General features: G+C 63.0%; 57 protein-coding genes and 3 pseudogenes. 32 read left to right on the plus strand and 28 right to left on the minus strand.

What is annotated here, in order from left to right; translation table 11 throughout:
* Window positions 1-307 (minus strand): annotated as a pseudogene (locus BN1233_RS29925) (glutathione S-transferase family protein); the annotation flags it as partial.
* Window positions 308-472: 165 nt separating this feature from the next.
* Window positions 473-775 carry an SWIB/MDM2 domain-containing protein gene (locus tag BN1233_RS29930; protein WP_046867334.1) on the minus strand — a complete coding sequence of 101 codons (303 nt, stop codon included), beginning with the start codon at window positions 773-775 and terminating at the stop codon, window positions 473-475.
* 188 nt (window positions 776-963) lie between these two features.
* Between BN1233_RS29930 and BN1233_RS29935 the strand changes: the two genes are divergently transcribed.
* A complete protein-coding gene (locus tag BN1233_RS29935) occupies window positions 964-1,899 on the plus strand; it encodes a dihydrodipicolinate synthase family protein (protein ID WP_046867335.1) in 936 nt (311 codons plus the stop codon).
* 11 nt (window positions 1,900-1,910) lie between these two features.
* On the opposite strand, the gene BN1233_RS29940 is transcribed toward BN1233_RS29935, so the two are convergent.
* From BN1233_RS29940 to BN1233_RS29975, 8 genes are all read right to left on the minus strand, one after another.
* On the minus strand, window positions 1,911-2,936 hold the full coding sequence (locus tag BN1233_RS29940; protein WP_046867336.1) for a UV damage endonuclease UvsE: 1,026 nt from the start codon (window positions 2,934-2,936) through the stop codon (window positions 1,911-1,913).
* A 126-nt stretch (window positions 2,937-3,062) separates the two neighbouring features.
* On the minus strand, window positions 3,063-3,422 hold the full coding sequence (locus tag BN1233_RS29945) for a response regulator (protein ID WP_046867337.1): 360 nt from the start codon (window positions 3,420-3,422) through the stop codon (window positions 3,063-3,065).
* 418 nt (window positions 3,423-3,840) lie between these two features.
* Complete coding sequence (locus BN1233_RS29950; RefSeq protein ID WP_046867338.1) at window positions 3,841-4,464, minus strand: hypothetical protein; 624 nt, start codon at window positions 4,462-4,464, stop codon at window positions 3,841-3,843.
* A gap of 478 nt (window positions 4,465-4,942) precedes the next feature.
* Window positions 4,943-5,374: a DUF3618 domain-containing protein gene (locus BN1233_RS29955; protein WP_052763979.1), complete on the minus strand. Its 432-nt coding sequence runs from the start codon at window positions 5,372-5,374 to the stop codon at window positions 4,943-4,945.
* Window positions 5,371-5,778, minus strand: coding sequence for a phage holin family protein (locus BN1233_RS29960; protein WP_046867339.1), 408 nt, complete (start codon window positions 5,776-5,778; stop codon window positions 5,371-5,373). Before BN1233_RS29960 ends, BN1233_RS29955 begins: the two co-directional genes overlap by 4 nt.
* Before the next feature lie 10 nt (window positions 5,779-5,788).
* Window positions 5,789-6,331, minus strand: coding sequence for a hypothetical protein (locus tag BN1233_RS29965; protein ID WP_046867340.1), 543 nt, complete (start codon window positions 6,329-6,331; stop codon window positions 5,789-5,791).
* Window positions 6,332-6,529: 198 nt separating this feature from the next.
* A complete protein-coding gene (locus tag BN1233_RS29970) occupies window positions 6,530-6,796 on the minus strand; it encodes a hypothetical protein (protein WP_046867341.1) in 267 nt (88 codons plus the stop codon).
* Window positions 6,796-7,437 (minus strand): DUF938 domain-containing protein, encoded by a 642-nt coding sequence (locus tag BN1233_RS29975; RefSeq protein ID WP_046867497.1) that lies wholly within the window; start codon window positions 7,435-7,437, stop codon window positions 6,796-6,798. The genes BN1233_RS29970 and BN1233_RS29975 overlap by 1 nt, the downstream gene beginning before the upstream one ends.
* Window positions 7,438-8,048: 611 nt before the next feature.
* Here BN1233_RS29975 and BN1233_RS29980 point away from each other — a divergent pair.
* The 10 genes from BN1233_RS29980 to BN1233_RS30025 all read left to right on the plus strand — a co-directional run bounded on the left by BN1233_RS29980 (window position 8,049) and on the right by BN1233_RS30025 (window position 17,811).
* Window positions 8,049-9,386, plus strand: coding sequence for an ABC transporter substrate-binding protein (locus BN1233_RS29980; protein WP_046867342.1), 1,338 nt, complete (start codon window positions 8,049-8,051; stop codon window positions 9,384-9,386).
* Between the two features lie 98 nt (window positions 9,387-9,484).
* Window positions 9,485-10,423, plus strand: coding sequence for a carbohydrate ABC transporter permease (locus BN1233_RS29985; RefSeq protein ID WP_046867343.1), 939 nt, complete (start codon window positions 9,485-9,487; stop codon window positions 10,421-10,423).
* Between the two features lie 11 nt (window positions 10,424-10,434).
* On the plus strand, window positions 10,435-11,334 hold the full coding sequence (locus BN1233_RS29990; protein WP_046867498.1) for an ABC transporter permease subunit: 900 nt from the start codon (window positions 10,435-10,437) through the stop codon (window positions 11,332-11,334).
* A 119-nt stretch (window positions 11,335-11,453) separates the two neighbouring features.
* Window positions 11,454-12,233: a phosphatase PAP2 family protein gene (locus tag BN1233_RS29995; RefSeq protein WP_052763980.1), complete on the plus strand. Its 780-nt coding sequence runs from the start codon at window positions 11,454-11,456 to the stop codon at window positions 12,231-12,233.
* 195 nt (window positions 12,234-12,428) lie between these two features.
* A complete protein-coding gene (locus BN1233_RS30000) occupies window positions 12,429-12,668 on the plus strand; it encodes a hypothetical protein (protein WP_082145734.1) in 240 nt (79 codons plus the stop codon).
* Between the two features lie 501 nt (window positions 12,669-13,169).
* A complete protein-coding gene (locus BN1233_RS30005; RefSeq protein WP_046867344.1) occupies window positions 13,170-14,048 on the plus strand; it encodes a cytochrome c oxidase subunit II in 879 nt (292 codons plus the stop codon).
* 94 nt (window positions 14,049-14,142) lie between these two features.
* On the plus strand, window positions 14,143-15,915 hold the full coding sequence (gene ctaD, locus BN1233_RS30010; RefSeq protein WP_046867345.1) for a cytochrome c oxidase subunit I: 1,773 nt from the start codon (window positions 14,143-14,145) through the stop codon (window positions 15,913-15,915).
* Window positions 15,912-16,616: a cytochrome c oxidase subunit 3 gene (locus BN1233_RS30015; protein WP_046867346.1), complete on the plus strand. Its 705-nt coding sequence runs from the start codon at window positions 15,912-15,914 to the stop codon at window positions 16,614-16,616. The genes ctaD and BN1233_RS30015 overlap by 4 nt, the downstream gene beginning before the upstream one ends.
* Window positions 16,617-16,706: 90 nt before the next feature.
* Window positions 16,707-17,429 (plus strand): heme-copper oxidase subunit III family protein, encoded by a 723-nt coding sequence (locus BN1233_RS30020; protein WP_046867501.1) that lies wholly within the window; start codon window positions 16,707-16,709, stop codon window positions 17,427-17,429.
* A gap of 10 nt (window positions 17,430-17,439) precedes the next feature.
* Window positions 17,440-17,811 (plus strand): cytochrome C oxidase subunit IV family protein, encoded by a 372-nt coding sequence (locus tag BN1233_RS30025; RefSeq protein ID WP_046867347.1) that lies wholly within the window; start codon window positions 17,440-17,442, stop codon window positions 17,809-17,811.
* A gap of 432 nt (window positions 17,812-18,243) precedes the next feature.
* On the opposite strand, the gene BN1233_RS30030 is transcribed toward BN1233_RS30025, so the two are convergent.
* Entirely contained in the window at window positions 18,244-19,068 is an 825-nt protein-coding gene (locus tag BN1233_RS30030; RefSeq protein ID WP_046867502.1) for a DUF2189 domain-containing protein, read from the minus strand.
* A gap of 440 nt (window positions 19,069-19,508) precedes the next feature.
* Here BN1233_RS30030 and BN1233_RS30035 point away from each other — a divergent pair, with 440 nt between their 5' ends.
* On the plus strand, window positions 19,509-19,808 hold the full coding sequence (locus tag BN1233_RS30035) for an antibiotic biosynthesis monooxygenase family protein (protein ID WP_046867348.1): 300 nt from the start codon (window positions 19,509-19,511) through the stop codon (window positions 19,806-19,808).
* Between the two features lie 85 nt (window positions 19,809-19,893).
* Here the strand turns inward: BN1233_RS30035 and BN1233_RS30040 are convergent, their stop codons facing one another.
* From BN1233_RS30040 to BN1233_RS30050, 3 genes are read right to left on the minus strand one after another with little or no spacing between them, the layout of a single operon-like run.
* Window positions 19,894-21,450, minus strand: coding sequence for a DHA2 family efflux MFS transporter permease subunit (locus BN1233_RS30040; RefSeq protein ID WP_046867349.1), 1,557 nt, complete (start codon window positions 21,448-21,450; stop codon window positions 19,894-19,896).
* Window positions 21,437-22,663: an HlyD family secretion protein gene (locus BN1233_RS30045; protein ID WP_046867350.1), complete on the minus strand. Its 1,227-nt coding sequence runs from the start codon at window positions 22,661-22,663 to the stop codon at window positions 21,437-21,439. Before BN1233_RS30045 ends, BN1233_RS30040 begins: the two co-directional genes overlap by 14 nt.
* Window positions 22,656-23,117 carry a MarR family winged helix-turn-helix transcriptional regulator gene (locus BN1233_RS30050; protein WP_046867351.1) on the minus strand — a complete coding sequence of 154 codons (462 nt, stop codon included), beginning with the start codon at window positions 23,115-23,117 and terminating at the stop codon, window positions 22,656-22,658. The genes BN1233_RS30045 and BN1233_RS30050 overlap by 8 nt, the downstream gene beginning before the upstream one ends.
* Before the next feature lie 270 nt (window positions 23,118-23,387).
* Here BN1233_RS30050 and BN1233_RS30055 point away from each other — a divergent pair, with 270 nt between their 5' ends.
* Window positions 23,388-24,062, plus strand: a complete 675-nt coding sequence (locus BN1233_RS30055; protein ID WP_046867352.1) for a trimeric intracellular cation channel family protein — start codon at window positions 23,388-23,390, stop codon at window positions 24,060-24,062.
* 112 nt (window positions 24,063-24,174) lie between these two features.
* The gene (locus BN1233_RS30060; RefSeq protein WP_046867353.1) at window positions 24,175-24,354 is read left to right on the plus strand and encodes a hypothetical protein; all 180 of its coding nucleotides are present in this window, start codon (window positions 24,175-24,177) and stop codon (window positions 24,352-24,354) included.
* Window positions 24,355-24,400: 46 nt separating this feature from the next.
* Here the strand turns inward: BN1233_RS30060 and BN1233_RS30065 are convergent, their stop codons facing one another.
* Entirely contained in the window at window positions 24,401-24,814 is a 414-nt protein-coding gene (locus tag BN1233_RS30065) for a VOC family protein (protein WP_046867354.1), read from the minus strand.
* Between the two features lie 197 nt (window positions 24,815-25,011).
* Here BN1233_RS30065 and BN1233_RS30070 point away from each other — a divergent pair, with 197 nt between their 5' ends.
* The 3 genes from BN1233_RS30070 (at window position 25,012) to BN1233_RS30080 (ending at window position 27,423) form a co-directional block, all read left to right on the plus strand.
* A complete protein-coding gene (locus BN1233_RS30070) occupies window positions 25,012-25,587 on the plus strand; it encodes an NADPH-dependent FMN reductase (protein WP_046867355.1) in 576 nt (191 codons plus the stop codon).
* Between the two features lie 211 nt (window positions 25,588-25,798).
* Complete coding sequence (locus BN1233_RS30075) at window positions 25,799-26,017, plus strand: hypothetical protein (protein WP_046867356.1); 219 nt, start codon at window positions 25,799-25,801, stop codon at window positions 26,015-26,017.
* A gap of 449 nt (window positions 26,018-26,466) precedes the next feature.
* Window positions 26,467-27,423: a zinc-dependent alcohol dehydrogenase family protein gene (locus tag BN1233_RS30080; protein WP_342341675.1), complete on the plus strand. Its 957-nt coding sequence runs from the start codon at window positions 26,467-26,469 to the stop codon at window positions 27,421-27,423.
* Window positions 27,424-27,881: 458 nt separating this feature from the next.
* Here the strand turns inward: BN1233_RS30080 and BN1233_RS30085 are convergent, their stop codons facing one another.
* The gene (locus BN1233_RS30085; RefSeq protein WP_147707629.1) at window positions 27,882-28,241 is read right to left on the minus strand and encodes a hypothetical protein; all 360 of its coding nucleotides are present in this window, start codon (window positions 28,239-28,241) and stop codon (window positions 27,882-27,884) included.
* Window positions 28,242-28,455: 214 nt separating this feature from the next.
* Entirely contained in the window at window positions 28,456-28,737 is a 282-nt protein-coding gene (locus tag BN1233_RS30090) for a PepSY domain-containing protein (RefSeq protein ID WP_046867358.1), read from the minus strand.
* Window positions 28,738-28,864: 127 nt separating this feature from the next.
* Here BN1233_RS30090 and BN1233_RS30095 point away from each other — a divergent pair, with 127 nt between their 5' ends.
* From BN1233_RS30095 to BN1233_RS30105, 3 genes are read left to right on the plus strand one after another with little or no spacing between them, the layout of a single operon-like run.
* A complete protein-coding gene (locus BN1233_RS30095; RefSeq protein ID WP_046867359.1) occupies window positions 28,865-29,185 on the plus strand; it encodes a PepSY domain-containing protein in 321 nt (106 codons plus the stop codon).
* A complete protein-coding gene (locus tag BN1233_RS30100; RefSeq protein ID WP_046867360.1) occupies window positions 29,185-29,853 on the plus strand; it encodes a response regulator transcription factor in 669 nt (222 codons plus the stop codon). Before BN1233_RS30095 ends, BN1233_RS30100 begins: the two co-directional genes overlap by 1 nt.
* Entirely contained in the window at window positions 29,850-31,220 is a 1,371-nt protein-coding gene (locus tag BN1233_RS30105) for a sensor histidine kinase (protein ID WP_046867361.1), read from the plus strand. The genes BN1233_RS30100 and BN1233_RS30105 overlap by 4 nt, the downstream gene beginning before the upstream one ends.
* Before the next feature lie 71 nt (window positions 31,221-31,291).
* Here BN1233_RS30105 and BN1233_RS30110 read toward each other — a convergent pair whose 3' ends face one another.
* Window positions 31,292-31,582 carry a DUF6522 family protein gene (locus BN1233_RS30110; protein WP_046867362.1) on the minus strand — a complete coding sequence of 97 codons (291 nt, stop codon included), beginning with the start codon at window positions 31,580-31,582 and terminating at the stop codon, window positions 31,292-31,294.
* Window positions 31,583-31,843: 261 nt separating this feature from the next.
* On the opposite strand from BN1233_RS30110, the gene BN1233_RS30115 reads away from it, so the two are divergent.
* The 7 genes from BN1233_RS30115 (at window position 31,844) to BN1233_RS30145 (ending at window position 38,921) form a co-directional block, all read left to right on the plus strand.
* Window positions 31,844-32,107: a hypothetical protein gene (locus BN1233_RS30115; RefSeq protein ID WP_048708658.1), complete on the plus strand. Its 264-nt coding sequence runs from the start codon at window positions 31,844-31,846 to the stop codon at window positions 32,105-32,107.
* Window positions 32,108-32,612: 505 nt separating this feature from the next.
* Window positions 32,613-33,845, plus strand: coding sequence for a 3-methyl-2-oxobutanoate dehydrogenase (2-methylpropanoyl-transferring) subunit alpha (locus tag BN1233_RS30120; protein ID WP_046867363.1), 1,233 nt, complete (start codon window positions 32,613-32,615; stop codon window positions 33,843-33,845).
* A gap of 2 nt (window positions 33,846-33,847) precedes the next feature.
* The gene (locus tag BN1233_RS30125; RefSeq protein WP_046867364.1) at window positions 33,848-34,861 is read left to right on the plus strand and encodes an alpha-ketoacid dehydrogenase subunit beta; all 1,014 of its coding nucleotides are present in this window, start codon (window positions 33,848-33,850) and stop codon (window positions 34,859-34,861) included.
* Window position 34,862: 1 nt separating this feature from the next.
* The gene (locus BN1233_RS30130) at window positions 34,863-36,191 is read left to right on the plus strand and encodes a dihydrolipoamide acetyltransferase family protein (protein WP_046867365.1); all 1,329 of its coding nucleotides are present in this window, start codon (window positions 34,863-34,865) and stop codon (window positions 36,189-36,191) included.
* A gap of 72 nt (window positions 36,192-36,263) precedes the next feature.
* A complete protein-coding gene (gene lpdA, locus BN1233_RS30135) occupies window positions 36,264-37,655 on the plus strand; it encodes a dihydrolipoyl dehydrogenase (RefSeq protein WP_046867366.1) in 1,392 nt (463 codons plus the stop codon).
* 142 nt (window positions 37,656-37,797) lie between these two features.
* Entirely contained in the window at window positions 37,798-38,079 is a 282-nt protein-coding gene (locus tag BN1233_RS30140; RefSeq protein ID WP_074078396.1) for a hypothetical protein, read from the plus strand.
* 650 nt (window positions 38,080-38,729) lie between these two features.
* Complete coding sequence (locus BN1233_RS30145) at window positions 38,730-38,921, plus strand: LPXTG cell wall anchor domain-containing protein (protein ID WP_046867368.1); 192 nt, start codon at window positions 38,730-38,732, stop codon at window positions 38,919-38,921.
* 114 nt (window positions 38,922-39,035) lie between these two features.
* Here the strand turns inward: BN1233_RS30145 and BN1233_RS30150 are convergent, their stop codons facing one another.
* From BN1233_RS30150 to mscL, 4 genes are all read right to left on the minus strand, one after another.
* Window positions 39,036-39,704, minus strand: coding sequence for an SGNH/GDSL hydrolase family protein (locus BN1233_RS30150; RefSeq protein WP_046867369.1), 669 nt, complete (start codon window positions 39,702-39,704; stop codon window positions 39,036-39,038).
* 152 nt (window positions 39,705-39,856) lie between these two features.
* The gene (locus tag BN1233_RS30155; protein ID WP_046867370.1) at window positions 39,857-40,057 is read right to left on the minus strand and encodes a hypothetical protein; all 201 of its coding nucleotides are present in this window, start codon (window positions 40,055-40,057) and stop codon (window positions 39,857-39,859) included.
* 125 nt (window positions 40,058-40,182) lie between these two features.
* Window positions 40,183-40,587 carry a ribosome hibernation-promoting factor, HPF/YfiA family gene (hpf, locus tag BN1233_RS30160; RefSeq protein ID WP_046867371.1) on the minus strand — a complete coding sequence of 135 codons (405 nt, stop codon included), beginning with the start codon at window positions 40,585-40,587 and terminating at the stop codon, window positions 40,183-40,185.
* Between the two features lie 308 nt (window positions 40,588-40,895).
* Entirely contained in the window at window positions 40,896-41,339 is a 444-nt protein-coding gene (gene mscL / locus BN1233_RS30165) for a large conductance mechanosensitive channel protein MscL (RefSeq protein WP_046867372.1), read from the minus strand.
* Between the two features lie 800 nt (window positions 41,340-42,139).
* Here mscL and BN1233_RS30170 point away from each other — a divergent pair.
* Together BN1233_RS30170 and BN1233_RS30175 are read left to right on the plus strand one after the other, a co-directional pair.
* The gene (locus BN1233_RS30170) at window positions 42,140-43,585 is read left to right on the plus strand and encodes an FAD-binding oxidoreductase (protein ID WP_046867505.1); all 1,446 of its coding nucleotides are present in this window, start codon (window positions 42,140-42,142) and stop codon (window positions 43,583-43,585) included.
* Window positions 43,585-44,574 carry a zinc-dependent alcohol dehydrogenase family protein gene (locus tag BN1233_RS30175; protein WP_046867373.1) on the plus strand — a complete coding sequence of 330 codons (990 nt, stop codon included), beginning with the start codon at window positions 43,585-43,587 and terminating at the stop codon, window positions 44,572-44,574. The genes BN1233_RS30170 and BN1233_RS30175 overlap by 1 nt, the downstream gene beginning before the upstream one ends.
* A gap of 64 nt (window positions 44,575-44,638) precedes the next feature.
* On the opposite strand, the gene BN1233_RS30180 is transcribed toward BN1233_RS30175, so the two are convergent.
* On the minus strand, window positions 44,639-45,700 hold the full coding sequence (locus BN1233_RS30180) for a hypothetical protein (protein WP_244470805.1): 1,062 nt from the start codon (window positions 45,698-45,700) through the stop codon (window positions 44,639-44,641).
* Window positions 45,663-47,036, minus strand: a complete 1,374-nt coding sequence (locus BN1233_RS30185; protein ID WP_046867374.1) for an MBOAT family O-acyltransferase — start codon at window positions 47,034-47,036, stop codon at window positions 45,663-45,665. The genes BN1233_RS30180 and BN1233_RS30185 overlap by 38 nt, the downstream gene beginning before the upstream one ends.
* A gap of 561 nt (window positions 47,037-47,597) precedes the next feature.
* Between BN1233_RS30185 and BN1233_RS43440 the strand changes: the two genes are divergently transcribed.
* Window positions 47,598-48,221, plus strand: a complete 624-nt coding sequence (locus BN1233_RS43440; RefSeq protein ID WP_187144404.1) for an SGNH/GDSL hydrolase family protein — start codon at window positions 47,598-47,600, stop codon at window positions 48,219-48,221.
* A gap of 69 nt (window positions 48,222-48,290) precedes the next feature.
* Here BN1233_RS43440 and BN1233_RS49985 read toward each other — a convergent pair.
* Both BN1233_RS49985 and BN1233_RS50835 read right to left on the minus strand, forming a co-directional pair.
* Window positions 48,291-48,818, minus strand: a pseudogene (locus tag BN1233_RS49985) (SLC13 family permease); the annotation flags it as partial.
* A gap of 63 nt (window positions 48,819-48,881) precedes the next feature.
* A pseudogene (locus tag BN1233_RS50835) lies at window positions 48,882-49,526 on the minus strand (SLC13 family permease).
* A gap of 306 nt (window positions 49,527-49,832) precedes the next feature.
* Between BN1233_RS50835 and BN1233_RS30195 the strand changes: the two are divergent.
* On the plus strand, window positions 49,833-51,038 hold the full coding sequence (locus BN1233_RS30195; RefSeq protein ID WP_046867375.1) for an MFS transporter: 1,206 nt from the start codon (window positions 49,833-49,835) through the stop codon (window positions 51,036-51,038).
* A gap of 193 nt (window positions 51,039-51,231) precedes the next feature.
* On the opposite strand, the gene BN1233_RS30200 is transcribed toward BN1233_RS30195, so the two are convergent.
* Window positions 51,232-51,561, minus strand: coding sequence for a hypothetical protein (locus tag BN1233_RS30200; RefSeq protein WP_046867376.1), 330 nt, complete (start codon window positions 51,559-51,561; stop codon window positions 51,232-51,234).
* A gap of 132 nt (window positions 51,562-51,693) precedes the next feature.
* Window positions 51,694-52,260 (minus strand): PRC-barrel domain-containing protein, encoded by a 567-nt coding sequence (locus BN1233_RS30205; RefSeq protein ID WP_082145736.1) that lies wholly within the window; start codon window positions 52,258-52,260, stop codon window positions 51,694-51,696.
* Between the two features lie 218 nt (window positions 52,261-52,478).
* Here BN1233_RS30205 and BN1233_RS30210 point away from each other — a divergent pair, with 218 nt between their 5' ends.
* Window positions 52,479-54,401 carry a DEAD/DEAH box helicase gene (locus BN1233_RS30210; RefSeq protein ID WP_046867377.1) on the plus strand — a complete coding sequence of 641 codons (1,923 nt, stop codon included), beginning with the start codon at window positions 52,479-52,481 and terminating at the stop codon, window positions 54,399-54,401.
* The last annotated feature ends 34 nt before the right edge of the window (window positions 54,402-54,435 follow it).

Consider the following 54,435-nt stretch of genomic DNA (forward strand, 5'->3'; position numbering starts at 1 on the left):
CTAGTCCGGGCGCGAAAGTCCAACCCTCCGATTGCATCAGCCAGTGGACGACACTGATGTCGATCATCCTCTCGAGCCCCTTGAGGGCGCGGAAGATCAGGGTGCGGTGTGCCCAGGGGCAAGCCAGAGAGACGTAAAGGAGGTAGCGGCCCGGCTCTGCCCGAAAGCCGCCCTCACCGGTCGGTCCCGGCCTCCCGTCGGCCGTGACCCAGTTCCGGAACGCGGATTCCTTGCGAACGAAGCGCCCGCCCGTGCTGCCGGTATCGTACCACGTGTCGTGCCATTCGCCATCGATCAGGAGACCCATCTCACAATCCTCGCCTTGAGCAAGGGGAGATAGGCCCAATAGGGCCGTTACCGAGGGCCGAAGAGGGCCGCTTGCGAGGATGCAAGCAGCTCCGCTTCGCGACTCCCGGTCCGGGCAAGCGGGTCGATCGCGACCGGAAGCGGCCGCAGATCACCCGAACCCGGCTCACTTGAGGTGGGCGGCGAGGTGCTTGTTCATCTCGAACATGGTGACCTTCTTTTTTCCGAAGATCGGCTCGAGCTTGTCGTCGGCGAGGATCTCGCGCTTGTTCTCCGGATTCTGGAGATTGTTCTTCTTGATGTAATCCCACATCTTGCTGACGACTTCGCCGCGCGGAATCGGATCCGAACCGACGACTGCCGCGAGTTCCTTGGAGGGCTGCAATGGCACCTGCAGCGCGTTCGGCTTGCCGCCGGCCTTCTTCTCTGTGGACTTGGCACTCGTCTTGCTGCCGGTCTTCGTGGGCATCGAAAATCTCCCAGTAGGTGACGCACTACGCGCCATACGAGGCTTGGCCTATCACCGCCGTCAAGTGAACAGGAGCCCTCACGAGAGGTTCCTCACTGAAAAACGTCGGCAGATCCGAGGAAGCCCGTCTCGCGACTTGCCCCGCACGGCTCTCCTCCTCTATCCCCAGGATGACCTAGGAGGCAAACATGCTCGACTCCGCTGCCCAGGGCGTTTTCGTGATCGCCCCGACCCCTTTCCACTCGGACGGCCGGATCGACGATGCCTCGACCGATCGGATGACCGACTTCTTCCGCGAGGCCGGGGCGACGGGCATCACCGTGCTCGGCATCATGGGCGAGGCGCCGAAACTGGACGCCCCCGAGGCTCTGGCCGTGGCGAGCCGGGTGATCCGGCGGGCCGGCTCGATGCCGGTGATCGTCGGTGTCTCATCCCCGGGCTTTGCCGCGATGCGGTCGCTGGCCCGATCCGCCATGGAGGCCGGTGCCGCCGGAGTCATGATCGCCCCGCCCTCTCATCTTCGGACGGACGATCAGATCGTCGGCTACTTCTCCCAGGCCGTGGAAGCGATCGGCGAGGATATCCCCTTCGTCCTCCAGGATTATCCCCTCCTCCTGAGCGTCGTCATGACCCCGCAGGTGATCCGGCGCATCGTTCAGGACCACCCATCCTGTGTCATGCTGAAGCACGAGGACTGGCCGGGCCTCGAGAAGATTTCGGCCCTCCGCCGGTTCCAGGCGGATGGATCGATGCGTCCGATCTCGATCCTGACCGGCAATGGCGCCCTGTTCCTCGACTTCGAGATGGAGCGCGGCGCAGATGGCGCCATGACGGGCTATGCCTTCCCGGACATGCTCGTCGAGGTCGTGCGGCTCGCCCGGGCCGGCCGGCGGGACGCGGCCCATGACCTTTTCGATGCCCACCTGCCCTTGATCCGCTACGAGCAGCAGCAAGGCATCGGGCTTGCCGTTCGCAAATACGTGCTCATGCGACGGGGGATCATCGCCTCCGATGCCCAGCGCAAGCCGGCAGGGATGTTGAGCCCGACGGCCCGCGCCGAGGTCGATTACCTCCTCGCGCGCCTCGCGAAACTGGACCAAAGAGCGGCAAAGCTGGCCGCCTGACATTCTCCGCCTCAGCCGCTGAAACGGCCAAGCTGCTGCACCAGCCCCTCGGACGCCAAGTTCTTGAGCTTGGCTTCGATCTCGAAGTCCGTCCAGATCAGGTGCGCAGCGACAAGCTCGTTTAACGCTTTGTTCCACATGAGGTCGGAATGGGCGCGAAGATCCCGCGGTTTGATGCCAGCAGCGACCAAGGCCCGGAAGTCAGGCCGGTCGAGTGGATCATGCCCTTCGAGCAGATCCTCCCTTGAGACACTGACGTGACTGACCGGGCGCACCCCTCGCCATGATTCCATGGTCCGCATGACACGCGGATCATCTGGCTCGACGTATTCGCCGCCGCTCGCAATCCAATGGTGGTGCAGGTCGAGCACGATCGGGAGGTCATCTGCGAGGGCGAGGAGAGCATCGAGACCATAGCTCGCCTCATCATTCTCGACAGTGATCAGGTTGCGTGCCGTCTCCGAAAGCCGCTTGAGGCCAGCGCGGAAACCCTCGACCCCTACGGCGCGGGCTCCCGCATGAATGTTGATGTGCGCGCCATCCGGATGCCAGCCGGTCCCGTAGCCCAGAAGAGTCATGAGATCTGCGTGGTACTCGAACTCGGCGACCCCGTTCCGCAACGCGCTCTGGCTTTCTGAAGCGATGACGCAGAATTGGCCAGGGTGGAAGCTCAGGCGGATCCCGTTATCCCTGGCGCATTTGCCGGCTGCTCCGAGCCCGCTCTCGATGAGGCTTCGGAGATCGGTATCGCGGTAGAACTTCTGGCATGACGGGTGCGTGTAGCCCGGCAGGATATCACTCGTCAGTCGGAGCATCCGCTCCATCGGCGGGCGCTTTGCGACATGCCCGATCTGCAGATTGACTGCCTGCAGATTGTGATCGACGACGGACGATAGCTTGTCGAAGGCAACGGCAGGGCTCTGTCGCGAGAGAAATGCCATCGTGACCGCTCTGGCGTTCATGGCACGTGCAACGGCAGCATCGCCATCGGACGGCACGAACTTGCAGCAGAAGCCGATGCGTGGTGACGTGCTCATCGCCTCTTCAACCCGATGCTTCGGCCCTTGAGTGGCGCGTCGTTGGATGCGCTATGTGCCAGCCGAGGCAATGTCGGGTACGCGGTCGGCAAAATCCGAATCAGCCCCGGTGCGGCAAAGACCAGATCAGTACCGTTGCGCATGCAACGGCTCCGTAAGACAGCGTCTGATCGCTATCTCCTGGAATGGCTTGGTCACGAACGGAACCTTGCCGAAGGCCGGCGGGAGATCGCTCGGCCGGGAGCCTGAGACGAAGACGAACGGGATCGCCCTCTCGTCCAGAAGCGACGCGAAGGGGAAGCTCTTGCCATCGAGCACGTCGATGTCGAGGAGCGCAAAGTCGATAGAGTCCGGCGCGTGCGCCAGATAGGTGTTTGCCGCGGAGAGAGATGACACGATGCCGACCACCTCGTGGCCATCGTCTTCGACAATCGACTGCAAGTCCAGGGCAATGAGAGGCTCGTCCTCCAGGATGAGAATACGCAATCCAGGTACTCCAACTCTGCCGGTGCCGCGGCCTCATTGAATTCCAGGCCATCACGAACGGAAGTGGAACGAAACGGCAGAACCGGAGTTCCGCCGCGCGATCTCGACACTTCGAGTCAAAGCCTTCGAATTAGCTTCATGGTTTACGAACTGTGAAGAAATGCCGTGTAGATCGAATGGCGAGGACCCGCGTTCTCGCCAACACTCTCCAATGCCATGGCATGCAGGTGGTGGTCACGATGGTGGAATGCTGACGCCGGATGTACGCGCAGCCTCCCGCCCGTCGCCATCGTCTTTCCGGCACTTGCCGCAGGACATGCCCTGGGGCAGAAATCCAGCTCGGTTACGAGGGTCCACAAACGCATATGGGCGCCGATTTACCCGGCGCCCATATCGAACCATCATTCGCCTTCAGGTGTCAGTGGGTTCCTGCGCCCGGGCGGGACTCGCTTTCGCGCTTGCCGGAGCGCGGGTCCTCGCCGGTAAAGGCCTCTTCGACGTATTCTCGTCCACGCTGCCCCATTTCATGGGCATATCGAAGACCCTGATCGCGGACTTCGTCCGCCCACTCGCCGAACATCTCGTCTTCACGCCGGGTCCTGGGCAGAAGCGAACCGATCAGGAGACCCGCAGCGAGACCGACCAGCCCCACCACGACCGGGTTCTGTGCAGCATAGGACTGCACGCGGTCGAGGCTTTGCCGTGAGCCTGAGCCGGCATAGCGGGAGCGACCGGAGCGGCCTGAGCCTCCCGACATCGTGTCCGATGCCCAGGATGAGGCCTGTTCATAGGTTTCGCGTGCGAATTTCGAAACCTGATCCGCTGTCTCTCGCACCGCCTCTCCTGCCTGGCTGGCGGCCTGCTTGGCCTGTTCCGCAGCACTCTGGCCGCCGGACTGCCGATCCATTCCGGCCTGGGATCCCGAGGAACCATGCTGACCCTGCATACTGCCCTGCCCTGCCTGCGGCTGGGCGATGTGGCGCTGATGCTCAGGTCCGAGATTGGGCTGCCCTGCCCCGGTCGCACCTGCGCCGCCGCCCATCGGTTGGCTCGTATGCGAGGCGAGCGTGCTGCTCTGAGCAGACGTCCCGGATGTTCCGGACGAGCCACTGCTTCCCATGCGAGATCCCATCCCGCCGGCCGTGCTGGACGAGCCTGAGGTCCCGGCACCGGTTCCCGTCGTCTGGGCACCGGGGGTCGCCGAGCGCGCCGTAGAGGCCTGAGAGCCGGTCCCCGTCCCGGACGAACTCGGCTGAGATCCCGCGGACGATCCCGAACCCGCTCCGGTCGTATGAGATGATCCCGCTGAGGATCCCCCGCTCGCTCCCATAGAGGACTTGTCGCTAGCCGTAGATTGCGGCATCGGCGACTGGCCGACGCTTCCGACCGAGGTGCCGGCGGAAATCTTCGCTGCAGAGACCGTATCCGAGCCGCTTCCGGACGCCCGGCCGGGACCCGAAGTATTATTGTCTTTTTTGTCCTTATCGTCCGCCATTGCTCACTCTCCTGATCTGGTGCGCTCAGAGGCGCGGACTGGGGGTTCGCCGGAGGTCAAGGTGATCCGGCATGGGATGGCTCTCGACAGCCCCGGGAAGCGGCGGCTCGTCGAGCGGTTCGACGCCGGTGACGGTCACAGGCACCGCCACATTCGGCGCGGCGGCGTCGCGTCCATCGCTGTAGACGGCATGTGTTCTGGAGATTCTCGGCTCCCGCGTCATGCGGTGAATGAGCCAGCCGACACCAACGGCGACGAGCATGACCGGGACCGGATTGCGACGGAGGGCGCCAAGCGCAGAATCGAATGCGGACCCGTAGCGGCGTCTCGTCTGGCCGAGAAGATCATCGACGATACCGGAAACGGACAGGCGATCCTGCAGCCTGTCGATCGTCTGGTCGAGACGGGCACGAGTTCTCGCGATGTCGTGCTCGAGATGAGTGATGTCGTCGTTCATCCCGAAACCCTTTCGGATAGAACTTCACTGTCCCGCTTGATCGAGTCGACGGTATGCCGCGGGGTCAGGCTAAACGACGACATCCTGCTTCGACCGTAGAGGCCGAGTCCGATCGCGATGACAGCCATGACGCCGCCGACGATCAGAGCAGCGAGCGCCTCGGAGTTCAGGAGAACGGCGAGCCACTCGACCAGTGCCTCGGTCAGCAACATGACCGCCGCGATCGCAAACACGGCAGCGGCCACGAGCAATGCGAGCCCCACGAAGACGAGGCGGACGTTTTGAGTCATTTCCGTCCGGAAGAGAGTGAACTCCTTCTGGGCGAGATCGCTGGTCTCACGCAGAGCCTCTCCGAACAGGGTCTGAATGCTCGCTGGTCCGCTTTCGCGCGTTGTGTTGTCCATGGCGCACTCCTCAAGCGCCTCGTGTGGAGGGCTGCGAAGCACCCCGCCGCATGCGCTCCGAAGCTTGGTGCCGGCGCTCGGCCGCCATCATTTCGGCATTCCTGCCCTCTGACGAGGCCTTGATGAAACGCGCTGCCAGGAATCCCAGCGCGACGCTCACCGCGGCCACGGCCACTGGGCGCCGCCTCATGACGTCTTCGACCTCGCTGTAGATCTCGGGAAAGCTGCGTTGACGGATGCTGTCGGCCAGTTGCTCGAGACCTTCGGCGGCGCTGTCCACGAAGGCCTTGATGTTGGGCCGGTCATCGAACGACGACGTCGATTCGCGCAGAGAGCCCGCCAGATCGGCCACGGACTGAGCCATGTCGCCCTTCCGGCGGTCGACGTAATCGGTCGCCTGATGGCGCGCTGTGTCCAGGAAGTGCCTGCCACGCTCGATTGCAACCCCGGCGATATCACCGACGTCGCTCTTGAGATCGTCCCAGTCCGCCGTTTCATTGCCGGCAGGATCCGTGCGCCGGTTCACGTTCCGATCCTCGTACCCCACGCTCATGGGCCAACCTCCTCAATAGTCACGGGAGGTAACAACGGGAAGCGCGGCTGGTTCCCCTTAACCCTTAGAGCGCTTGATGATTCTAACGCCGCGAGGCCATCGCACCCGGCATGGATAACCACTCGGGCGGGGGATCGGCGCGGATGCCAGACACCCTGCTATCATCTATCCAATCTGTTCGGCCGAACGGCCGCTTGCTCAGCCCGGAGGCTGGCGCGCCTTGCGGGCCCCGGCGGCGCCTGTCCGCCGGGCGACCTCCAGCGCAACATCGCTCCAAAACTTGGCTCCGGATTCGCTTCCACAGCGGCGGCAATACTCCGCCTGTTCCCGCGCCCGGTCGCAAGCCGCTCTTCCCTCGTACGCGATCAGAGACACGGCCTCATATTCGACCTCAGTGAGATTCCGGTTCCGCATCAATCTGCGTCCCATAAGCCATTGCCGCACTCGCGACAGGAAGCTCGCCATCAATCCTCCTTCGCGTCTCCTAACCGGACATCGCCACGCTTCCGGAACACGACGCTCAAGTTGTTGGCCGGCATGGGAATACGCTCAATGACATCAAACCCGTGTGCCGACGCCAGTTCGCAAACATCGCCGAGATCGCGAACGCCCCAATCCGGATTGCGAGACCGCAGATCGGCATCGAACGCCGCATTACTCGGAGCCGTATGCTCTCCGCCCTCCTTGAAAGGCCCATAGAGAAAAAGCGGGCAGCCCTGCGGAAGAATTCGCGCTGCGCCCCGTATGAGACCCTCGGTTGCCTGCCACGGGGCAATGTGGATCATGTTGATCGCAACGACTGCATCCGCAAGACCGACGGGCCAGATCGAGGCCGTCACATCGAGTTCCACGGGCTCCAGGATATTCGGGAGTTGGCGCTGATCCCGGTGAGCGCCGATGCTCCGGAGCGCCTGCGGGTCTCGATCGGAGGGTTGCCAGGTCAGGCCCGGGAGCGCGCACGCGAAATGGACGGCGTGTTCACCGGTGCCGCTTGCGATCTCCAGAACCTTTCCGCGTGTGGGGAGGACATTGCGCAAGACGGCCAGGATCGGCTCACGATTGCGTGCAACGGCAGGAGCGGTCAGTGCAGCGCTCAAGCGGCTCATTCCCTCTCGAACATCCTCAAACTCTGCGATGGATCCCATCAGAGCGGCTGCCGAGCCGCGTGGGCTTTCCTGACGGGCCCAGCCGCCACGGTAGCCGCCCGGCATCGATGCGGGCAAGAGGCGCAAGCGGCAGTGCCGCGAGCCGAGACGGTGATCCTACCTGCGGCCTCGATCGAGGGTCGTGGCCATCTTCGGTCGTGATACGAGTCTGGGGCCTCGGTGGCGGGGCCTCGCAGCCGCACACGGGCGTGCCGGTTTCGGCTCCGCGCTCCGAAAGCTGCACCTCGCTCTAGCCCCAGCCGGACGACGATCACCAGGTCGCACCGGACCGGCAAACCGACCGTTTCATCGAAAGCTCGGGGACTGTGCAGCCCCGGACGAGCCAGACCGGACGGGCAGGAAGAGGCAATACTTCGCTCCGGGGCCTCGATCCCGGGCTGAGGACCACACGAGGCTGGTTCAGCTTCCGGATTGTCGGATTCCTGAAAAGGGCGCAGGATGCACTCCACGGCTCCACCCGAGAAGCCGAAGCTCTACTGGTAGACATCAGCATTGGGCGACCGCCAGCTTGGCAACCGGAAGGTTGGCGACACAATACGGGAGGAAAAATCATGAGCGAGACCACGCTGACCCGCCGGCGCTTCGTTCAGACGACCGCCGCCTCGGCCACACTGATCGCAGCCCCCTTCGTGCGCAGCGCGCATGCGGCCGGATCCTTGTCGGTCGCATTCTGGGACCACTGGGTCCCCGGAGCGAACAAAGCCACCGAGGAGATCGCGCGGGCTTGGGCCGACAAGGAAAAAGTCGACCTCAAGATGGATTTCATCACGTCACAGGGAAACAAGAACCGGCTGACGGTTGCCGCCGAGGCCCAGGCAAAGTCAGGGCATGACATCTTCGCGCACCAGGTCTGGTGGCCCCACGAGTTCGCGGACCTTCTCGAGCCCGTCAATGACGTCATGACGGAGGTCATCAAGCAGAACGGCAACGTCAACGGAACGATCGACTACCTCGGTAAAGCCAAGGACAAGTGGCTCGCCGTGCCTGCGACGGTCGGCAGCCAGATCAAGGGGCCTTGCTCCCGAATCGACCTGATGAAGCAGCATGCCGGGATCGACGTGCAGGCCATGTACCCGGCCGGCAGCGAGCCCAAGGCCGAGAACTGGAATCTGGACACGTTTCTCAAGGCTGCGGAAGCCTGCCACAAGGCGGGCGTACCATTCGGCATCGGGCTCGGCCAGACGACGGACTCGGTCGACACGGCCGGCGCGATCTTCCACGCCTTCGGGGCCAAGCTGGTCACCGAGGACGGGCAGTTGAACGTCAAGTCAGACGAGGTCCGGCAGGCCATGGAATATTTCCGGAAGCTTGCCCAGTTCCTGCCGCCGGACGCCCCGGCCTGGGACGATGCCTCCAACAACAAGTGGCTGGTCTCGGGTCGCGGCGCCCTGATCTGCAATCCGCCGAGTGCCTGGGCCGTCGCGAAGCGCGATGCGCCGGACATTGCCAAGCAGTGCTGGACGCACGGAATGCCGGCCGGCCCGAAGGGCCGCTACGCACCCTACCTGCCCTATTTCTGGGGCATCTGGAACTTCTCGAAGAACAAATCGGCGGCGAAGAGCCTTCTGCTGGCGCTCTCCCAGCCCGATGCTATTGCGAAGATGGTCGAGGTGAGCGGCGGTTACGACCTGCCGGCCTATGACAAGCTCACGACGCTCAAGACCTGGGCGGAGGCGGAACCCCCGAAGGGCACTCTTTACCACTACCCGAATCCCTACAACCACCAGACGCTCTCGATCGCAGCCGCGCCAGCCCCGCCGTCCATCGCGACCCAGATTTACAATCAGGCCATCATGACCAAGATGGTAGCCAGAAATCTCGAGGGAGAGCCTCTCGAAAAGACCCTGGCCTGGGCGGACAGCGAGGTGGAAGGCTTCCTCCGCGGCTGATCGCCGGTGGGTTGCCCGTCCGGAGAGATGGGCAACCCGTGATGCCAAAACCAGGGGCAATTGCCCCCGGAGTCGCGGCCAAATCGCCAAGGTCGTCCATGTCGCAAATTGCCGTTCGAGACGACGCCCCCGTACTCAGAGAGGCCCGGTCGCCCTCGCGAGTCCGCGGGTTTTTCGGGCAGAAGTCGACGGTAGCGTTCTTGTTCACCCTGCCGTTGATCATCCTGGTCACGGTTCTCGTCATCTATCCTGCCCTGTACTCGATATATCTCGCGATGCTCAGCAAGCGGATGGACCGCTTCGTGGGCCTGTCCAACTTCACGTTCCTGTTCACCCGTGAAACGTTCTGGATGGTCGTGAAGCAGTCCTGCATCTTCGCGATCACGGCCGTCTTTTTCAAAGCACTGATCGGGTTCGCAGTGGCGCATCTCGTCCACGCGATTCCCACGAAGGGGCAGCGCAAGTGGCGCGGCATGCTGCTCGTGCCATGGGTCATCCCGCCCGCGCTGTCCACGCTGGCTTGGCTCTGGTTGTTCGACCCCTCCTATTCGGCCTTCAACTGGATCATCGTCCATCTCGGCGGCAGCCCGATTCCATGGACCGGAGAGGCGCTTTGGGCGCGGTTCTCGGTCATTCTGGTCAATATCTGGATCGGCTCGCCCTTCTTCATGATCATGTATCTTGCCGCACTGAAGTCGGTCCCCGCGGAGCTCTACGAGGTCGCGACGCTCGACGGCGCCAGCTGGTTCCAGAAGCTCTGGTACATCACTCTGCCGATGATGCGGAACATCATCGCGATCACGACCTTGTTCTCGTTGATCGTCACCTTTGCGAATTTCGACATCGTTCGCATCCTCACCGCCGGCGGCCCGATCGACCGCACGCACGTCTTCGCGACATGGGCGTTCCAGGTCGGAATCGAAAGCGGCGACATCCCGCTCGGCGCGAGCGTCTCCCTGTTCATGGTGCCAATCCTGACCGTCGCAGCCATCATCATCCTGCGGGACGTCAACAAGCGCGGGGAGAGGATGCAGTGACCGCAGGAACCCTGGCATCTTCTGGCAATGCCGTCGCTGCGACCGAGACCAGCCCACCGGGAAGCAATCGCAAATGGGCTCTGCGATGGGCCTATTTCTTCCTGTGCATCTTTGCGGGCTTTGCGCTTCTTCCTCCGCTCTACATGCTGATCACCGCGCTCAAGACGAGCACGGAAATATCAGCGGCCACCAATCCCTGGTGGGTTTACGAGCCTACATTCGCGAACTTCATCGAGCTCCTCACGTCGCCGCTCTTCCTGACGTTCTTCAAGAACTCGGTGATCGTCTCGGTGCTGACGGTCCTCATCACGATGCTGATCAGCATCCCGGCGGCATTCGCCCTCTCGCGAATGAAGTTCTGGGGATCTGGCGTTCTGGCGACCGGAATATTCCTCACCTACCTCATTCCGGAGACGCTGCTGTTCATTCCGCTGTTCAAGATGTTCGCGACCCTACGCGACTGGACCGGGATCGAGCTCATCAATCGGTGGTACGTGCTGCTTCTGCTCTACCCGACTCTCACAGTGCCGTTCTGCACCTGGATTATGATCGGCTATTTCGCGTCGATCCCGAAGGAACTCGACGAGGCGGCGCTGATCGATGGCGCCAGCTGGACGCAGATGCTGACGAAGATTTTCATGCCGGTTGCGATGCCGGGCATCATCGCGGCGACGATCTTCGCCTTCACGGTCGCATGGGCGCAATTCCTGTATCCGCTCGCCTTTACAACGTCACAGGACCAACTCGTGCTGAGCGTCGGCATCGCGACGACACTCATCAAGGCCGATGTTTTCAACTGGGGGCAGATCATGGCGGGCGCACTCCTCGGAGCTGCGCCTCCTCTCATCATCTACGCTTTTCTGATGGATTACTACATTGCCGGCCTGACGGCAGGCGCCACAAAGGGGTGATTCTTTCGCTGGCGGAGGAGCACGGATCCCAACGGGCATGACCGAAGGGTGATGTTCCCGCCGGTGAGGATCTACGGGTCGGACTTGACGCGCTGCCGCCAAGGGCCATCCTCCGGCCGATGGAAACCTACCTGCAACGGGGGCGCACACTGCTCGGGCGCGTGCCCGGCCTTCGAATCCTGCTCGCTCACGCTGGTCGCCTCGAGCGACGGATCGTGGTTCCGCTCGGGGTTGCAGGAGCTGCGCTCCTCCTGTTCACCCGGATTGCCGGTGAGGTCGTCGAGGGCGACACGCGGGCCTTCGATGAGGCTGTCCTCCTGGCACTTCGGAGTTCTGGCGATCTCTCGGATCCGATCGGCCCCGTCTGGCTCGAAGAGATGATGCGCGACTTCACGGCGCTCGGAGGGACCGGAGTTCTCGCGATGCTGACGGTCGCCGTGGCCGGCTTTCTTCTCATGACCCGCAAGAGCCACGCAGCGGCCATGATCCTGGTCTCGGTCGTGAGCGGTGTCGTGTTGAGCAGCCTGCTCAAATGGGGATTCGCACGTCCACGGCCGGAACTCGTGCCGCACGAGGCTGCCGTCTACACGCAGAGCTTTCCGAGCGGGCATGCGATGATGTCCGCGGTCGTGTATCTCACCCTCGGAGCGCTCCTGGCGCGCACCCAGGCGCAGACCTCGGTGAAGATCTATCTTCTGGTCGTTGCCGGACTCCTGACCCTCCTCGTCGGAGCAAGCCGCGTCTATCTTGGAGTCCATTGGCCGACGGACGTCATCGCGGGCTGGGCGCTGGGCTCTGTCTGGGCTCTCCTGTCGTGGCTTACGATGCTCTGGCTTCAAGAGAGAGGTGACGTGGAGTCCGAGACGGATCCATCCGATCCGCACCAGACCGCACGTTAGTGGGCCGGCCGATGACCCTCGCGGGGCGATCCTCTACTCCGGGTCGTCGATCCCCTGGTGGCCCTGTTTCCGCCTGCGTGAACGTCCTGCCAGGACTGTGGGCCTGATGGCGGACAGGCGCGACATTTGACCCGCGCGGCCAGTGATGTCTCAATTGCATCGGAGCCGATTACCCGGCCTGGGGAGGAGGGTCAGATGCAGGCGAGCATGTGGTTGATCACACTCGGCACACTCCTCGTCATCTCCGGAATCGTCCTCATGGCCGCCCGGGCAATCTCGGGAGCAAGCCTGAGCGATCCGGGACGAGCGGGCAGCCCGGGTTCCACGCTGGAGCCCAAGCACCAGACCCGGGGCTTCGAGCTGAGCGCGAACTGGCCCGGCTTCGCTCTCGTGGGCCTCGGCGCCATGGTGCTGCTGGCAGCTGCCGTAATGTAAGCACCCGTTCTCACCCCTGATACCGACAGTTCAGGCAAGTTCTGCATCGATTGACAACTAGGCAGCACTGCACGATCATTGGTTTGTAACAAGTTTGCACCGACCATCCAGGGCATGGTAGTCGGAGCGAGTTTGTCGCCTTGGCGGCCGCTCCCCGTGATGCGAGCGGCGCGGGGACCACGATGATGGCGAGAGCGAAATCAGCCATTGATCCGGGTGCAGGCGGTTTCCGCCCGGTCCTTTCTGCGGCCAAGCCCAGCTCCATTGGTTTCGCGTCGGCGCGTCGTACCCCTCAGCAGCGGTGGACCGTAGCCGGCCCGATCCGGCCCGGACAATCCGCGAGCTTGCCGGCAGCTTCCCTTGAGAGTTCTGGGGACTATGCACGCCGGATGCGCGATCGGTTTCACAGCATGACGGGCAGTATACGCACGGGAGACAATGTTCCGTGATGTAGTTGCGTATCGATCATAGCCCGTCTCTACAGGGAAAGTTGAACGCGCAATGGCCGTAGCGATCATATTAGCGCTCGTCGCAATCGGCTCCGTTTTGTTCCATGTCCTAAGCCCTTGGTGGTGGACGCCAATCGCGTCCAATTGGCACTACATCGACAACACGCTCGTCATCACGTTCTGGATCACGGGCGCCGTCTTCCTCACGGTCGTCTTGTTCCTGGCCTTCTGCGTCTGGCGTTTTCGCCACCAGGAGGGGCGGCGCGCCACTTACGAGCCCGAGAGCGGAAAGCTCGAACTCTGGCTGTCCATCGTCACGGGCGTCGGCGTTGCGGCCATGCTGGCGCCCGGGCTCCTGGTCTGGAAGCAGTTCATCACGGTTCCAGCCGATGCGTCCGAGGTCGAGATCGTCGGCCAGCAATGGCAATGGGCCTATCGCCTGCCCGGCAGCGACGGCCGCCTCGGCACCTCCGACACGCGCCTCGTCAGCTCCGACAATCCGCTTGGCCTCAATCCCAAGGACCCGAACGGACAGGACGACGTGATCGTGGAAGGTGGCGAACTGCATCTCCCGATCGGAAAACCCGTGAAGGTTCTGCTCCGGTCCATCGACGTTCTGCACGATTTCTATGTGCCGGAGTTCCGGGCGAAGATGGACATGATCCCGGGCGCCGTCACTTATTTCTGGTTCACGCCGACGAGGAACGGGACCTTCGAGGTTCTCTGCGCCGAGTTGTGCGGCGTCGGTCACCCTCACATGCGTGGCACGGTCGTGGTTGAGCCCGAGGCCGAATATCAAGCTTGGCTCGCGCAGCAACGGACATTTGCCCAACTGTCGAGCCCCACGAAGCGGGCATCGGCGGAGCAGAGCGTGAATCTGCCGGTCGCGAGCCGGGGAAACGATTCCGGAACGGGAGGTGGGAGCCGGTGAGGCTCATCCGTCATCCCATCCCGGAGACCGGGTGAGGTCATGCGCCGAGGCTCGTGCCCGTCCCCTCACCCGGAAAAGCGAGGAGAGCATTCGTATGTCCGATGCCACGCTTGGTCCGACCGGCTTCATCCCGCCTGCCGAAGTCGAGGACGTCGAGCTTTATCACCCGCATAGCTGGCTGACCAAATACGTCTTCAGCCAGGACGCCAAGGTCATCGCGATCCAGTACTCAGCTACCGCCATGTCGATCGGACTGGTGGCGCTCGTCCTGTCATGGCTGATCCGGATCCAGATCGCGTTTCCGGGCGCCCTCACCTTCATCGATGCGAGCGCTTACTATCAGTTCGTGACCATGCACGGCATGATCATGGTCGTGTATCTGCTCACGGCTCTCTTCCTCGGTGGCTTCGGAAATTATCTCATCCCGTTGATGGTCGGCGCCCGGGACATGGTGTTCCCCTATGCCAACATGCTGAGCTACTGGATCTATCTGCTCGCGGTGCTGGTCCTGGTCGCCAGCTTCTTCACGGTGAGCGGCCCGACCGGTGCAGGATGGACGCTCTATCCGCCTCAGGCCCTTCTCTCGGGCACGCCGGGACAGGATATCGGCATCATTCTGATGCTCGCATCACTCATCCTGTTCGTCATCGGCTTCACAATGGGCGGCTTGAACTACGTCGTGACGGTCCTGCAGGGTCGGGCGCGGGGCATGACGCTGATGCGGATGCCCCTGACCGTTTGGGGAATCTTCACCGCCACCGTCATGGCTCTCCTCGCCTTTCCGGCGCTCTTCGTCGGAGCCGTGATGATGCTGTTCGACAAGGTTCTCGGCACCAGCTTCTTCATGCCGGCGCTACTCGATCTGGGTCAGCAACTGCAATACGGCGGCGGCTCGCCGCTCCTGTTCCAGCACCTGTTCTGGTTCTTCGGACATCCCGAAGTCTACATCGTCGCTCTTCCTGCATTCGGCATCGTATCCGATCTGATCAGCACGCATGCGCGCCGCAATATCTTTGGCTACCGCATGATGGTGTGGGCCATCGTGGCGATCGGCGCCCTAAGCTTCGTGGTCTGGGCGCATCACATGTATGTCAGCGGCATGAACCCGTATTTCGGCTTCTTCTTCGCTACTACGACTCTCGTCATCGCCGTTCCGACCGCTCTCAAGGTCTACAATTGGGTGCTCACGTTGTGGCGGGGTGACATCCACCTGACGCTCCCGATGCTGTTCGCGCTGGCGTTCATCGTCACCTTCCTGAACGGCGGCCTCACGGGCCTCTTCCTCGGCAACGTGGTCGTCGACGTTCCCCTCTCCGACACGATGTTCGTCGTCGCCCATTTCCATATGGTCATGGGCGTGGCGCCGATCCTCGTCATCTTCGGAGCGATCTATCATTGGTATCCGAAAGTGACGGGACGCATGCTCGACGAGACGCTGGGCAGGATCCATTTCTGGGTCACGTTCCTCGGAGCCTATGCGATCTTCTTCCCGATGCATTATCTGGGGCTGCTCGGCATGCCGCGCCGCTACCATGAGGTCGGCGCGAGCTTCGTACCCCCCTCCGCCGACACGTTGAATGCCTTCATCACCGTGGCAGCCCTCGTCGTGGGAGCCACCCAGCTTCTCTTCGTGTTCAACCTGATCTGGAGCCTGCGGCATGGCGAGAAAGCCGGCGGCAATCCGTGGCGGGCGACCACGCTCGAGTGGCAGACCCCACAGACTCCGCCCGTACATGGCAACTGGGGCGCAGAGCTGCCGGTCGTCTATCGCTGGGCCTACGACTACAGCGTCCCTGGAGCCCCAGAAGATTTCATACCCCAGAACCAGCCCAATCCGTCGGAACCGCGCAGGGGCGTCGTGACGTGAGGACAACCCTGCTGTTCCTCGCTTGTCTCGGTGTGATTGCGGCTTGGTGGTTGTTGCGGCAGGGGCTCTTCTCCAAGCCCTGGCTCGAGACGACCCCGAGCGGCGAATTGCCTCCCGAAACCCTGTCGCCCATACCGACAGCGAAGATCGGGCTCGGAGTCTTCATTGCTGTCGCGGGGACGTTGTTCGCCCTGTTCATCAGCGCCTATTCGATGCGGATGCAATTGGCGGATTGGTGGTCACCGCCGGCGCCGCCGATCCTGTGGTTCAACACGGGCGTCCTGATCCTGAGCAGCAGCGCGTTGGAATGGGCGAAATGGTCCACACGAAACGAGGAGAGCACCGGTCTGCGGGCCGGCCTCGCCGTCGCGAGCATCGGCACACTGGTCTTTTTGATCGGGCAGGTGATCGCATGGCGGCAATTGGAGAGTGCGGGGTACTTCCTGAGCACCAATCCAGGCAATTCATTCTTCTACCTGATCACCGGGGCACACGCCGTGCATGTCCTGGGCGGCCTCGTTGCCCTGGGGATAACCGCCGACAAGGTCCGGCGTGTTTCCGATCCGGGCGAGGTTGGCCTGAGCGTCGAGTTGTGCGCCATCTACTGGCATTTCCTGCTGCTGGTTTGGCTCGTCCTGCTCGCCTTGCTGACGGGGTGGGCCAGCGATTTCGTCGCCATTTGCCGAGGTTTGCTGACGTAGAGCATCATCGAGATGGACAACTCGGCAGAGAGGACGCGGTCGTGGCCAGGATCGGCGGAAACGATTGCGCTCGAGGAGAGGATTGAAGCGATGGCAGAGGCGGCTCTGAGAACCACCGCGAACGCTCCCGTCAACCGCACGCGCTGGCGGAGCTTTGCTACGGACTGGGCGTCGGATCAGCGGGCCTTCAAGGATGTGTCCTGGGGAAAGGCCATGATGTGGATCTTCCTGCTGAGCGACACCTTCATCTTCGGCTGCTTCCTGCTCTCGTACATGACCGCGCGTATGTCGACGACCGTGCCATGGCCGAACACGAGCGTGGTCTTCGCCCTTGAGATCGGCCATATGCAGCTGCCGCTCCTCCTCATCGCAATCATGACCTTCGTCCTGATCACCAGCAGCGGGACGATGGCGATGGCCGTCAATTTCGGATACCGCCGCGATCGAAAGAAGACCGCCACTCTGATGCTGATGACGGCAGCTCTGGGCGCAACTTTCGTCGGCATGCAGGCCTTCGAATGGACCAAGCTCATCTCCGAAGGGGTCCGCCCCTGGGGAAACCCGTGGGGAGCAGCACAGTTCGGGGCGACCTTCTTCATGATCACCGGCTTCCACGGCACGCATGTCACGATCGGCGTGATCTTCCTTCTCGTGATTGCCCGCAAGGTCTTGCGGGGTGACTTCGACACCGGGAGGAAAGGTTTCTTCACCAGCCGGAAGGGGCAATACGAGATCGTCGAGATCATGGGGCTCTATTGGCACTTCGTCGATCTCGTCTGGGTGTTCATCTTCGCTTTCTTCTATCTCTGGTGAGGGGAAGGCTATGGCTCACGCGACCGCTCATCACGCAGCACCTCAAATCCATCACGCAGCGGCTCATGCCGAAGGACAGCAGCATCCGATCAAGCTGTATCTGGTGGTCTGGGCCTGGCTGTTCGTGCTCAGCACGATGTCGTATCTGGTCGACTACTTCCACCTGCACGGCTACCTCAGGTGGTCGCTGATCGTCCTGTTCATGGTCCTCAAGGCCGGCTTGATCGTGGCCGTGTTCATGCACATGGCCTGGGAGCGCCTGACGCTCGTCTATGCGATCCTGATCCCGCCTCTCGCGATCCTGGTCTTCGTCGCGATCATGGTGCTCGAATCCGACTACACCCTCCTGTCGCGGATGATCTTCTTCGCGAACGGGGCGTAGGACGCATTTCGGTCGCCGCAGGCTTTCATCGTCATGGCGAGCGCGGCGAAGCGATCCAGGAGCGTATCCGTCGACGGGTAGATTGCTTCGCCTCCGGCTCGCAATGACGGGGAGGTGGCGGAAAGGGCAGTGCATCACGCCTGCGCGCGCAAGGACGGCAGTGGGTCCGGCGCTACTCCGGTTCCGGCGCTGCGCCGCCCGCTCTCAGACCCTCTTCGTCATTGCGAACGAAGTGAAGCAATCTACCCCTCGACGGAATGAGTGGCACACCGCCGTCCGTGGCTCACGAGAGCAGGCCGCAATAGGACTCCTGGCCTGATCGCTGCGGCCTCTTGTTCAATCCTCGACCAGCGCAGCGCCGCAACTCGCCCCCAAAAAGCTCAGCCGGGATCATGTCCCGGTTGGCATACGCGCGAAACTGGATCGGCGAATCTATTCAGTCGCCGCCAGTTCCTGATCGACATCGCGCTCGACGACCTTTCGGTAGAGATGCCACGTGGCGTGCCCCAGCACGGGTACGACGACGGCCAAACCGGCGAGGAACGGCACGCTTCCGATGATCAGCAATCCGGCGACGATCAAGCCCCAGATGGCCATGGTCTTCGGATTCTCCATCACCGCCTTGACGGAGGTCTCGACGGCAATACCGGCGCCCACGTCGCGGTCGAGCAACAGCGGGAATGAAACGACGCTGATGGCGAGGACAACGACTGCGAAGACCAGCCCCACGATGTGCCCCAAGATGATCAGTGCCCAACCGCGCGGTGTCGTGAGCACCTCACCGAGAAAAGCTGGGTAGGATTGCGGCGCATAATTGCCATAGAGCCAACTGTAGAGCATCTCCGCTGCGCCGATCCAGGCGGCGAAGATGGCCATCAGCAGGAGGCCCAGTGCGAAAATCGAGGGAATCGAGGGCGCACGCAGAATGTCGAACGCATGTTGCCAGGACGTATCCAAACCGAGTTCACGCCGTCGGCTGATCTCATAGAGTCCGATCGCCGCGAAGGGACCGATCAGGGCGAAGCCGGAGACCAGCGGGAACACCAGGTGCATCGATTCTTCGCTGAACGTCAGGGCGGCCAGGCAAAGTCCAGCGATCGGGTAGAGCATACCCAGGAAGACCAGATGAGATGGCTTGGCCTTGAAGTCCTCGAATCCTCTGGCGAGAGCATCCCAGAGGTCATCCGTGTCGATCGTTCTTACTCTCGGTCGGGTTATCGTCTCGTGCGCACCGGCAATTACATGAAAGTTTGCCATGAGAATGCCTCCCAGGAAGGGTTCGGAATAGCTACCCCCCGTCACGGTGCCGGCATGGCGGCTGGCAACGCGAACCGCGATCTGCACACAAATAACCATACACGCGAGCGCCGCTCGTGTCGCCCCACATTGCACTCCGGGACGCAGTTTATGGCGGCATCCTCTCTCGGACGGAGGTAGGGCGGTCGCGCGTGGTCGCGAACAATGGCGGAGCAGTCGGCTTGCTATCTTCATGCCGCCTGGTGTCAGACGCAGGTTATCCTGCAGCAGCCGGTCGAAATTCGGCAATGACATCTCTCGCCGACATTGGATCCGCGAAGGCAGCCGGACCCGGTAGGTGCCATTGCCCTGCCGTCGCTGTAAGAAGCGACGTGAGTCGGCCCTCTCAGGGGGGCTCTGCTCAACTGGACCGAAGCGATCAATCGTGAAGGAAAGGCCGAATGATACTGGAAATTGCTCAAATCGACGTGAAAAGCGGCATGGAAGCCGAGTTCGAGGCCGGCGTAGCCAAGGCCGTCCCACTCTTTCAGCGTGCGAAAGGTTGCGCGGGAATGGAACTTCAGCGCTCGATCGAAAGGCCGAACCGGTATCGTCTCTTCGTCCGCTGGGAAACCCTGGAGAATCATACTGTCGACTTCCGTGGTTCGGCAGACTTCCAGAGTTGGCGCAGCCTAGTCGGCCACTGCTTTGAGGCACCTCCCGACGTCGAGCACACGCAAGTCGTCCAGCGCGGCTTCTGAAAAGCGGATCAACGGAAACACTCCATCTTGCTGGTGCTGGGGCTTGGCAAGCCAAAACTCCTGTTCCGCAGGTCCGCGGTACCGTTCAGGTCCCCACCCGATGTCGCAAGGCTCGCTCCAGCAGCAAGGTCGGCGCGAGGGCGATGGCGAACACGACGGCCGTGATCAGGAACCCGTCCTGGTACGCCGTCGTGCTTGCCTGCGCATAGATGGCCTGCCCCAGAAACCAGATCGCAGCGGGCGCCTGCTGCCATGACGGGAGACCAAGCTGGCCCATGAGGCCACCGACCTGAGCGATCAGCGAGAGTGCCGCGGGATTGTCGGGCGTCTGCGTCGCCGTCAACACGTCGGCATGGAACAGCGAGCGCTGTTCCAATACGACCGTCAGAAGGTTTACGCCGAACGCGCCTCCGAGTTGGCGCATGAAATTCATCGCCCCGGACCCTTGGGAGATCAGAGCCCGAGGCAGAACGCCGAGCGACCCCGCGCTCAGAGCCGGAAACACGAGCCCCAGGCCGACGCGGCTCAGAGCGGTCCACCAGGCCAGCATCCAGAACGTCGTGTTGATATCGACATTGGCGCTCAGATATGAGGACCAGGCAAAGATCGCGAGGCCGACTCCGATCAGGATTCCGCTCGAGATCCTGTCGCTGAGGCGCCCTGCGATCGGGAAAACGACGACGAGCGCGAAGCCCGCCGGCATCAGCAGCAACCCAGCCAATGTCGGCGTGTAGCCCTGGATCGTCTGCACGAATTGGGGAACCAGGAACGTCGACCCGAACAGGCCTGCACCCAGGACAAAGCTTACGACAGAAGCCGCCGCAAATGCGCCGTTCATGAAGAGCCGCATGTCGAGCAGCGGCTTCGGGTTTCGCCATTGCCACCACACGAAGGCAAGAGCCAAGATCAGGCCAAGGATCCCGCCGAGGAGAATCAGATCGGACGCCCATCCCTGCTTCTGCCCGTTCGAGAGCGTGCTGAGAACGACAACCAGGAAAAGCGACAAAAGGCTGAACCCGATCCAGTCGAAGTTCGGACGGGGGCCGGTTTCCTGACGGGTCTGCAGAAACATGCAGCCGAGCGCCATCCCGATCAGTCCGAAGGGCACGCCGAGATAGAACACGAAACGCCAGCTGAAACTGTCCATCAGGACGCCGCCGACATAGGGGCCGAGCGCTGGGGCCAGGACGACGCCGATCCCGAAGATGCCCATGGCGGAACCGCGCTTCTCCGGTGGGAACACCTGGAAGACGATTGTCATGGTCAGCGGCTGGATGATGCCGGCCGCCGCCCCTTGGAGGATACGGGCGAGGATCAGCGTGTTCTCGTCCGGCGCCAGGCCACCCAGGATGGAGGCGGCCGCAAAGAGACCCAGCGCGCCGACGATGGTCGCGCGCTGGCCGAAGGCGCGATCCGCCCAGGCAGCCACCAGCATGGTTGCCGTCATGGCGGCAAGGAACGCCGTCGACAGCCACTGCGCTTTCGCCTGATCGATCCCGAACGCGCCCATGACATCGGGCAGCGCGACGTTCACGATCGTCGTGGAAAGTGCAACCGCGATGGCAGCAACCATCGCGGTCCCGGTAGCCCACCAGCGGTAGACGGAGCCGAATCGGGCGAAGAGATCCTCAGTCGATTGCATCGATGGTGACTTCGACCATCATTCCGGGCCGGAGCAGATCGTCCTGTTGCTCGACCGAAATCCGCACCGGAAGACGCTGTGCCACCTTGGTGAAGTTCCCGCTCGGATTCGGGCTCGGCAACAGGGCGAACTGGCTCGTCGCAGCCTGTCCCAGCCGCACGACTTCGCCTTTGAACTCATGCCCGGGATAGGCATCGACCGTGACCACTGCCCTCGCCCCGGCTTTGATCCTGGCGAAGTCCGTTTCCTTCACGTTCGCATCCACCCAGACATTGTGCGGGTCGTGGTACATGAAGAGACGCGTGCCGGGCGTAACGTATTCACCTACATCCACGAAAACGGCATCGATCACGCCGTCGAATGAAGCGGAGACCTTGCGTTCTTCGAGATCGATCCGCTGCTGCTCGCGGCGCGAGATCTGGGCAGAGCGCTGTGCGTTCAGAACCTCGATTTGCCGCTCGAGCAGATCGACCTGCGCGAGATCCGCTTCGACGACTCGCAAATCGGCTTTGGCCGATTCGACGCCTGCCCGCGCCTGGAGAACGGCCTGTTCGGCACTCACGAGGCTCGTCCGGATTTCGTCGAAGCGCTGCTCGGAGACGATTTGACGGTGATGGAGCGAATTCGCGCGCTCGCTCTCACTGCGCGCCTGCTCGAGGTCGGCTTCACGAGCGCGGAGTCCGGCTTCGGCACTCGCCACGCGCGAGCGAGCCGCGTCGAGACGGCTTTGCGTCTGGCTGCGCACCATCGCCTGTTGCGCCCTCAGGCGCTCCTGGTCGGCATCGATCCGCCCGATTTCCGCATCGATCTCCTGGAGTTTCAATTCGGCTGCCCGGCGGTCGATCGCTGCAAGGCTGTCGCCTTTCCGGACCGTATCCCCCGCCAGGATCGGCAGCGCCGTCACGGTGCCTACGGATTGGCTGCTGACGGTCACGATGTTCCCCGCAATACGCGAGTCATTGACGTAGACGTGGCTCCAGCGGGCGACGATCCAGTCCCCAGCCAAGGCCCCACATCCGGCAAGGATCGTTGTAGCAATCAGGAACTGTCCGAGACGCTTGCCAAGCTTCCCGGAAGATCGGGATTGCCTGCTTGCTATGGGGGCGGCAGGTCCCGGAGACCTCGCTTCCTCGGGCTGTAGTGCCAGACCGGAATCGGCCCCAGCTTCGCCCGTTCCCGCATCGACCGGGCGCACTATCCTGAGTTCAGCCATGCGCCACAGCCTCTTCGACCTGAGTCGCGGATGTGGAGAGATTCGCGCGCATCATCAGGAGAATTTCGGTGAGCCGCTCGCGATCCGCATCCGGAACGCCTGCTAGAGCCTCGCTCCGCGTTTCGGCGCCGATCGCCCGAATTCTCTCGAGGAGCGGGTGGGCCTGCTCGGTGAGGTAGAGCAGTCGAACACGCCTGTCGGTTGCGTGATGCCGCCTCTCGATCAACCCGGAAGCCTGAAGACGGTCCAGGATCCGAACCAGGGTGATCGGTTCGACCTCGAGAATTTCCGCCAAGGCTCCCTGGTGGATGCCCTCGTGGCGGGCAAGGTGTGCGAGGACCTGCCATTGCGATCGCGTCAGCCCGAGACCGCGGGCCTTCTGCTCAAAACGCTTCCTTAGAAGACGGGCGGTGTCGTGCAGGACAAAGCCAAGATTACGGTCAGGATCATTCATGTCGCGGTCTATCATATGCACAACTAATATAAGCACGCCTATAATAGGGCAAGCCTTCTAAGCAGGCGCACACGGCTTTTCGCCAAGAGAGCAGATGGCAGCGATAAGGGGCCGACGATGCATCCCGGCCAAGCCGCACTGTGCCAATCCGGTTCGAGCCGCCCCCTTCCCTTTCCAGACCGTTTGGCGCAGAGGGCGACGGACATCGCGACACTCGCCCTATCCCGCCCCTTCCCTTTCGCGTTCATGCTCCACTCTTCAGACGGTCCAATGTACTTTCAGACTGCCGTCACGGTGCTCGACTGGTTCGGGATCGTCGTCTTTGCGGTCTCGGGGGCACTGGTCGCGTCCCGCAAGCAAATGGACATTGTCGGTTTCGCCCTACTCGGGACCGCGACGGGGATCGGTGGCGGCACAGTGCGGGACCTGCTACTCGGGCGCCTCCCGGTCTTCTGGGTTCAGGAGCCGGCCTATCTCGTGACCTGCGTGGTCGTGTCCTGCATCGTCTTCTTCACGGCTCACATTCCGGGTTCGCGCTACAGGCTCCTACTCTGGTTCGATGCCGTTGGCCTTGCCCTCTTCGCCGTGGTCGGGGCCGAAAAAGCGCTCGAGAGCGGGGCAAACCCGGTCGTCGCGGTGACCATGGGTGTGATCACGGGAACGTTCGGGGGCGTGATCCGGGACGTCCTGGGCGCCGAGAGCCCCGTCGTGCTCAGCCGGGAGGTCTATGTCACCGCCGCACTTCTCGGCGCCGTAGTGTTCACCGCCGCCATCGGAGCCGGCCTTCCACGCGAGATTGCGATCGGAGCCGGCCTGACGGCCGGATTCTCGCTACGAGGCGCAGCCCTCTATCGCGGATGGTCGCTGCCACGGTATAAGCCGCGTCCGGGGCGCACCCTGGCCGAGTTGCAGAAGCACGGCTCCCTTGCAAGGCGCGACGATTGACCGCCGCCCGGCAGCCCCGGGGCGACAACTTGCGGCGCACGTGCCAAATCAGGTGGCCAGCCGGATTCACTTTCGGCAATATGCCGGTGGCTCTCCCTCAGAGGAATCACTTGTGAACCGCGACCTTGCCATCCTGCTTGCCATCACCCTCGTGCCGGCATTTCTCGTGCTCGCTGCTCTCGGCGCAATATCGGGAATCGACCTCGTCACGCCGACCGTCATGATTGTCGTGTTCACAGTCTTTATCCTGGGCGCGCTCTTCGAGATCAGACGCCTCGTCGACCAGCCGTGACCCGAGCAAGCGCGAACGAGGTCCATTACCAGCGGCACACGAGGCCTCAGTAACCTGCCCATAGTCCCGGCGTGGCGATCTCGAGCAGATGCCCGTCGGGATCACGGAAATAGACGCTGACTCCGCCCCGCGGCCATTGGGTGCGCCCTTCGAGGTCGACCCCGGCACGGGTGAGATGCTGCTGCCATTCTTCCAGCTCGTCCGCCCGAATCGAAAAGGCGACGTGCATCGGCCCTTGGCCGTCGTGAGGCGGGATCGAACCACCCGGTGTCTCAATGGGCTCGAGAGACTGGCCTTGGGGAAAAAGGAGGAGAACGCCGTTGCCGCCGACATCGAACGCGCGCATGCGGTGATCGGCGTGGATGCAGCGCAGCCCAAGGATGGTGTCGTAAAAGGCAGCGGCCCTCTCGAGATCGGCGACGTAGAGAACGGTTTCGAGCACTCGTTCCAGCTTGGGCATGTTTCTCTCCCGAATCCTGCAGGCGTGACCCGGCGCCGATAAGCGTGCTCGATCATATCGCTATGCCCCGATAGAGGGCCATCCTGGGCCTGACGGTCCGTGCGTCTCTCGGCGAGAGCCAGGCTCGGGAGGGAGCGGAACCCGAGATCCATTCCCATCGTTCCAACGGACAGCATGACCACGCAAAGGAGTCCACGTTGCGCAGCAAGCTTCACGTTGTCATTTGCAGCACCCGTCCGGGGCGAGTTGGCCCAACCGTTGCGCACTGGTTCCATGAGGTCGCGATCGAACATGATCAATTCGATGTAGCCTTAGTCGATTTGGCCGAGTTCAACCTGCCTCTCTTCGACGAACCCAAACATCCTCGGCTGCAGCAATATCAGCACGAGCACACAAAGCGCTGGGCCGCGAGCGTGAATGCGGCGGATGCATTCGTCTTTGTGACGCCGGAATACAATCATGGCCCTCCGCCGTCGCTGCTCAACGTCTTGAATTACGTCTATCTCGAGTGGAATTACAAACCGGCAGGCTTCGTGAGCTACGGCGGCATGTCCGGAGGCATGCGCGCGGTGCAGGTCGAAAAGCTCACGCTGACGACGCTGAAGGTGGTGCCGATTATAGAATCCGTGGTGGTTTCGATGGTCTCGCAGTACATTGAGGGTGGCGCGTTCAAGCCGAACGACATCCAGTCCGATGCGGCCATCGCGATGCTCAACGAACTCGCGCGGTGGGCCGAGTGCCTGAAACCGATGCGAAACCATTCGGCGAAGTGAGCGCCGCGCACGCATCTCGAATCGGCAGGTGTCCGAACACTGTTCTCACCCCACGACAGATTGATTCGCATCGACGAAGAGCGGCGTGGTGAGCACGAGCCGAATTCGGCATTTTATCCTTACAATTCACAACTCGTTTACCATCGCCCCATTTTGACCCGAATCGCGCCGTTCTTATCCGCCTGACGCAGCGGAAGCATGGAGACCAGCGATGGCGAGGGATGGCAGACTTGTCGATCGGGCTCCGCTCCAGTCGGATGCAGAGCTTCTTCGCGCCATCCGCGACGATCTCCACATCGTTTATGACGTTATCCTGCAGCGTCCGCCCCCGAACAACGTTCGCGCATTGCTCTCACGCCTGGATCGCGAACCGGTCATGTGCGATCGGAAGGAGCGTGCCTGTGGCGAAGTCGAAGTACTTCGCTCATAATATCTCTGCGCCGGACTTCCCGTGTTTCCAGTTTACGGAGTGAACGACGTTTCCGCATGTAAGCGGAAGGCGATGAGCGGCGTACACTGATGTGATTCGGATAGCGCAGAGTGTCCCCCTCACCCGCGCCCCTTGTGGGAGAGGTCGCCCCAATTTGGCAGAACGAACCCAAATCTACCTTCGCCTCGCCCCTTACGGGGGGCGCCCCGATGGAGCGAATGAGGGTGACAGCGCCTACGCGGCAAGCACAGCATAACACCGCGCTCGTCAGAGGACGCGCGAGCGAATGCGGCAACTCTACGCCGGGAATCGTACCCTGTAGTGCAATCCGTTTTTGCGGCCATAATTTGGAGTGAAACCGTACTCGCAATACGAGGACATCACTCTTGCGCGCCTTCGAAATCAGCGGCCAGTTCGGCCTGGACCATCTCCGCCTTGTCGAGAGACCAATGCCACAGCCGAAGGCGGGAGAGGTGCTCGTCCGGATGAGCGCCGCGACCCTCAATTACCGCGACCTGCTGGTCGTCGAGGGAACATACAATCCGAAGCTTCGCTTGCCGCTGATTCCGGTCTCCGACGGCGCGGGCGTCGTCCAGGCAACCGGAAAGGGAGTAGCGCGATGGCGCTCGGGTGATCGGGTTACTCCCATCTTCTTCCAAGGTTGGCTCGAAGGCGAACCCGATCGCGAAAAGCTCGGGACCGGCCTCGGCGCTCATCTCAACGGTGTGCTGTCCGAGTACGGAGTCTTCCCAGAGGACGGCCTGCTGCGCGTGCCGGACTACCTGACCGACGCCGAGGCGGCAGCCCTGCCCTGCGCGGGCGTCACTGCATGGAGCGCAATCGTCAAGCTCGGTGGCGTCGCTCCCGGTGATGCCGTTGTCGTCCAGGGCACAGGGGGAGTGGCGCTGTTTGCCCTGCAATTTGCAAAACTCGCAGGCGCCACCGTCATTCTCACATCCTCATCGGACGCGAAACTTGCGAAAGGTAAGGAGCTCGGCGCCGATCATCTGATCAACTATCGGGCCGAGCCCGATTGGTCGCGCGCTGTGAAGGATCTGACCAATGGGCGAGGAGCCGATCTCGTCATCGAGATCGGCGGAGCCACGACGCTGGCGCAATCGATCCGGGCTGTACGCGTCGGCGGTACGATTGCGATGATCGGAGTGGTTACAGGCGCGGCGGCATCGGCCGTGCCATTACCGCTCGTGGTCATGCGCCAGATACGAATGCAAGGTGTTACCTTGGGCTCGCGTGCGGACTTCATGGCCATGCTGCGAGCCTGTGCAGCGGTACAGTTGCGCCCGGTTCTGGACGAGAAGCGCTTTGCGTTCGACGAGGTATCAGCTGCCTTCGCGCGCATGGCCGCAGGAGAGCATTTCGGCAAGATCGCGATCGAGATGTTATAGCAGCACACACCGATGCGCAGACAGCGAAGAAAATGAGCAAGAGCTTGGGCACTTTCACCAAGCGACGCCTTGGCTGTTCAGATTTTTCAGTGACCGGCCTCTTGACGCGGGCACCCATCGTTGCAACATTAAATGACATCTACAGGGATGGAGGCTACGACAATGACTCCACCGACGATATGCTGGCCACAGGGCAGAACGAATACCTCTCAATGCGGATGGAGGTGGTCAGAAGATTTCGACGATCATAGTTCTCTATCTTGGCCGGATTAACTCCGGATTAACTGATTTTTGACGTTCGACCAACAGGTCGTAGCGGGCTCCGCCGATAACTCGGGGAGCCCGCATGCTTTTGGAGACACCAGGTCATTCTTTGCGGCCTCGGCCCTCATTTTCGACAGGGCACGGTGCGAGGACTCGCTTCAGCGTTACCGTAATTTCGCGTCCGTTCGCTTCATTCAATGCGATAGCGGTACCCAACCAGGATGGTCGAAGTGCTCGCCATATGCGTTGAGCGCTTGGATCACGTGAACGACGCCCTGGTCCTGCCCTGCTTCCTCCTTCATCGCCGTGACGCCATCGAGGATCTGCGCGATGGCAAAATGAAGTTGAAGATCCGCATCGGCCGGCAGCTTGCAGTTCGCGACGATGAAATCGGTGTGCTCCTGCACCTTATCGGCCAGCGTGCCGAAATCGGCAGCCGCGAACCGGCCCTCATGGATCGGGTGCAGTGCATCAGCAACCACCGAGCGAATTTCGGTCATGCCTTTCCGTAATGCGTCATCGGTCTGCCATTTCTGCCCGTTGTTCAGCACCATCTCGGCGACTGGAGCACTGCCGGCCGCGTGGTCATGACCCGTTGCAGCAAGCGCTGCTCCGGAACTTCCGGCGATCATCCCGAGCATCACCAGATACGGAACGAGTCTCTTTCTCCTGAACATGTTCGAATCTCCTCTGTCGAACGAAAACACGTTGATGCAGGAATGACGTTGCCGGTAGGTCGCAGTCTGGCGCTACATGTCCGGGCTGGCCTTATCGAAGTTGTGCGCTGATCAGCTCTCCGGTCGCTGGCGCATAAGTAACCTCGATGGGATAGCCGCTATCGTTCAGGGCCCGGATCTCATAGCAGCCGTGATCCGTCTTCATCCGCTGAATCCGATAGCCGAGGTCTTCCAGGCTTTTGGTGATCACGCTCGACCCAACAACTCCGCGGTCCGAGCTTGTTCCACAACGCACGTCATTCTCGCTTGCTACGGCAAAGCCGCCCAGTCCGATGGCCGCCGCGACAGCGGTCAGGGTCATGAGTTTACGCATCTCGGTTCCCTCCATGCGATCGGAACACCATGTCCGATCGATGGACAGACTTTAGCTTGCGGCAGCTTTCACCCCGGTGTTGATCCATGTCAGCGACTTGTCAGCCTCGAGAAACCATGATGACGCCATGTTCTGTCTCACCCGCCGCCACCTGATCGGCCTGAGTCTCTGCGGAATGGCCACGTTGCTCCCGTCTGCTCTCCTGGCGGATCAGGATCGCGACCACGATCGGGCGCGTCGCGCAGTCGAGAGCGGCGAGGCGCTTCCGCTCTCCGACATTCTCGCACGGGTGCGCCCTGATCTCGGGGGCGAGGTCGTCGGGGTGTCCTTCGAGCGCAAGCGGGGTCGCTGGGTCTATGAGTTCAAAGTGATCGGGGCCGGAGGGCGCCTCGCCGAGGTCTACGTGGATGCCGCGTCCGCCCAAATCCTGAAGCGGGAGGAGGATTGATGCGCATCCTACTGGTCGAGGACGAAGCCAGAATTGCCGGCAAGGTGCAGACGGTCCTCGAAGCTGCCGGCTACGCCGTGGACCACGTGGACGACGGTGAGGAGGCCTGGTTCCATGGCGATACGGAGGACTACGACCTTGCGGTTCTCGATCTCGGGTTGCCCAGAATGGATGGGCTTACGGTTCTCAAGAAGTGGCGGGCCGGCGGCCGGGATTTCCCGGTCCTGATCCTGACGGCGCGTGGCGCCTGGGCGGAGCGTGTTGAGGGCATCGACGCCGGAGCGGACGACTACCTGACGAAGCCCTTCGCGATGGAGGAACTTCTGGCCCGCATGCGCGCCCTGCTGCGCCGCGCCGCCGGGCGGGCGACGCCAGTCCTGACGATCGGCCCGGTCGCCCTGGACACTCGTCGGATGCGGGTCACGATCGACGACACACCGGTCGCCCTTTCCCCACTCGAATACAGATGCCTTCATTACCTGATGCACCATGCCGGGCGGGTCGTTCCGTCCGGCGAGTTGATGGAACATCTCTACGCCCATGACCACGACCGCGAGCCGAATGCGGTCGAGGTCCTGATGGGACGCCTCCGCAAGAAGATCGGGGTCGACCTCGTCGAAACACGCCGCGGCTTCGGCTACATCGTCCCGAACCCTGTAGCCCCATGAGGCGAGGCTCGCTCAAGCGTCGGCTCCTCGCCGCGGCGGCCAGCTCAATCGTCCTGGCCCTCGTGATCGCAGGAATTGGGCTCCTGCTCCTGTTCGAGCGCCATGTCGAACGGCGAATGACGTCCGAGCTCCAGATCTATCTGGACCAGATCGTGAGTGGAATCGACCGTACCCAGGACGGGGCCCTCCAGGTCGTCAGCGAACCCGCCGAGCCGCGTTTTCTCGAGCCCTTGAGCGGCCTCTACTGGCAGGTTGCGGCCGAGCCCGACGGACCCGTCCTACGCTCGCGCTCTCTGTGGGATGAAACGCTGGCTCTCCCGGCGGACACGCTGCTGGATGGGGAAGTCCACGAGCATGTGATTCCCGGCCCCGCCAAATCCTCGTTGCTCGTCGTGGAGCGTGAGGTCCAACTGCCCGAGCGGCTCGGAGATAGGAGGATCAGAGCCGCCGTCGCCATCGACCGTTCGGAGATCCATGCCGCCGGACGGGATTTTGCGCTCGACCTCGTGCCTTCCCTGGCGCTCCTCGCAGCGATTCTGGTCGCGGCCGCCTGGGTGCAGGTTACCGTCGGGCTGAGGCCACTCGATACGGTCCGGCGCCGGCTCGCCGCAGTACGCGCGGGACGGGCGACCCGGCTCGGAACGAATTTCCCCGACGAAGTTCATCCGCTTGCAGCCGAGGTCGACCACCTTCTCGATGCTCAGGAGAAGGCCCTCGAGCGAGCCCGGGCGAGAGCGGCGGATCTGGCTCATGGACTCAAGACGCCGCTGACCGTTCTGACCTCCGATGCGGCGGAGCTCCGGGCGCGAGGCGAAGAGCAAATCGCGGACGAGATCGCTGCCGTGACCGACGGCATGCGGCGCCACGTCGAACGCGAGCTCGCGCGAGCGCGGGCCGGCGCGCGGATCCATCCGCGAGCCTCCCATCCGCTGCGGCCAGTTGTCGACCAGGTGGTCGGCGTCCTGCGGCGGACCCCGCGCGGACACGACCTCGACTGGGACGTGATCGTCCCCGAAGGCATCAGCACTCGGGTCGATGCGCAGGATCTTGCAGAGATGCTCGGAAACCTTGCCGAGAACGCGGTCAAGTGGGCCGTGCGGAAGATCCGAATCACGGGGTGGTGGACCGACACCAATCTCGTGCTGAGCGTCGAGGATGATGGCCCGGGCATTCCCGGCTCTGAGGCTGCGGCGGCTCTGGCGCGTGGACAGCGTCTCGATGAAAGCCAGCCGGGGAGCGGTCTCGGCCTCGCGATCGTGAGCGATCTCGTCGAGACCTGCGGGGGATCGCTATCCCTGGGACGCTCGGAACTTGGCGGGCTACTGGCCGAACTCCACCTCCCGGACTCGCCTCGATCCGTTCTCTGACGCCGGCGGACCCGGAGCATAACGGTGCGTGGGTCATGAAGCCCACTGGCGCCGGAACTCGACCGAGCTGGTCACGAGCCCGGCTTGCGCAGCGCACCCGGCAAGTCCTGGCCGCCAAAGTCGATCGTGGAGCGTTGGAGAATACGCCCGGTATCATCGATCACGACTCGGAAGCGGCGGCCCTGGTAGAAAAACGACATTCGATAGCGCCCTTCGTCATCATCGCTTCCGCGCTCGCAACGGCTCGTGATGGCACCTTGGCGGAGCAGGTCGGGGATCGTGTCCGGCTCGAGCCCTAGCCCCTCGCCGAGCATCCGGGCATCGATCTGAATGCCATCGTCGTGAATCTCGATCGCAGGCATGATGGCTCTCCTCTTTCTGACAAGCCCTGCTCGCCGTCGGCGCCTTGGATCTGGCTCCTTTTACCGCCGATGCTGACGCACGCTCGTTGCTTCGGATCAAGAAGACGGACGATCGTTGGAGCCCATGTTCCCACGGAGCGGCAGGTGCATCCCGGGATTGTCCATGCCCGAAGCATGGCCTTCGGAATTCAACTTGCGGCAGCGCAACAAACGGCAGGCCATCGCGCACTATGCTGGACGAAAGGTCCTGGAGAAGTCCCGATGTCGTATCATCGCAACGTGGCGATTGCTGAAGACAAAGCCGATCTGGCGGAACTCGACTTCGAGGCGCAGGTGCGCGAGGCCTACGATGCCTGCCACCCGAACGATTCCTTCAGCGCCCTCAAGCAGCGTGCTCGTTTTTCCAAGGAAGCATCGGGCCTCTATAGGGGATGGATGCGCGCCGCTCGAAGCGGTGCGCTCGGAATGATCGAGAAGCGCACGCAGCCCGACGCAGACGCGAAATCGTCAGCGCTCGCCGCGTGAGGCCAAGCGGTCCTGCCGCAAGCGTGGTGTAAGGATACCGCTTTCGAGCCAGTGGGCCAGATTGCTCCACTTCATTCGCAATAACGGAGAGGACCGCGGGCACGAGGAGCACAGCTGCGGATGGAGTCTTGCCGGACCGACTGCCGCCATTGCGAGCGGAGGCGTGATGCACTGCCGCTTCCGCCGCACCTCCGTCTTTGCGAGCCGCAGGCGAAGCAATCTACCCCTCGACGGATGCGCTCCTGGATTGCTCCACTTCATTTACAATGACGGGGTGGCATGAGGACAGGAGACCACTGCCGGAAACGGAGTGGTGCCGGACCCTTTCCGCTATTGTCTTTGCACCCCATCCACCATCCGTTGGACTGGCAAACGGCCCGTGCCGCACCAGTACTCATCATGCTCGCGTCTCCCGTATCGTATTCGACGCGAGCCACTGGCCCGGACCGGCACGTCGCCATGATGCCCCGCAGTCTTGACCGGGCACGCGTGGAGTGGAAACGCGATGAATGACTACGCCCCCCTGAGCCTTCATGTGCCCGAGCCGGCGGTCCGGCCGGGCGACAATCCCGATTTCTCGGATGTCCCGATTCCGAAAGCGGGATCCGTCGAGCGCCCGCCCGTGGACGCCGACCCGGAATCGATCCGCGGCCTCGCCTTTTCGATCATCCGCGTCCTCAATCGGAACGGCGAGGCGGTCGGCCCCTGGGCTGGCCTCCTGAGCGACGAAGAGTTGCTCGAGGGTCTGCGCCACATGATGACGCTGCGCGCGTTCGACTCGCGCATGCAAACCGCACAGCGGCAGGGCAAGACCTCTTTCTACATGCAACATATGGGCGAGGAGGCCGTCAGCTGCGCCTTCCGAAAAGCGCTCTCGCCCGGGGATATGAATTTCCCGACCTACCGCCAGGCGGGCCTGCTGATCGCCGGTGGCTACCCGCTGGTCGACATGATGTGCCAGATCTACTCCAACGAGCGGGATCCGCTGAAGGGGCGACAGCTTCCGGTTCTCTATTCGGCCAGGGATTACGGATTCTTCTCGGTCTCCGGCAATCTCGCGACGCAGTACATCCAGGCGGTCGGCTGGGCGATGGCCTCCGCAATCAAGAACGACACGCGGATCGCGGCCGCCTGGATCGGCGACGGATCGACGGCGGAGTCGGATTTCCACGCGGCCCTCGTCTTCGCGTCCACCTACAATGCGCCGGTCGTGCTCAACATCGTCAACAATCAATGGGCGATTTCGACCTTCCAGGGCATTGCGCGCGGCGGCTCCGGCACTTTTGCGGCCCGCGGTCTCGGTTTCGGAATTCCGGCGCTGAGAGTCGATGGCAACGATTATCTGGCCGTCTATGCGGTCGCAAAATGGGCGATCGAGCGAGCGCGCCGCAATCTCGGTCCCACCCTGATCGAATATGTCACTTACCGGGTCGGCGCGCATTCCACGTCCGACGACCCGTCCGCCTACCGCCCGAAGACCGAATCCGACGCATGGCCGCTCGGAGATCCCGTGATCCGGCTCAAGAACCATCTCATTGTTCGCGGGGCCTGGTCGGAGGCGCGCCACAAGCAGGCCGAGGCGGAAATTCTAGACGCGGTCATCACTGCCCAGAAGGAGGCCGAGCGCTACGGTACGCTTCATGCCGGCGGAAAGCCTTCGGCGCGGGACATGTTCGAGGGCGTCTATGAGGAGATGCCGCCCCATCTGCGACGGCAGCGGCAGCTGGCGGGAGTCTGAAGATGCCCCGCAAGACCATGATCGAAGCCATCCGCGATGCCATGGACATCATGATGGGCCGCGACGACGACGTCGTCGTGTTCGGTGAGGACGTCGGCTATTTCGGCGGCGTCTTTCGCGCCACCCAGGGCTTGCAGGCGAAATATGGCAAAAACCGCTGCTTCGATGCGCCGATCAGCGAATCCGGCATCGTCGGCGCCGCGATCGGGATGGCGGCTTACGGACTTCGCCCGTGCATCGAGATCCAGTTCGCGGATTACATGTATCCGGCCTATGACCAGATCGTGTCAGAGGCGGCGAGACTCCGCTACCGCTCCAACGGCCAGTTCACCTGTCCGATCGTCGTCAGGATGCCGACCGGCGGCGGCATCTTCGGCGGGCAAACCCACAGCCAGAGTCCCGAAGCTCTCTTCACCCATGTCTGTGGTCTCAAGACCGTCGTGCCATCCAACCCGAGCGATGCAAAGGGCCTGCTGATTGCCGCGATCCAGGATCCCGACCCGGTGATCTTCCTCGAGCCGAAACGGCTCTACAACGGCCCCTTTGAAGGCTATCCCGAGCGTCCCGTCACGTCATGGGCCAAGCATGAGCTGGGAGAGGTCCCGGATGGCCACTACACGGTACCGCTCGGCGAGGCCGTGATCCGGCGCAACGGGACCGCCGTGACGGTCCTGACCTACGGCACGATGGTCTATGTCGCGGAGGCGGCTGCAACCGAAACCGGCATCGATGCCGAAATCATCGATCTTCGCACGCTCGTGCCTCTCGACATGGAGGCGATCGTCGCATCGGTGCGGAAGACCGGCCGGTGCGTCGTCGTTCACGAGGCAACGCTCACATCGGGTTTCGGCGCCGAGCTTTGCGCCCTCGTTCAGGAAACATGCTTCTATCATCTGGAGGCTCCGATCGCGCGCGTGGCAGGTTGGGACACGCCGTACCCGCACGCTCAGGAATGGGATTACTTCCCGGGTCCGAGCCGCGTCGGCCGTGCGCTGCTCGAAACCATGGAGCAGTGAAATGACGGAGCACGTCGTCAAACTGCCAGATATCGGTGAGGGTGTCGCGGAAGCCGAACTCGTGGAGTGGCATGTCAAGACCGGCGACCTCGTTCGAGAGGATACGATCCTGGCTGCCGTAATGACCGACAAGGCGACCGTCGAGATTCCATCGCCCGTCGAGGGCGAGGTTCTCTGGCTGGGTGCGGAAGTCGGCGACATGGTGCCTGTCGGCTCCGAGCTCGTCCGCCTCAAGACCGTCGGCGATCACTCGGCCGTCGCTGCGCCTCCAAAGCGCGAGCCGAAGCCCCCGGCTGCGGCCGCTCCTGAATCTCGTGCACCGAGCGGCGAGCCGGCAGCGCAGCCCCCCTCGCGCAGAGAGGACACGCCGCCCCGACCGGCCGCGGCGGCCGCAACGGAGAGGCCTGCGCGGGCTGCATCGTCACGGCAGCTCCTCCGCAACGCTCCTCGTCCAGAGGGCGAGAAGCCTCTGGCATCACCGGCGGTTCGCCTGAGGGCAAGAGAGGCGGGATTGGACCTGCGCCAGATTCCCGGCACGGGACCGGCGGGCCGCATCACCCATGAGGATCTCGATGCATTCCTGGCTCATGGACCTGCGCCTGCAAGAGCGCCCGGCCTGCAGACGAAGACTTTCGTGGAAGACGTCAAAGTCGTCGGCCTGCGCCGCAGGATCGCCGAAAAGATGTCGCTCGCGAAATCGCGCATTCCTCACATCACCTATGTCGAGGAGATCGATGTCACCGCGCTCGAGGAGCTTCGCACGACGCTCAACCAGCAGAAGCGCGAGAGCCGACCGAAATTGACGTTTCTGCCCTTCCTGATGCGCGCCATGGTCCGCGCGATTGCCGAGCAGCCCAACGTCAACGCTCTTTACGACGATGAAGCAGGTGTCCTGCATCAGCACGCAGGCGTCCACATCGGCATCGCGACGCAGACGCCTGCGGGCCTGACGGTGCCGGTGGTAAAGCATACGGAGGCGCTCGATATCTGGGGCTGCGCAACGGAGCTGAACCGCCTAGCGCAAGCTGCAAGGGCGGGAAGCGCGGCCCGCGAGGAGCTGACGGGCTCGACCATCACGATCACCTCGCTGGGCGCGATGGGCGGCGTCGTGTCGACGCCGATCATCAATCATCCCGAGGTCGCGATCGTCGGCGTCAACAAGATCATGGTGCGCCCGGTCTGGGATGGCTCGTCCTTCGTTCCGCGCCGGATGATGAACCTGTCCTCGAGCTTCGATCACCGCGTCGTGGATGGCTGGGATGCCGCCGTTTTCGTGCAGCGCATCAAGTCGCTGCTGGAAACCCCGGCACTGATCTTCATGGATGAATGAGTCCGGTGGGACAGGTGAATGGCCCCGCGCATTCTGCAATGACGGCTCGGGTCCACGGAGGCATTTGATCGGATGAAAGAGATCTCCTGCAAGCTCCTGGTGATCGGTGCGGGACCTGGCGGCTATATCTGCGCCATCCGGGCGGGCCAGCTCGGAATCGACACCGTCATCGTCGAGGCGAAGAAGCCGGGTGGAACCTGCCTGAATGTCGGCTGCATCCCGTCCAAGGCCCTGATCCACGCTGCCGACGAATTCGAGATGATGGCGCGCAGCGCGGCCCGCGAGAGCCCGCTCGGCATTTCCGTTGGCCGGCCCGAGCTCGATTTCGCGAAAACCATAGCCTGGAAGAATAGAATGGTCGGGCGGCTCACCGGCGGGGTGTCGGGCCTCCTGAAGAAAGCGCGCGTGAAGATGGTCGCGGGTTGGGCGCGCTTTCGCGACGGCAAGACCGTCGAGGTCGAAACGGAGACGGGGCTGCAGGTGATCCGAGCCGAGCAGATCGTCATCGCCACCGGATCCGAATCGGTCGAGCTGCCGTCCCTGCCCTTCGGAGGCCCGGTGATCTCGTCGACCGAAGCGCTCTCCTTGGCTCAGGTACCGGGCAGGCTCGTCGTGGTGGGTGGAGGTTATATCGGCCTCGAGCTCGGGACGGCCTTCGCCAAGCTGGGAGCGGCGGTGACCGTCATAGAAGCCGAGGCACGCATTCTCCCTCAATACGATGCGGAGCTGACGCGGCCTGTCGCAAAACGCCTGGACGAGATCGGGATCGAGGTGCTGACCGGCTGCAGGGCGAAAGGGCTCAAAGGCGACGTGCTAACGATCGAGATGGCGGACGGACGGCAAGAGACGCGCACCGCCGACAGGATTCTCGTGACCGTCGGACGCAGGCCGGTCACCGACGGCTGGGGGCTCGATGCGATTGATCTCGACATGAACGGACGGTTCATTCGCATCGACGACAGGTGCCGCACCTCGATGCGCGGCGTCTATGCGATCGGAGACGTGACGGGTGAGCCGATGCTGGCGCATCGGGCGATGGCGCAAGGCGAGATGGTGGCCGAGATCGTCGCGGGCCAGAACCGGGTCTGGGACAGAATCTGCATCCCGGCCGTGTGCTTCACCGATCCCGAGATCGTCGCAGTCGGCCTCTCACCCGGAGAAGCGAAGGCTTCCGGGATCGACATCAAGACGGGTCTGTTTCCCTTTCAGGCCAACGGGCGCGCGATGACCCTGGGGCGGGAAGCTGGCTTCGTCCGCGTCGTCGCGAGGGCGGACAATCACCTTCTCCTCGGGATCCAGGCTGTCGGTGCGGGCATCTCGGAACTGTCGGCCGGCTTCGCCCTGGCCCTCGAGATGCGGGCGCGCCTCGAAGATATCGCCGGCACGATTCATGCCCATCCGACCCAGAGCGAAGGCCTGCTCGAGGCCGCCTTCGGGGCTCTGGGCCACCCTCTTCACATCTGAGCCCCACCTCACCGCTACCCTCGCTCGGAAACGGGCCAGAGCGGAGTTCCAGCCTTGTACCCGCTCTGTCGGGTTCCCAACAGACGAAGAACGATTCGCTCGTATATCCGTCACGATATTACCTAACGGAATGGCGTCGTACATGGCTAATGCAAAGCAGCAGATTGAGAATGATGTTGCGTCACCACGTACCTATTGCCCCGATCTCCAGCCGGTCATGCAATCGCTGCTCCGCACGCTGGCTGACATCGAGTTCGATTTCGAACAGGAGCGGGAGCGTCTTGAAAGCAGCACCAGCGACTCGCGTGTGAAGGCCCTCGTGCTCGAGAAGTTGCGCGCGAGGCATCGCGAGCGGCGCGAGCCATATGATCGTCAACTGGCGCTCCTGCAGGACCGTATTCGGCCGACGCCGGACTGGTCCTGACCTGTCGTAGCCGAGACACGGCAGGAAAGAAGGTCCATATTGGAAGCATTTGCGACGGCAGGCGGGATAAGGACCGGTTCTTGTATGTGCCGGCCGAGGTTCGCTGCCTGGAGCGCCGAGCATGAGCATCGCTGGCCTCGGGCTTGAATTCTGATTCCGTACCAGCCACGCCACCGGGCCAACTGCCTGTCCGACAAGGCTGAAGATACCGGGATTGCGCATCGGGTCGTGCTTCCGGTCGCCGTTGCAGCCTCTTGATGGGCTTTCTCGGCCCAATCCTGTGCTTCTTGTTCGATCCATCCCGGACCACGGGGCCGTATTCCCCTCTAAGCCCAAGGTACGAGTACCTTCGACCGGCGGAAGTCCTTTCCTTCAGCGTGTTTTGAGCGCATGATTCGAAAAGCGGAGGGCACCGCCATGTTCGATCGCTTGAGACTTCACGTGTTGGAGCAGGGCCAGTCAATTTCCGTTGCTCTGCTGGCAGTCCTCTTTTGCGGAGCACTGCTTCTCGGATTCCTCTGAACGCGCTCCCCCGCATCGGCCGCTTTCGGGAGAGGCGACACGGGCGGGGTAAAATTGGCCCAAGCGCAGCATGTGCCGGTCTGACAGCTGGCAGGGTCATGGCATCCGGCATCACTCAAGGAGGGAATATGCGCCACATTTCCTGGATCGCCCTCACCTTTCTGGTCGTATCATCGGCGCTTGCGCAGACCACCACACCCGCTTCCCCGGCGCCGGGCGGAACGACGGGCACCACCGCGAATTGGTGGTGGATCATTCTGCTCGTCATCATCGTCGCGGCCGCGATCTGGTATTTCATGCGGTCCAGAAATCGAATCTGACGACAAGCGCGCTCCTTCGGCAGACAGGATCAGCGCGGACGGAATCCTCGAGATCTCCGCCGGACGCGGATGTCGCGGGAATTCCGCTCAGTCATGCAAGCCGTTTCGTACCGCTCATGCAGGTGAGGAGCCGAACTGGACGTGCGGATCGCGGACGCTTGTGAACACGGGCGACGCTTGCGACCGATTCCCTGCGACGATTTCCGATATGGTTGTCGCAATCTTCTCTCCTCCCTTTGCGGACGGCTCGATCGGATTGGCATAGTCGTCTGGTTCGGAGCAGATCAGGCGAAGATCGATCAGAGGGAGCCGACGCGCAAAGGCTGCGCGGGTGATCACGTCATTGAAGATGGCGAGTCCGGTCACGACGAGGCGCTGCTCCTGCGGATCCGGAAATCGAGCATCATAAATGGTGCAGAGGGTCGTCGGGAGCCGAAACCGGATCACCGCGTCCAGCATCGCGTCGTAATCGCGGGCGAACCGGTCACGAATATCGGCCAGCCGGTTCAGGACGTCCGCCACGGAGCGGGCTGCCTGCCGAAGAACATCGCTTTGCTGGAGAGCATCGTTGCCGCCTGCACTCACGACGAGATGGGTCGCCTCCGACGGGATGTTCCGCAGTTGAGACGCGACGTCCCGAGCCGTCGCCCCATCGACAGCACAGAGGGTGGCTCGCCAGCCGGGCGGAAGCATTGCCCGGACTTGCCTCACCACGTCGGGCTGACCTGGGACGTAAGCAGCATTGTCGAAGATAGAATCGCCGAGGAGAACGACGTGACTCATGCCGCTTCAATCTCCAGCCGCTCTCCGCCTCTCGCCAAGGCTCTCACGCCTGCCAGGTCGAATCCGGCTGCGGCGCAGTTCGTCCAGATCTCTACTTGCCGGGGCACACCCGAGGCGAATGGAATCGATGCACTACGCGAGCTGAGTGAATCTCACTCCTCCAGTGCCCGTCTGATCCGTCGTGCCGCCTCCTTCGAGGCAACGCCCTCCGTAAACCAGGCGAGCACCGTGAGGTTCAGGTCTCCCGTGACGAGCCTTCTGGCATGGGCAGGAAGATGTCGCGCGACCTCCTGAAGATAGGAGGAAAAGTTGCCGGACATCATGGCCTCCGCAATCAAGAATAAGCTCAGCATCTCACCGCGGCTATGGCCGCGGGTTCAAGGCGGCTCTCCGTCTTAAGCCTCTTACTCTGCTGCCTGGCAGAGATCAGGCCGATCGGGTGTCAATGGAGCCGGATCGCGGTCGAAGTCGGCATCGCTCAGATGCTCAGGGCCCCAGCCTCGTCTTCCGCTCTGCGGCTGGGACGCAGCCCCTCGCGCAGCACCACATCCTTGTCGGTCCGCTCGGCCTTGTTGTCGCGCAGCGCGCGTTTGGCGCGGCGCAACTGCTTGGCAACCTTGTTCAGGGCCGAGTTGAAGGCTGCATAAATGTCCTTGTTCTTCGCCTCGCCGCTCATCATGCGGAGCGCGCCCATCTGCATATTGACCGTGCAGTAATAGGTGATCCCTTCCTTCTTGAAATAAACGGTGCCTGCATTGAGCCGACCAAAGTATTTTCCCGCAACTTGAAGGACGTTCTTTCTCACGTATTCCGGAAGAATCTCCCCGAGATCCACTGTCGCACTCTCGACGGTGATAGTCCGGTCAACGCTGCTCAATTTCATGCGATGATCCTCCTGCTCTCGGTCCTGGTAGACTCGAAACGCAGGGCTCCGCTCCTGGTTTCGTCTACCCTGAGGCTAATGTGATGGCTTCCGAGGCAAACGCCAAGTCCACCTGGCTTGGCCATATGCGGCCCTTCGTCCCGCACATACGATCAGCGCGATCCCCGCCGTGCTGCAGCACGGCCGTAGCCTGCGAGCATGTCGGGTCCGTAAGTGAGGACTGACGGGGCAGAAGCACGCTTGCCGGGGACCCCGAAGGCTTTCGAGCGGCTCGAAGCCTCGTGGTCCGCGCCCGGCCAGAACCGCCGTCAACGCTGCGGGGCAGCTTGGCCGGATGCGAGCAGATCCCTGATCTCGGCCAGAAGCTTCACGTCGGCGGGAATTTCCGGCGCCTTGGGCACATCGACCTTCTCATCCTCCTTGCGCTGGAGTCTGTTCATGCCCCGGATCACGAGGAACAACACCCAGGCGACGATCAGGAAATTGAGAGCGACGGTGATGAACTGCCCATAGCCTACGACCGCCCCCTGCTTTTTCGCATCGACATAGGCGGCGCCCTCCTGGATGCTCGACGAGAGGGGCAGATAATAATTGGAGAAGTCGAGTCCGCCCGTGATGGCGCCGACAATCGGCATGATGATGTCGTTCACGAGCGACGTGACGATGGCGCCGAAAGCCGCGCCAATGATGACGCCGACAGCGAGGTCGACGACATTGCCGCGCATCGCAAATTTTTTGAACTCCTCGAGCATTCCCACCTCCCTGATGGCGCCATGAGCGCCTCCGAAGGCAGTGCCCCAGACACGCCGGCTCCAACAGCAAAGCCTATCCAATTGCCCCCATCAAGGGGCGTGCAGGCGAAATGCGTGCCGGAGAGTCTCCCGGCCAGATCGAGGAATGCTGAATACGCCGAGAGTGCCGGGTTCGGCGGCCTCATCAGCGCGGCTCGAGCAGTCGGTCCTGCAGTGTACCGAAATGAGTTTTCCGGCAGAAGACGGGGCGGGGCGGGTCCGGAGATTTGATCGTGCGGGTCGGCTAATGCTGCCTCTTTCGCAGTTCGTGCGGCGTTCGCGCCTACCGCGGCGGCTGTCGAGGAGGAGTTGATGCCGGTCCCAAGGAAAAGATCCATCTTCCTCCAAGTTCGTCCCCCTCCCGGCCTTGACCCCGGGAAGGGAGACACCTCTTGACCGGCTCGGAGAATATGATCGAGCCAAGCGTCAAGTGGGAGTGATACGTAGGAGTAGCGCCAACGCGTGGTCGGAAGAGGGTGAGGTTCATCGGAATTTCTCCCTCGTCGCGGCAGCTTTTGTCCTTGGCCTGTCCAGCGCGCATGCCCAGTTCACGCCCTCGGCACCAGACAGCAGTTCAGTATCTATATCGGGCTCACTTCAGATTCTGAACTGGAACCCTTGCGAGCAGGTGTGAGATCTTTGTGCGTCCGATCGGCAGGATTGCGCGAAGCGTCCCGGCCAGGGTCGAGCCGCCACGACAACTCACCAACGGCGACCGGTCGGAAGTAGCGGACCACCTGCATAGGTTCGAGGAACCGATCATGAGCACGTTATCGATCATGACATTACATGGGCAAGAAGCCCCGATCTCGCCGGAAGTCTTGCTCGAACTCACGAGTAAGGTTGGCGGTAAGATCATGCAGAAAGGCGATCCCGGGTATGACGACGCACGCCGGATCTGGAACGGGATGGTCGACCGCTCGCCTGCGCTCATCGTCCGTTGCGCAGGTTCGGCAGACGTGGTGCAAGCCATCGCTTTCGCACGCCAGCACCAGCTGTTACTGGCGGTTCGGAGCGGCGGGCACAACATTGCAGGCAATGCCGTTTGCGAGGGCGGCTTGATGATCGATCTATCGGGCATGATGGGAGTCCGGGTCGATCCTGTCGCCAAAAAGGCCTGGGTTGAACCCGGAGCAACACTGGCTGATCTCGACCGAGAAACTCAGGCTTTCGGGCTCGCGGTGCCGACCGGCATCAACTCGACGACCGGGATCGCCGGCCTGACGCTTGGCGGCGGTTTCGGCTGGATCACCCGCAAGTTCGGGTTGACCATCGACAGTCTTGTCTCCGCGGACGTGATCACTGCCGAAGGGAAGCTCGTGCGCGCGTCCGCCGAGGAAAACGAAGATTTGTTCTGGGCGATCCGGGGCGGCGGCGGCAACTTTGGCATTGTCACCGGCTTCGAGTTCAACCTGCACCCAGTCGGCCCGGAGGTTCTGTCGGGACTCGTGGTGCATCCGTTCGAGGATGCGGCCAAGCTTCTGAAGCAATATCGAGCCGCGGTCGACAATGCGCCCGAGGAACTGACCTGCTGGGCCGTGATGCGCCGGGCACCTCCGCTACCATTCCTGCCTACGGACTGGCATGGACGCGAGGTTCTGATCCTTGCGATGTGCTATCTTGGGGATCCAGCCGAAGGCGCGAGGGTGACACAGGAGCTTCGCTCGCTTGGCAAGCCGATTGCCGACGTCGTGGGACCACACCGATTTGTGGATTGGCAAGGAGCCTTCGATCCGCTCCTCTCGCCGGGAGCACGCAACTACTGGAAGAGCCACGATCTCGATGGGTTACCCGATGGCGCGATCGAGGCGATTGTCGACGCAGTGCACACACTGCCCAGCGATGAGGCCGAGGTGTTCATCGCACATGTCGGTGGCGCGATGAGTCACGTGGCGCCCGATGCGACCGCGTTTCCGCAGCGACGGTCCCACTTTGTCATGAATGTCCATGCCCGCTGGCGTGACAGAAAGGATGACAGCCATTGCACCGCGTGGGCAAGGCATCTGTTCGGTGCGACTGAGCCGTTTGCCACCGGCAGCGCGTATGTCAACTTCATGCCGGATGACGAGACCGAACGCGTCGAGAAGATATATGGGCTGAATTACCGCCGGCTTGCAGAGATCAAGGGTCAGTACGACCCCGACAACGTATTCCGCTTGAACCAGAACATCCGGCCTGTTCCGCATCACACGGGACATCTGGCCTGATGCGAGCGATGGTTCTGCACGCGCCTGGAACGGAGCTTGTTCCCGAGGAACGAAGCCTGCCCCTGCCGGGGCCGGGCGAGATCCGTCTGCAGGTCGAAGCCTGTGCGGTATGCCGTACCGATCTGCATATCATCGACCGGGACCTCCAACATCCGAAACTGCCCCTCGTTCCGGGCCACGAGATCGTCGGACGGGTCGACCAGATCGGCCCCGGCGTGACGGGTTTCACCTTGGGTGAGCGCGTGGGCGTCCCTTGGCTGGGCGGGACTTGCGGGTGCTGCACTTATTGCGTCGAGGAGCGGGAGAACCTGTGCAACGCGCCAGTCTTCACGGGGTATACGCGCGACGGCGGCTTCGCGACCCACGCTGTCGCGAATGCGGCCTTTTCGATCAAGCTGGGGGCCTTCGATGATCCCGCCTCCGCAGCGCCCCTGCTGTGTGCGGGCCTCATCGGCTGGCGTTCGCTGGTGGCGGCAGGCGACTGTTCGCGTACGATCGGCCTCTACGGTTTCGGCGCAGCCGCCCACATCATTGCGCAGGTCTGCGTCAGGCAGGGACGGCGGGTCTTTGCCTTCACGCGACGCGGTGACGAGACGGCGCAAACCTTCGCCCGCGAGCTCGGAGCCGCCTGGGCCGGTGATTCCGAGCAGATGCCACCGGAGCCGCTCGATGCGGCCATCATCTTCGCGCCGGTCGGTTCCCTGGTTCCGGCGGCTCTTAAGGCCGTGCGCAAGGGCGGTCGTGTCGTCTGCGGCGGCATCCACATGAGCGACATTCCCTCGTTCCCCTATCGCCTCCTCTGGGAGGAGCGGCAGGTCGTCTCCGTCGCCAATCTCACCCGGGCCGATGCCGTCGATTTCTTTGCGTTCGCATCGACGGCAAACCTTCATACCGAGACCGTCGAGTATGATCTGGCTCGAGCGAACGAGGCTCTTGCAGATCTGCGCGAGGGCCGATTGCGCGGTGCCGCCGTGCTGGTGCCGAGATAGACGACCTACGAAGATAGGTTCAGAAAACCCGGAAGCTCGCAGGTTCTAAACGGTTTACCTCGCTTTAAAACGAGGCAACATGACGGATCGCGTCGGCGATATCCACCTCCATCGCCTGCGCGACCGGTTGCCGGTAATGGACGGTGTCGAAAAAGAACTCCGGATTGCGGTTCTCTGACCTGTCGACGCGCCAATCGACCACGGCCGACCGAGCGTGGGCCTGCGCGACCGTCGAGATGGCTGCCTTGCAGGCGCGATCGACGAAGGCCTGCTCGGCTCCGGGAAGCAGGCGGTTCTTGTAGCTCGGCGGCATCACCAGGATCAGGGCCGTCTCCTCCGGCAGCGACGCCGCGACTTTCTTCAGTCGATCGAGCGCGGGGAATCGCCTCTGTCCCTCCTGGGGATCCCGGTCCAGGAGCTGAGCATCGGAATGGGGTGTCTCCTCCAGGCGTTTCCGGAGGGCTGGGTCATTCGTGTAGCCCAGGCGGATATAGTCGGGCTCGTAGTCCCAGTAGCCGTCCGGGCGCGCGCGCTCGGGATCGCCCTGGAAGATATAGGCGAGGCGGCGCGGCAGTTCCTCCAGGATATCATAGCGGAGCAGGCCGCGAGCGTATTCCATGGGATCTGCGCTGTAGAGCCAGAACGGGAAGGGCTTGTCGTTCGGCAGATCCGGATTGGACGTGCACCACATGTCGTCGATGCTCACGACGAGCGCCTTGGGCGTCTCTGTGCGGTGCCGCAGGAACCAGTCGATGAGTGCCAAGTGCTCCTTCGGCCCGGAGCCGGGAACCGCCAGCTGAACGAAGTCAACTCCGGTGGTCGCTTTCAGGCGCTCGGGTGAAATGATCTGGATGCGTGAATTCCCGGTGATCGCGGCATTGAAGGCCGGGTCCCGCCCCCGGCTCGGATTGGCGGTGCGCGGTCCTTGCGGCCTGACGCCCGGCTTCTCGAACAAGGTCGAGCGGCCGGTATCATAAGGATCGACCGCATAAGCGACTCCGACTACGGCGGCCAAAAGGGCGAGCGTCACGCCAACGAGCGTGACGGCGAAGCGCAGCCATTGCACCCGCGCGGGATTCTCTGCCGCCTCAGAACTGGAAGTAGATGAACTCGTAATTCGCATCATCGCCGATCTTGAACAGCACGACCAGGAATAGAATCGCAAAGAGAGCCGCGATCCAGCGGCGCGGCGGCAACGTATGGACGAAGGTCCAGGCAGTCGGGCCGATCATCGCGATGGCCGCGCCGACCGCCAAGGCCCGCCACTTCATCGTGAAGCCGTCCGCCCCAAACCCCAACAGCGCTCTGTAGAAATTGCCCGCCACCGCCAAGGTTTCGGCTCTGAAAATCACCAGGGTCAGGGCGAAGAACGTGAAGGTCAGGAACCAGCCGAGCAGGCTCGGCATGGATAGACCGGCCTTGCGCCAGAGCACGATGATAATTAGGCCGATGCCTTGGAGCGCCCCCCAGACCAGAAAGTTCCATCCCGCACCGTGCCAGAGGCCACCCAGCGTCATGGTTGCCAGGAGCGCGCCGAGCTGGACCGCAAGGCCGCGCCGGCTGCCGCCGAGCGGGATGTAGAGATAGTCCCGCAGGAAGCGCGACAGGGTCATGTGCCAGCGCCGCCACAGGTCCGCCAGTGACGTAGCCCGGTAGGGAACGTCGAAATTCTGGGGCAGCACGATGCCGAACAGGAGCCCGAGCCCCAGGGCCATGTCGGTGTAGCCCGAGAAATCGAAATAGACCTGGAACGTGAATCCGAGCGCTCCCTGCAGCGCCTCGCCCATGTCGAGCGCCTGGCCGGCCGCCGCTGCGGCGAAGATCGGGTTGGTGTATTCCGCGAGTTGGTCGCCCAGGAAAACCTTCTTGGCGAGCCCAATGACCAACAGCATCAGGCCGCGCGAGAAGCGCTCCTCTGCGTCACGGCGCTGATAGGGCCGCTCGTCGAACTGGTGCATGATCTCGCTCCAGCGCACGAGCGGGCCGGCGAGAACCTGCGGGAAGAAGGCGATGTAGAGCCCGTAGCGGACGAGGTCGTAGCGCGGCGCTTTGCCGGCCCTAAGGTCCGTGAGATACATGATGTGGTGGAACGTGAAGAACGAGATCCCGAGCGGAAGCGCGATGTCGAAGTGGGGCGCCCGAATGCCGGGGATCACATCCACGAAATCGGCGAAGAAGTTGAAATACTTGAAGAACCCGAGGACGAGGAGGTTCACCGCGATGGCGAGTGGGATCAGGACATCCCGTCCCGAACGGGTGAAAGCTTGGGCGATCAGCCAGTTCACCACGATGGATCCCACCAGAAGCGGCGCGAAGCGCCAGTCCCAGTAGCTGTAGAAGAGCAGCGACAGAGCCAAGAGGACGGGCAGGCGCCATTCCGGCTTGAAGCGCTCCACGAGCCAGTGGATCAGGAGCGCGGCCGGCAAAAAGGCGAACAGGAAGACGAATGAGTTGAAGAGCATCGCCGTTGAGCATCATCGGACGGCGCGCAAAACCCCTTCCGCGCCAAGAGGGCGCGCACTTCTGAGGCTATGCGTGGCCGGCCCCCACGAGGTGGTCCGATTCGGTTGTTAGAGCATGATCGGTCGCGGCGCTACCATTGGATAGCGGACGGAGTCGTCCGGGCTTCCCAAGGCAACCCAAGCACGACCTCTGGTGCGGATGGTCTGGAGGCGCATGAGTACAAACATTTACGTTGTTGCATGGACCCAAGTCGGGCTATGGCAGGTGCCGCCGGAAGACGGACCTGGAGCAACCGTCAACGGGCGGCTCCTGCGTAGCTGAGTTCCCATTAATTTTACGTAAGGGAATGGCGCCGCTGGTCCAAGACTTTGCCTCCAACCACTCGTAATTTGGCAGAATTGTGACTGCTGGATCAGCAAGGATCAGGTATGACTATCCCTCGCTCTCGGGGAAGATCCGCGCTGGGCGCAGGCCACTATCGCGCGCGGTTGCATGTCATTCTTATGGTCTGCGGGCTCATTGTAATGGCCGGAGGGATCGGGTGGTCGATTGGCGCTTACATGACCAAAGACGATTTCAATGCGGAGACCTATGCACGCCAGCGGATCCCGGTCATCAACGCCAAGATGCGGGACACGACTCCGGGATTCATCCTCTTTGTAGGAGATAGCCATGTCGACCTGTATCGCGAGCCCAGCACCCTCTGTGGGCGGGACACCGTCAATGCAGGTCTGAGCGGCACGAATAGCAAGGTCTATGCGAATGCCCTCGAACGGCTAACCTTCCCGCGCAAGGCCGCACTTGCGGTTCTGACAATCGGAACGAACGACCTCCTGCGCAAGAGAAAGCCCGATCCAGAATCCTATAAGGCAAATATCGAGCGCATTCTGAACACGCTCGAAGGCAAAGCGGATCTCGTCGTTGCGACAGCAATCCCCCCGATCGATAAGCAATTGGCTCGCTACTTCAACGTGGACGCAATAGAGTCCTACTCCACGACTCTGGCCGGCGTCTGCGCTCGCTTCGAAAGCTGCATCTACCAGGACCCATACAAGGACTTGCGTCATGCCGAAGGATTCGGCCTCGCAAAGCCTGGTGCCATGGCAGACGGCCTGCACGTGAAGTCCTATCGCGACATTTACGAGCGTCTCCCACTGTGCCGTATTCTCTCGGCCGCGCGGTAGTGGGAGGCCACGTTCCCCTTTCCGCTGTTCGCGCACTCGATCGAGGCGAACCTGCTGCGAGCGGCTCCAGGGAGGCCTGGAGGGCACGGGTCGCTCCGGCGGCAGAATCCACGGCACCAGAGTGACGGTCACGACCAGCGCGACGAGCGTGAAGGGCACCCCGATGCGGGCGAAATCGAAAAACGTATAGTTGCCGGGACCCGTGACGAGAGTGCTCACCGGCGACGAAACCGGTATCATGAAGGCTGCGGAAGCGGCGAGCGCGACTGTCATCGCGAAGGGGCGGGGCGAGGCGCCCATCGTCTCTCCGACCGTCAGGGCAATCGGAGCCATGAGCACGGCGGTCGCGGTGTTCGAGATGAATAGTCCGAGCAGTGCGGTTACCGCAAAGATTCCGGCAAGCGCGATGCGCGGGCTCACGTCACCAATGACGCCAACGAGCGCATGAGCAGCGAGATCGACACCACCGCTTTTCTGCAATGCTGCCGCGAACGGCAGCATTCCAACAATCGACACGATTGTCGGCCAGTGGATCGAATGGTATGCGCTCTCCAGGTCGACGCAGCAGAAGAGGCCTATGAGAAGGCAGCCGATCAAGGCCGCCAGGTCATTCGGAACGACCCGCCTCGCCGGTGCGTATTCCTCAATCCATTGTCCGAGTCACGGCTGCCTTCCCGCCGCCGCAGGCGCGACGCTCGCCCTCGCAAGCCAGGGACGCGCCATCAGCACGTAGCCGATCGCCAGAACCAGCAGAGGAATCCCGAGCGGCGTGAAGCTGAAGAACGAAAAGCCCTGGTACCCGCGCCGAACGAGTTCGCCGTGCGCGACGAGATTCGGGGCCGTCCCGATCAGAGTCATCATTCCGCTCAGCAATCCCGCGACGCTGAGCGGCATCATAGGAGGACCCGGGGCAATCCCGGTCTTTCGTGCAACTCACAAGACGATCGGAATGAAAATGGCGACGACGCCGGTCGAGCTCGTCACCGAGCCGATGCCGGCGACCATGACCATCAGGAGGACGATCAGCCAAGCCTCGTTGCGCCCGGCGCGAGAGGCCAAGCGGTCGCCCAGCCGCTGGGCGATACCCGGCCGCACGAGACTGTCGCCGATCACGAACAGAACCGCGATCAGCACGATATTGGAATCGCTGAGGCCGGCCAGTGCCTCGTCGACAGTGATCACACCGGTGAGCTGCAGTGCGACCATCATCATCAGCGCGACAGCGTCCATGCGCGGTCGGTTGAGAGTGAACATCAGGACGGCAGCGCCAAGCAGCGACAGGACGATGGTGAGGTCGGTCGTCATTCGCCCGAAATAACGCTTTCCGGCGTAAGCGTCGCGACCGCCGTCGCTCGGAAGCCCAGCCACGGCACGCAGAGATCAGTTTCCACGCAAAGCTCAATCCGTCCGGGGCTCGCGATCCCGGCCGCAAGTCGCCCGAGATCACTGACCACGACGGGCCGGAACCCGGCTGGACATGGCAGGCGCCGGGGCAGCCGGTGTCGTGGCACCGTCGAGGTGAGAGGGCCAGCGGTACGGATCGCCCGTCCGGCTCCGTGCGTTGGGAAGTTGCGCCGGAGGCGATCAAGTTCCGGCCCTGGATATCGGCCGATGCGCCCTCTCCTCGATAGGTCTCTGGCGAGGTTCATCCTCCTGTTCGCCTTCCTGTATGGCGGGTTCGGGGTTAACTCGCCTTTCTTTCCGTCCTTTCTGAGCGCCCGCGGGCTCGAGCCCGAGGCGATCGGAGTGGTGCTCGCGGCGGGCACGGCGGTCCGCCTCGTGGCGGCGCCGGTGGCCGGGCAGGTCGCGGACAGGCTCGATGCCAGCCGCACCATCCTCGCGCTCAGCCTCGCGGGGGCGGCGCTCGTCGCCCTCGGCTATCTAACCGCACGGGGCTTCTGGCCGCTCCTCTTGACTGGCCTCGTCTCGGCGATCGCGCTGGCTCCGCTGGCGCCCGTGGCCGACGCTCTGGCGCTCGGCGCATCGGAACAGCGCGATGCGACCGGACGCCGTGCCTTCGACTATGGTTGGGTCCGCGGTGCCGGCTCGGCGGCATTCATCCTCGGCTCGCTCGTCTCCGGGCAGGTGATTGGGCAATTCGGCCTGACGTCGATTCTGGTGCTCCAAGCGGCCCTGTTCGCGGTCGCTTGCCTGTTCGCATTCCGCGTGCCGGAGCAGAGCTTACCGGCTGGCCAGGAGGCCTCGTCTCCGAGCGATCCTGCCGAGAGCACACACGGCCTATGGCGGCTGCTCGCAATCCCTCTTTATCGCCGAGTGATCATCGTCGCCGCGCTCGTCTTCGGCAGCCACGCGATGCACGACGGCTTCGCGGTCATCCGCTGGAGGGAAGCTGGCATCGGCCCCGAACTGATCAGCCTGCTCTGGTCTGAGTCGGTGGCAGCCGAGGTCGTGATTTTCTTTCTCATCGGCCCGAGGCTGCTGGACCGGATCGGGCCAGCGCACGCAGCCGCCCTTTGCGCGGGAGCCGGGGCATTGCGTTGGATCGTCATGTCCCAGACCGCATGGGTGCCGGCCCTGATGCTGATCCAGCCGCTGCACGGCCTCACCTTCGCGTTCCTGCACCTCGCCTGCATGCGGCTCTTGAGCGAGATCGTGCCGAGCGGCCTCGCGGCAACGGCCCTCACGGTCTACGGCACGCTCGGTGCCGGCCTGTCCTCGGTTCTCCTGACTCTCGCGTCCGGCCCCCTCTACGGCAGGCTTGGACCCGAGGGATTCCTCGCGATGGCAGCTCTGTGTGTCCTTGCAGTGCCGGTAACACTCACGCTCAGGTTGCCTACCGATGCGCAAAGGTCTTGAGGCTCTACGTCGGTGGTGGGCGTGGTGTCCGATCAAGACGCTGTCCGGAGCACTGCAAAATTCTCGAAGGCACGACCGACGCCGCTCTTGACAGTGCACGACGCAGCGCTCCTGCCATGTGTTGCATGGATCGCCACCAGGAGCCCGGCTCACCAGAGTAAGGCGATCCTCCGATCCAACCGGCTCACTCGACCTAATGGGACACGCAATCGTCTTTCTGAAGATCGTGGAAGCTGATGCGCACCTTCCCGACGTGCCGGTCCGGATCGGATGCTGCGCCGAGGCCGACGAGCGGGTTCATCTCACCGACTAGGCACTCGGGATCCTCTGCGGGCCTGAGCCGGACCCGGCGATGGCGGGCGTGTGCTTCGAATTCATTGAGATGGAGCAGCAGTTCACGATCCACGTCGACGTCGATGCGACAATATCTGTGATCGTCCTTGCCGTGCGCGACCTGCATTCCTTTGATCAGGTGATTGAATTCTGCAGGCCATTCGACGATAGGAGGCTGACTGGGCGACATATATCACCGATCGCTGGAAATCCTCTGCCCATAAGAGCGAGTGGGGCTGCAAGTTCCACGATAACGCACGCGTCCCGAAGCTTCTTGGCCTTTGCGATGCCTTCCGCTCGAGAGTGACAGCCCGTCAGGCAACTACATCCTTGGCAGGGCGTTCCAGTAATCCTTCACCGCTTGCTCTCGGGTGCGATCAGGCCAGATCTGGTTGTCTCCATAGAAGCTCGGAGCCCGTTTGAGCTGCTCTTCCGTGATATCGGTGCGATAGCCACCGAACTCCCGGTCATAGGCGAGCTTCTCCCATGGGATTGTATGGTGATGGACTCCGATCCCGAGAAAGCCACCGAACGTGACATCCACGTAGATCACGCGGCCGCTGACCTTCTCGATCAGGAGGCGCTTGATGTTGCCGATCTGGTTTCCCTCCGGATCGTACACCGCCGTCCCCTCGACACGGTCGCTTTCGATGATGGGTTTCGGTGCGGCCGGGCGATTGACCGGCCCCCAGAGGTAGAAGCCGTTCTCCAGGATGCCGGCTGCCACGACCGCCCGGCTGATGCCCAGGGTCCATTCCTCGTCCGGGGAGATCGTCCGTTCCAGCGTCCAGGGCCCATCGTCCGCTGGCAGCTTCTCACCCGAAGCGGCGTCGGCGAACCCGCGCAGATCAGGCGAACTGCCGGATCGGAAAACGTAATAGGTTCTCACGAGTGTCCTCCCGTCCTTGCGAGATGGGAGCCCCCAACGCTCATTGGCACACGTCCCGCGAAGGAATGCAATCTCGTTTCCTGCTGTCGCGGGCCATCACGGGCAGACGGTCCCCCACGCGCATCTCCTGTCCGAAGTGACCCGGTCGCCGAGGTTCACACTTCGTTCCGAATACCGCATGCTGCGGGTGATTTGCCCAAGGATGCCCGGATCGGCCGATGTCCCACCGGAGGCCTTTGCGCACGCACCAGCGCGCCCTTGCGAATCTCGTCGCCGCGATCGCGACGGGCGAGGCCACGGGTGTCACCGATCTTCTCGCTGCCGTGACGCCGGGTGGGGGCAAGTCGCTCCTTCCCGTGATCGCCGCCGCGCGCCTGATCGAAGCTCGCCATATCGAGCGCATCTGCTGGGTCGTGCCGCGGGACAGCCTCCGCCTCCAAGCCGAGGAGGCCTTCGCCGATCCGTCCTGGCGTGCCGCATTGGGCCACGGCCTGTCCGTGCGCGCCGCTGATAACGAGCCGGACCCGAGTCGAGGACTGGCGGGCTACATCACGACCTATCAGGCGATCGCCGCCGCGCCCCAGTTGCACCTCGAAGCGATCCGCCGCCACCGCACCCTGCTCGTGGTCGACGAAGTCCACCACCTGCCGGCTCTCGCGGAACACGAGAGAGTGCCGCCGACGGATACCGGCTCGGGCGGCCCCGCTGGCGATGATGCTTCGTCCTGGAGCCGCGCCCTGCTCCCGCTCCTCAAGGCTGCCTCCTTGCGCCTGCTCCTGTCCGGCACGCTCGAACGCGCCGACGGGCAGCACATCCTGTGGCTCCCCTATCGGACAAACCCTGCGTCCGGCGCTTGCGAGGTGGATCTCGATGCGCCCGGCTGGGCGATTATCGGCTATTCCCGCGCGCAAGCGATGGCCGAGCGAGCCGTTCTGCCCGTCACCTTCGGCGCACTCGACGGCGAGGCAAGCTGGCTGCAGGGCGGCCTGACGGCCACCGAACAGGTCCGCCTCGGACCTCACCGCCTGGCCGGGCCTTTTCCCACGAAGACGACCCGCCCTGCCCTGTTCACGGCGCTCCGCACGGGCTTTGCCCGCGAACTGCTCCAAGAGGCGTTCCGGGCGACGCGCGACCTTCGCACCCGGCGCCGATTGGAACGGGGTCTGGCGCCGGGTGAAACGGCACAGGGTCTCGGCAAGCTGCTCGTCGTCGCTCCCGACCAGCGTAACGCCCGGCGCTACTGCGAGACGTTGCGGAGCTGGATGCCGCGCCTGCAGGGCGAGCGCGATGTCCGGCTCGCGACCTCCGACGCGCGTGACGCGCCCGAGGCGCTGGCGGCATTCCGGCTTGCGGCGGACCCCGCGATCCTCGTTACGGTCGCAATGGCCTACGAAGGGCTCGATGCGCCGGAGGTCGCTGTGGTGGCGGCGCTCACTCATATCCGTAGCCGCCCATGGCTGGAGCAGATGATTGCCCGGGCCACCCGCGTGGATCCGCATGCAGGCGCCTATGAGAGCCAGAGCGCCCTGGTGTTCCACCCGGACGATCCTCTGTTTGCACGGTTTCGCCTGAGCATCGAAACCGAGCAGGGCACGCTCGTGTGGAGCCATAAGCGCAAGGGACGGGCGGAGATGCCGCTCTGGCTTGCCCAGTACCTGGCGGAGCACCGGGATGAGGGCGAGGGACGCGGGATCACGCCGCTGGAGAGCAACGCTCTGGGGCTGCGTTACGCCACGCTGAATCCTGGCTCCGCATTCGCGCGGGCCCGTCCGGAGCACGAGACCACTGCGCCGTCGGATGCGGCGGAACCTCCATCCGCGACCGAGCGACGATTGCGGGCGCAGATCCGGGCAGCGATCGCAGCGCAGGCCGTGGAGGACGAGGCAGGGCTGCAGGTGCCGCGAGCCGGCCAAGGCCTCTACCATCGCTATAACGCGGTTCTGAAGCGCGTCTTCGGCAACAAGGGACGAGCCGAGATGTCCCTGGTCGAACTCGAGGCGGCCTTGGCCTGGCTTGAGCGCAACCGGCTGGCGGACCACCTCGATCTTCTGAACGGCGATCCCCGCTATGCCGACCCGGCCGCATCGCGGCGCCGCCAGTCGGCATTGTTGCGGCTCCAGGCCGGTTTGGTCGCGAAGTGATATCGGTTTGTTGCGGGTCGGCAGGCCCCGGCAA

The organism is Microvirga massiliensis (assembly GCF_001006805.1).
Classification (GTDB): Bacteria; Pseudomonadota; Alphaproteobacteria; order Rhizobiales; family Beijerinckiaceae; genus Microvirga; species Microvirga massiliensis.

Excerpts from the sequence above, each read along its gene's own strand:
- BN1233_RS43440 (WP_187144404.1), top strand. The coding sequence starts at position 47,598 with ATGACCAAAGACGATTTCAATGCGGAGACCTATGCACGCCAGCGGATC.
- BN1233_RS30040 (WP_046867349.1), bottom strand. The coding sequence starts at position 21,450 with ATGCAATCGACTGAGGATCTCTTCGCCCGATTCGGCTCCGTCTACCGC.
- BN1233_RS30055 (WP_046867352.1), top strand. The coding sequence starts at position 23,388 with ATGTACTTTCAGACTGCCGTCACGGTGCTCGACTGGTTCGGGATCGTC.
- BN1233_RS30080 (WP_342341675.1), top strand. The coding sequence starts at position 26,467 with ATGCCACAGCCGAAGGCGGGAGAGGTGCTCGTCCGGATGAGCGCCGCG.
- BN1233_RS30045 (WP_046867350.1), bottom strand. The coding sequence starts at position 22,663 with ATGGCTGAACTCAGGATAGTGCGCCCGGTCGATGCGGGAACGGGCGAA.
- BN1233_RS29960 (WP_046867339.1), bottom strand. The coding sequence starts at position 5,778 with ATGGACAACACAACGCGCGAAAGCGGACCAGCGAGCATTCAGACCCTG.
- BN1233_RS30185 (WP_046867374.1), bottom strand. The coding sequence starts at position 47,036 with ATGCTCTTCAACTCATTCGTCTTCCTGTTCGCCTTTTTGCCGGCCGCG.
- BN1233_RS30155 (WP_046867370.1), bottom strand. The coding sequence starts at position 40,057 with ATGCTGAGCTTATTCTTGATTGCGGAGGCCATGATGTCCGGCAACTTT.
- BN1233_RS30030 (WP_046867502.1), bottom strand. The coding sequence starts at position 19,068 with ATGGCAAACTTTCATGTAATTGCCGGTGCGCACGAGACGATAACCCGA.
- BN1233_RS29955 (WP_052763979.1), bottom strand. The coding sequence starts at position 5,374 with ATGAACGACGACATCACTCATCTCGAGCACGACATCGCGAGAACTCGT.
- hpf (WP_046867371.1), bottom strand. The coding sequence starts at position 40,587 with ATGAAATTGAGCAGCGTTGACCGGACTATCACCGTCGAGAGTGCGACA.
- BN1233_RS30020 (WP_046867501.1), top strand. The coding sequence starts at position 16,707 with ATGGCAGAGGCGGCTCTGAGAACCACCGCGAACGCTCCCGTCAACCGC.
- BN1233_RS30145 (WP_046867368.1), top strand. The coding sequence starts at position 38,730 with ATGCGCCACATTTCCTGGATCGCCCTCACCTTTCTGGTCGTATCATCG.
- BN1233_RS29950 (WP_046867338.1), bottom strand. The coding sequence starts at position 4,464 with ATGGGCGGCGGCGCAGGTGCGACCGGGGCAGGGCAGCCCAATCTCGGA.
- BN1233_RS30075 (WP_046867356.1), top strand. The coding sequence starts at position 25,799 with ATGGCGAGGGATGGCAGACTTGTCGATCGGGCTCCGCTCCAGTCGGAT.
- BN1233_RS30005 (WP_046867344.1), top strand. The coding sequence starts at position 13,170 with ATGGCCGTAGCGATCATATTAGCGCTCGTCGCAATCGGCTCCGTTTTG.
- BN1233_RS30035 (WP_046867348.1), top strand. The coding sequence starts at position 19,509 with ATGATACTGGAAATTGCTCAAATCGACGTGAAAAGCGGCATGGAAGCC.
- lpdA (WP_046867366.1), top strand. The coding sequence starts at position 36,264 with ATGAAAGAGATCTCCTGCAAGCTCCTGGTGATCGGTGCGGGACCTGGC.
- BN1233_RS29965 (WP_046867340.1), bottom strand. The coding sequence starts at position 6,331 with ATGAGCGTGGGGTACGAGGATCGGAACGTGAACCGGCGCACGGATCCT.
- BN1233_RS29985 (WP_046867343.1), top strand. The coding sequence starts at position 9,485 with ATGTCGCAAATTGCCGTTCGAGACGACGCCCCCGTACTCAGAGAGGCC.
- BN1233_RS30105 (WP_046867361.1), top strand. The coding sequence starts at position 29,850 with ATGAGGCGAGGCTCGCTCAAGCGTCGGCTCCTCGCCGCGGCGGCCAGC.
- BN1233_RS30195 (WP_046867375.1), top strand. The coding sequence starts at position 49,833 with ATGCGCCCTCTCCTCGATAGGTCTCTGGCGAGGTTCATCCTCCTGTTC.
- BN1233_RS30175 (WP_046867373.1), top strand. The coding sequence starts at position 43,585 with ATGCGAGCGATGGTTCTGCACGCGCCTGGAACGGAGCTTGTTCCCGAG.
- BN1233_RS30170 (WP_046867505.1), top strand. The coding sequence starts at position 42,140 with ATGAGCACGTTATCGATCATGACATTACATGGGCAAGAAGCCCCGATC.
- BN1233_RS30120 (WP_046867363.1), top strand. The coding sequence starts at position 32,613 with ATGAATGACTACGCCCCCCTGAGCCTTCATGTGCCCGAGCCGGCGGTC.
- BN1233_RS29970 (WP_046867341.1), bottom strand. The coding sequence starts at position 6,796 with ATGGCGAGCTTCCTGTCGCGAGTGCGGCAATGGCTTATGGGACGCAGA.
- BN1233_RS30050 (WP_046867351.1), bottom strand. The coding sequence starts at position 23,117 with ATGAATGATCCTGACCGTAATCTTGGCTTTGTCCTGCACGACACCGCC.
- BN1233_RS30095 (WP_046867359.1), top strand. The coding sequence starts at position 28,865 with ATGTTCTGTCTCACCCGCCGCCACCTGATCGGCCTGAGTCTCTGCGGA.
- BN1233_RS30025 (WP_046867347.1), top strand. The coding sequence starts at position 17,440 with ATGGCTCACGCGACCGCTCATCACGCAGCACCTCAAATCCATCACGCA.
- ctaD (WP_046867345.1), top strand. The coding sequence starts at position 14,143 with ATGTCCGATGCCACGCTTGGTCCGACCGGCTTCATCCCGCCTGCCGAA.
- BN1233_RS30000 (WP_082145734.1), top strand. The coding sequence starts at position 12,429 with ATGCAGGCGAGCATGTGGTTGATCACACTCGGCACACTCCTCGTCATC.
- BN1233_RS30115 (WP_048708658.1), top strand. The coding sequence starts at position 31,844 with ATGTCGTATCATCGCAACGTGGCGATTGCTGAAGACAAAGCCGATCTG.
- BN1233_RS30090 (WP_046867358.1), bottom strand. The coding sequence starts at position 28,737 with ATGCGTAAACTCATGACCCTGACCGCTGTCGCGGCGGCCATCGGACTG.
- BN1233_RS30180 (WP_244470805.1), bottom strand. The coding sequence starts at position 45,700 with ATGATGCGAATTACGAGTTCATCTACTTCCAGTTCTGAGGCGGCAGAG.
- mscL (WP_046867372.1), bottom strand. The coding sequence starts at position 41,339 with ATGCTCGAGGAGTTCAAAAAATTTGCGATGCGCGGCAATGTCGTCGAC.
- BN1233_RS29940 (WP_046867336.1), bottom strand. The coding sequence starts at position 2,936 with ATGAGCACGTCACCACGCATCGGCTTCTGCTGCAAGTTCGTGCCGTCC.
- BN1233_RS30210 (WP_046867377.1), top strand. The coding sequence starts at position 52,479 with ATGTCCCACCGGAGGCCTTTGCGCACGCACCAGCGCGCCCTTGCGAAT.
- BN1233_RS30110 (WP_046867362.1), bottom strand. The coding sequence starts at position 31,582 with ATGCCTGCGATCGAGATTCACGACGATGGCATTCAGATCGATGCCCGG.
- BN1233_RS30125 (WP_046867364.1), top strand. The coding sequence starts at position 33,848 with ATGCCCCGCAAGACCATGATCGAAGCCATCCGCGATGCCATGGACATC.
- BN1233_RS30140 (WP_074078396.1), top strand. The coding sequence starts at position 37,798 with ATGGCTAATGCAAAGCAGCAGATTGAGAATGATGTTGCGTCACCACGT.
- BN1233_RS30065 (WP_046867354.1), bottom strand. The coding sequence starts at position 24,814 with ATGCCCAAGCTGGAACGAGTGCTCGAAACCGTTCTCTACGTCGCCGAT.
- BN1233_RS30130 (WP_046867365.1), top strand. The coding sequence starts at position 34,863 with ATGACGGAGCACGTCGTCAAACTGCCAGATATCGGTGAGGGTGTCGCG.
- BN1233_RS29995 (WP_052763980.1), top strand. The coding sequence starts at position 11,454 with ATGGAAACCTACCTGCAACGGGGGCGCACACTGCTCGGGCGCGTGCCC.
- BN1233_RS29980 (WP_046867342.1), top strand. The coding sequence starts at position 8,049 with ATGAGCGAGACCACGCTGACCCGCCGGCGCTTCGTTCAGACGACCGCC.
- BN1233_RS29930 (WP_046867334.1), bottom strand. The coding sequence starts at position 775 with ATGCCCACGAAGACCGGCAGCAAGACGAGTGCCAAGTCCACAGAGAAG.
- BN1233_RS30085 (WP_147707629.1), bottom strand. The coding sequence starts at position 28,241 with ATGGTGCTGAACAACGGGCAGAAATGGCAGACCGATGACGCATTACGG.
- BN1233_RS30150 (WP_046867369.1), bottom strand. The coding sequence starts at position 39,704 with ATGAGTCACGTCGTTCTCCTCGGCGATTCTATCTTCGACAATGCTGCT.
- BN1233_RS29935 (WP_046867335.1), top strand. The coding sequence starts at position 964 with ATGCTCGACTCCGCTGCCCAGGGCGTTTTCGTGATCGCCCCGACCCCT.
- BN1233_RS30200 (WP_046867376.1), bottom strand. The coding sequence starts at position 51,561 with ATGTCGCCCAGTCAGCCTCCTATCGTCGAATGGCCTGCAGAATTCAAT.
- BN1233_RS30100 (WP_046867360.1), top strand. The coding sequence starts at position 29,185 with ATGCGCATCCTACTGGTCGAGGACGAAGCCAGAATTGCCGGCAAGGTG.
- BN1233_RS29975 (WP_046867497.1), bottom strand. The coding sequence starts at position 7,437 with ATGAGCCGCTTGAGCGCTGCACTGACCGCTCCTGCCGTTGCACGCAAT.